This is a genomic window from Campylobacter portucalensis (assembly GCF_009690845.1).
GTDB lineage: Bacteria > Campylobacterota > Campylobacteria > Campylobacterales > Campylobacteraceae > Campylobacter_B > Campylobacter_B portucalensis.
In genome coordinates, this window is the sequence record NZ_VWSJ01000009.1 from 1 (window position 1) to 57,671 (window position 57,671).

The following is a 57,671-nucleotide window of genomic DNA, read 5'->3' on the forward strand; positions in this document are numbered from 1 at the left end:
TAGTTTCTTGAGTAGATTGAGGGGTGGTGCTGTGGTTGTTTGGTTGGGTTGAAGGTGATTGAGGGCTTGGAGTACTTGAGTTGCCGCCGCCATTGTTTGAGTTATCACTACTGCTACCGCTTGAAGTTTCACCGTTACTCGAACCGCCTGGACTGTTAGCACTACCACTGCTTGAGCTATTACCGTTGCCGTTTGGATGGGTTGAGCTATTACCTGGGGCTGGACTGCTTGAGCTACCACTGCTACTACCACTGCTTCCTGGACTTTCAGTATCACTACCACCGCTGTTGCCTGGACTACCGCCGCCGCTTGAGCCACCACCTGGGGCTGGACTGCTTGAGCTACCACTGCTGCTACCGTTTGAAGCTTCACCGTTACTCGAACCGCCTGGACTGTTAGCACTACCACTGCTTGAGCCACCACCTGGGGCTAAATTTTCACTCATGCTATCGCTTTCATTGCCTTGGTCTTGTGGATAGTCTTCATCTTCCATAAGCTGGAATTTAAGCTCTTTTAAATCATTTTCTTGCTTTTTTATTAGATCTTGGATTTCTTCTGTATTTTTAATCTTAAAAGATTCATACAATTTATCAAGCTTTTGTTGTTGTGTATATATGTTTTGTTCCAAATCATTTATATCTGATGAGAGTTTTTGAAATTCAATTACACTTTCATGAGTGTTTTTATCACTTAAATCTTTAGTCTTCTTTTCATACTCTTCTATTTTATCAATAAATTTTTTTATTTCTTGTTCAAGTTGTGTTTTATGCGAATTTGGCATATGTTGATCTTTATTGTTTTTATATAATTCAGTCAATAATTGCTCTAAATTTTCAGAAGTTCTATAATATACTTCTAAATCATTAGTTATTTTTTGAAGCTGTTTGACGCTATTTTTTTCAAATTCTTCCAAAACTTTTTTGCGTTGCTCTTCTTTGCTGGTATTCGTAAAACTATCTTCACTAGCAAACAAAGTTGCATTACAACTCAAAGCTGCGACTAAAGCCAAAGATAGAAATTTTAAACGTTGTTGATTTTGTTTCATATTAAGTCCTTTGTATAAAAAATTCTTTAATTATAGTTTTTTTTTTTTTTGAAATCAAGGGTTTGGAGGAAAATTTGAGAAATTTATGAAAATTAGTAAATTTTAGATTAAAATTTATATTTTTATAAAATATTTGGTTTTTAGATTAAATTTGATTTTAATATTGTAGCAAAATATATAATCAAAATAAAATTTAAGATTAGGTAATATAAGACAATTTATAAATTTAAAAACATTTATAAATATTACTAATAGTAGATACTTTTTATCTCTATTGGATTTAAGATTTGCTCGTATGTATTTTTGAAAAAGTTTTCATTGCCCAACTCAATAATATAACTTTAATTATTTTATTTTGTAACTGTTGATAAGTAATTTATATTACCTATTATTTATACTAATATGTTTGCGTGAAAACAGATATCATCTTGATTCTTTTAGTTTTTTGGTGATAATATTTTGAATTTTGCGTTTTATGACATTAAAATTTTTAATACATTTAACGTAAAAATCTTAAAAACTGGTCATGCTTAGAATGGTTTAAATTATAGGTTTTTACTAATTAAATCAGCTTTTTTTATTTATAGTTGCAAGATTGTTTGAGAGATATATAATGATAATTTATCATGCTTTGTTTTGTGTGAAATTAGTAACCATTAAGTCTGAAACATCATAATTTAAAAATTTAACCCTATCTTTGGCATTTATTTCAGTTTAATATTTTTATAATTTTTTCAATATATTTGAAATTGTTATGAAAATAAAAAATACAAGAGATAAACTAATTTTAAATAAATATTTTTTAGTGCGATTATCTCTTTGAAATAAAATAGTTAATTATATTTAAAAAAAAGAAATGTTGATTAAAATTAGAATATATTGTAGTGTTTTGTTGAATATTAGATATGTTACAAAATATAACATATCTATAAATATCTTTAGTCCATTTTATTTCTTTGATAAGCTGGAATGCTATCAAGTTCATCATATATATCATCATAGATTCCATTTATGACCTTTTTTGATCTAACAACTCTATTTTTTATATGATTTTCCGTGATTTCATCTCTTTTTTTTTCTACTTCTTTTTCTAATTTTTGGTTTATTTTCTCAGCTTCTTCAAATCCAGTTGCTATTAAGGTTACTTCAACTCTATTATTTTCTATATTGCTATCAGTTGTTGTGGCTACTTTAACTATAGCGTCTTTATGTGCTGCTTCTCTAACCCTCTCAACAGCTTCGCTAAATTCTATAATTGAAGCATCTGGATGAAGCTTAAAGTGTATTAAAATACCCATAGCTCCATTTATGTTTACATCATTTAAAAGAGGTGATTGGATGGCATCTTCAATAGCATCTTTTATGGCATCTTCACCTTCAGCACAACCTGTTCCCATCAGCGCTAACCCTCTGTGGGACATAATTGTTTTTACATCCGCAAAATCACCATTCATATCACTATCACCATATTCTAATATAATAGAACTCATTCCTTTTACTGCACTTGCTAAAACATCATCTACCTTTTTTAAACTCTCTTTTAAACCAGCTTTTTTATCTACTAAGCTAAGAAGTTTTTGGTTTGAAATAACCAAAATAGAATCACACTCTTTTTTTAATTCTTCTACGCCTTTTTGGGCTATAGAAAATTTTTTACTTCCTTCATAATTAAATGGAGTAGTGACAATACCAACAGCAAGAGCTTTGTTTTCTTTAGCTGCTTTTGCTACTACAGGTGCAGCACCAGTTCCAGTTCCGCCACCTTCACCAACGCCTATAAAAACTATATCCGCATATTCTAAAGCATCTTTTAAATCTTCATAACTCTCTTCAGCAGCTCTTTTACCAACTTCTGGATCCATTCCTGCACCAAGTCCTCTTGTGGTTGTGGGGCCAAGTTGAATTTTTGTTTTAGCTAATGATTTGTCTAATGCTTGCTGATCTGTGTTTGCAACAATCAAATCAATTTTATCATATCCTTCTCTTATTATATGATTAATCATATTTCCGCCACCGCCACCAACACCTATAGCTTTAATTTTTGCTCCATAAGTTGGTTTTTGCTCTTCAACTTTATATCCATTCATTTTTTCATCCTTATTTAAATTTTTAAAACATACCTTTTATGATATTTATAACTCTTTGCACAAAATTTGGTTTTTCGATTTGATTTGGTATATCTAATACACAAGAATCATTTTTTATTTCTGTTTCTTTATTTTCTTTTATCTCTTCTAAATTTGTATCAATTTTGACTGAATTTTTATATCTTAAATCGCCATTAGAATCCATCTCATATGATGTATATCCTCCAGCACCGTATAAACAAAGACCTATAGCACAAGAATTTTCACAATCCTCACATACTTCTGTCAATCCTCCAACTTTCTTAGGTTTTGCTATTCTTACAGGAAAATTATTACCAAAAACTTCAAAAGCTAAATTTTTCATATCATCTAACTTAGATAAACCACCTGTTAAAACTATACCTCCTCCTAAATTTTCACAATATTCACTTTTTTTAATTTTATTTAATAAAAACATTAAAATTTCTTCAATTCTAGCAAGTATGACTTCTGCCAACACCTCCATACTTATTAAATTAGTTGAGGAAGAATCGCCTATTGTAGGTACTTCTATACTTGTCTTGCTTTTAATTAATTTTCCATAATTGACTTTTATATCTTCAGCGTTTGCAAGTGGCGTATTTATGGTTTGAGATAAGTCCATTGTTATGTTTAAAGAGCCAAATGGAATGTAGTCGCTAAATTTAATCGAATTTCCAGCATGTACGGCAATATCACACACTGATGCACCCATATCTATAAGACAAACTCCTAATTCCTTTTCGTCATCATTTAGAGTAGCAATAGCAGATGCGTATCCGCTCAATACTAAATCATCTACTTTTAAGCCAGCCATAGACACGGCTTTTAGTAAATTTTTAACTAAATTTTGGTTTGCTGTTATAACATTTGCATCAACCACTAATTTTTCGCCACATATGCCTATTGGATCTTCTATTTTTTCTTGTTGATCTACTTTGAAATTGTAAGGGAGTATATGAATAAGCTTATCATCAGTAGTTACTACACTTTCTGCTACCATCTGCATAACTCTTTTTATTTCTTGTATTCCAATTTCACCATTTGGTACATTAATGGTGCGACTTATTTTTGTATTTTTTGTGTATATGGTTGGAATTGAAACTATGACTTTATCTGGTTTTGCTCCAGCCATTTTAGTAGCCTCATTTACTGCTTGTTTTATAGAAATTTTAGCTTGTTCTATATTTGTAACAGATCCTTTTTTTATGCCATTTGTTTTTGATTTACCTATACCACATATGCTAAGGCTGTTATCGCTAATTTTTGTCATAATGGCTGTTGTGTTGGCAGAGCCAACATCTAATCCTAAAATATAAAAATTATTCAAAATGATCACCTTTATAAAATTGCTCTATTTTGTATTGTTTTTCTAGGGTATTTAATAAATCATTTCCTAGAATGCTATTTTTTAAATTTGAAGCATTTTGTGATAAAAGCTCTTTGTATTCTTTTAGTTTATCTGCATTTTCTAATTTTTGGTCAATTATTTTATAAACTACTGCTTTGTTATTTAGTGTAATAAATCCTTGAATTTTGTTGTTTGTATTAAATAATTCATTTAAAAATATACTAAATTCACCTTCGCTTAAATTTTCAAAACTCATCTTGCTATCTCTTGATACAAATCCTATATCTCTACCCTTAAAATTTTCAAGTGCTGTTTGTGCTATTTTTTCTAGTTCATTTTTAGCTTTTACCTCTTGATACTCTAAATTTACTAAATTTTTAGCTTCTTCAAAAGACATTGTTTGCGGCTCGTTTATATTAGATATTTTTGCTATTAAGTATCCATCTTTATATTCAAAAGGCTTAATAAACTCCCCTTCTTTTTTATCTATTATATTTTGAATAGGAAAAGTTTGATTATTCTCACTAACTGTTAGTTTTGATTCTGTTTGTAAATTTCCTTTTTTTAACTCAAGATATTTTTTAACGGCTACGCTTTTAGTTTTTTCTAGTTTTAAATCATTTAGGGCTTCATTTTTTGCTTCATCATATGTTTTGATTGTGTCATCGCTATTTTTGTAGCTGTTTTCATTTTTTTGCCAATATGCTTTTAGCTCTTCATTACTAACATTTGCATCTTTTGAGGATATAAAAAGAGCATCTATATCATAAGATTTTGTTGTTTGATAGCTATCTTTTTTTGTTTGCCAAAACTCTTTTAATTCATCTTCTGAAATGTTTAACTCATCTAAATTTACAGAAACAATGTCAATTAAAAGTCTATCTTGCATAAAAAAAGCACTTTGCAATGCTTCTAAATCAAGATTTGTTGCTGGTAAATTTATAGCATATGCCAACTTATTAATAACTATATTTTTCTTTAAGTCATTTTCAAAATTTAATGGCTTAATGCCTGCATTTTTGAGTGTGTCTTTATATAGTTGTTCATTAAATTTTCCATCGATTTTAAATTCTGGCATTGTAATTAAGTATTTTATTACATCTTTATCGCTAGCACCAAGTCCTAAATTTTTAGCAAAATTTAATCTTATAGCATCTTTGATTGATTCTGATAAAGCAATTTGATCTAATTTTATTTGTCTAGCTTCTTCTTGACTCATACGACCATTTGAAATAGTGTTAAAATAATTGTATAGTGAGTTATATTTTTGTCTGAAATCTTGTATTGTAACTGCTGTATCACCAACCATGGCAACAGAAGTAGAGCGGTCCCTTCGCATATCATAAGCACCCCATCCTACAAAACCAGCACCAACAAATGCAATAGTGCTTATCCAGATTGCAGGTATGAGAGCTTTTTTGTGCTTTTGCATCCAATTTATCATTTATTTCCTTTATTAACTAACAAAAAATTGATGTTATTATATTAAAATTAACCTTAAGCTTGCTTAAAATCGCTATAATTTTTGTAGTTGCTAACAAAAAATTTTATTATTTTGTTATTAAAATTTAATTTCATTTATAAATTTGATTTAATTGTAAAATCTTACAACTATTATCTATTAATGCAATATCTTTTGCTAAATTTGAAAAAGTCCTTGCATATATTACTACGCCATAGCCTCTTATTATTAAAAAATTTGTTTTACTATTTAAAAGATTTTTGCAAATTTCAGAAGGAGCTCTTTCATACCAATCATCAAAATTTTTAGGATCGTAAATTTTAATTTTTTTGAATTTTTCATATCCAAAATAGTCTTTTGGTATGATAAAATCGTGACTTAAAGAGTAACTTACTGTATTTGGTGGCATAGCAAAGGCTATAAATTTAGCATCAAAAAAATTTTTGTATATGTTTAAATGTATATCGCTATCAATGCTTGCCTCATTCCATCTATAATCTTTTTTATCGTACAATAAAATCATATCATTTCGAGTTAGCTTATCAAATACTGCATTTTTTTTATTTATTAGAAATTTATTTATACCGATTTTTGTTGAAATAGATCCATGAAATACTCCAAAAAATCCTTTTCTAAACATTGTTAAAGATAATTTTTCTATATCTTCTAAAATATTTTGTAAATCCAAATTTCTTGCCTTTTTAAATAAAATTATGTTATTATACTAAAAAAAATAAAATTTAAGGGCTGATTTGATACATACACCTGTTTTATTAAATGAAATTTTAAGTATATTTTGCGATATTAAAAGTGGTATTATTTTAGATGCTACTATTGGTTATGGTGGGCATACCAAGGCTCTTTTAGATCAAAATCCAAATATTAAAATTATAGGAAATGATAGAGATGAAGAAGCTTTTTTGTATTCTAAAAATTTATTAAAAAATTATGGTGATAGGATAGAAATTTATAAAGGTCCTTTTTCTGAAATTTTAAGCAAAATTGATATTTCTAATATCCGAGGAATTTTGGCTGATATAGGCATCTCATCTCTTCAAATAAATAAAAATGATAGAGGTTTTTCAACAAAATCAAAAACTTTGGATATGAGGATGGATAAAACTCAAATTTTAGATGCCAAATTTGTAGTAAATAACTATTCTTTTGATGATTTGGTTAGAATTTTTAGAGATTTTGGAGAGATTAAAGATGCAAAAAATTTAGCAGATAAAATTGTAAAATATAGAGCTAAAAGATATATAGAAAGTGGCGTAGAATTAGCTGAAATTTTAGGACCGCAAAAAGTTAGAAAAAATTCTGTCTCAAAAGCTACGTTAGCATTTCAAGCTATCAGAATAGAAGTAAATAAAGAGTTAGAGGAGCTAACAAATTTACTAACAAGCATAGAAAAGGCTAAATTTAAAGATTGTATTTTGGCTATAATATCATTTCATTCTCTTGAGGATAGAATTATTAAAAATAGATTTAAAAAATGGGAAAAAAGTTGTATTTGTCCTGATTTTTTTATAAAATGCGAGTGTGGAAATAATCACGCACTTGGTAAAATTTTAACAAAAAAAGCCATAACTCCTTCACAAAAAGAAATTAAGTTAAACTCAAGAAGTAAAAGTTCAAAATTAAGGGCGTTTAAGATATATGGAAAATAAAAATTTTAATGAAAAAGGATTGAACTTTTATGATTTAATGATAGGTGGTATTATTTTGGTTTCGATGATAGCTATGTTTATTCCAGCAATTTACATTAGAAATATGATTTATTATATAAGCATTGATATAGATGAACTTCAAACAACACATTCTGTTTTAATAGAGGAAAATAGGGACTTGGAAAGAAAGATTAATGCTTTAAAATTTAAGTATGAAATAGCCGATCCGTTGAATATCGAATTGGAGGATTAAATGGAGGTTTTTTATACATTATTTATTTTTTTAATTATACTTATTTTTATTTTAATTTTTTTAAATTTTAGACAAAAAGAGTTTTTTGCTACTCAAATTTCAAATATGCAAAATTTACTAAACGAACAAAGCCTTAAACATCAAACTGCAAGTGATGATTTAAATGATTCTATTGTAGATAGATTTTTTAGTTTAAATCAGAGTTTAAATCAGAGTTTTACAAATTCAGAATTAAGAACTTCTAATAATTTAGACAATAGTGTTAAATCGATAGATACTAAATTTAAAGATATACTTCAAAAAATAAATGAATTAGAAAATTCAAACAATAGCACAATGCTCTTAAAAGACGAAATCGCAAAACTAAATAAAATTTTTAATAATGTTAAATTAAGAGGCAATATTGGCGAATTTGAATTAAAAAAAATTTTAGAACTAACTTATGGAAGAAACAATAATTTTTATGAAATTCAAAAAAAGCTAGATAATGGTTTAATTGTTGATGTAGCTTTAAAAATTAAAGAAAATTTATATTTAGGGATTGATTCTAAATTTCCACTAACAAGCTATCAAAATATATGTGATGCATTAGAAAATAACGATTCTAAGGCACTAACACAAGCTAACAAAGATTTAATTAAGAATATGAAAAAGCACATTGATGATATATCTAACAAATATATTTTGCCGCCTTCTACTACCGAATTTGCTGTTTTGTTTTTACCAAGTGAGGCTATTTTTACATATATTTGTTCAAATTTGGATGAGATTTTTCATTATATGATTCAAAAAGGTGTTTTTATATGTTCTCCATCAACAATAATGTCGCTTTTATATACTCTTAGAATTTTTATAAAAGATGAAAATACAAACAAAAATATAAATTCAATAAAATCTCAAATTTATAATCTATCTAAAGAATTTGAACTTTTTGAGAAATATAATAATGAAATTTTAAAGCACTCAAATAAGTTAGTAGATTTTTTAAAAGTTTTAAATGAAAATTCTAAAAAAATCTCTCAAAATTTTAAGGAAATAATGGGATAAATTAGCTATTTGTAACTAATTTATCTAATACATACTGCTCTAATTCTCGCTTGGAAATCTCTTTTTTTATCGCTTCATCATAAATTTCTTCTACTTTTGAAGAGTATTTTTCGTATGGAAAAAATGGAAAATGAATCGCCCAAGCTTCTTGAATAAGTTTTTTTGTCAAGTATTTTCTAGCTATGGCTTTAAAGATATCAAATCCTATAAAAATACAAGATGTTATAAAAATAGTGGCTATGATTGATATATGAAAGTTTATTTTTTCAAAAATACCGTGAGTTAAAATTAAAAATGGAATTAATATAATTAAGCACAAAAGCCCAAAAATTATATAAGATTTTCCATATCTAAATTTAAAATTTAACTTTGCAGGATCAACTAGCATACCCTCATTGAAACTTGCATTTGCTTCTAATAAATCTCTAAATAAAACTGGTTTTTTTGATATAAAAAACATACCTCTTATTATTTTGTCTGAAATTTTGCACTTTTTCATTATTATCACCTAAATTTTTTGTATAATTTTACCAAATTTTAACTCAAAATAAGTTTATAGTGAAAATTTAAAGCTTAAATTTGATAAAATATGAAATTAAAAAAGGAAGATTATGCAAAATTTAGATGATATCGTATATGTAAATGGTGAATTTTTAAGGGCAAGAGATGCTAAAATTTCTATTTTTGATAGAGGTTTTATATTTGGTGATGGAATTTATGAAGTTGTTCCTGTAATTAATTCAAAACTAATCGATAAGAGCGATTTTTGGGATAGATTTTGTAGTAGTTTAGAAAAAATAGAAATAAATTTAGAAATAAATAAGCAAGAGATAGAAAATATAGCTTATGAGCTTATTTATAAAAATAACATAAAAGAGGGTGCTGTATATATTCAAGTTACTCGTGGTGAGGCGTTTAGAAATTTTATATTTTTAGAAAATTTAAAGCCAACTATTGTTGCTTTTGTATATAAAACTGAAATTTTAAATCATCCAAAATTGCAAACAGGCATTAAAATGATAAGTACGCCCGATTTGAGGTGGAAGAGAAGAGATATTAAAAGTATATCGCTTTTGGCACAATGTATGGCTAAGACCTATGCTTACAAAGCAGGAGTTGATGAGTGCTTAATGATAGAAAATGGCTTTGTAACGGAGTGTGGTAGCTCAAGTGCGTTTATCATAAAAAATGGAGTTCTTCTAACAAAACCTTTATCAAATGAGATACTTCCTGGAATAAGACGAAAAATAATTTTAAATTTGGCGGAAAAATTAGGTTTAGAGGTTAGATTGAGAGAATTTGATTTAGATGAAGTTTATAGAGCTGATGAAGTTTTTATAAGTGCTGCGACTTTATTGATTTTACCCGTTATAAGTGTAGATGAAAAATTAATAAATGGAGGCAAAATAGGTAAATTTACAGTGAAACTAAGAGAACTTTATGTGGATAAAATAAAAACAGAAGTTGGGTTTTGATTGATTGTGATAGTTTTATTTAAAATTAGTCTTTATGATTTTTCTTGTGTGAGAAATTAAATTTATAATGTTTTAAATGGTTAAATTTAGACTGCAATGCAGTCTAAATTATTACCTAAGTTCTTTTGCAGCCTGTATTCCTAAGGCATAGGCTTGTAAATTTGCAGCTTTTACTTTTTGTGGAACTGAATCAATCATCTCTTCTTTTACCAACTCTTCATCCATAACTTTTGTAAATTCAACAGCGATTCCTAAAGCTACTACGCTTTGTGTTATTACGTTGCCTACTTGATCTTTTGCTATTGTTATGATTGGAATTTCATAAATTTTCCATCTCTTTTTATCTTCATCGCTAGCTTTAACTAAATTTGGCTCTATTACTATAATTCCGCCATTTTTAACCCCACTTTTAAAGCTATCATAACTTGTTTGTGCTGTAGCTATCATAAAATCAATTCCGCCTTCATCGGCATAAGGGTATAAAATTTCTTCATCACTTAGTAAGATATCAACCTTTGTTGGTCCACCTCTAACTTGCGATGTATAAGTCGAGGCTTTTATGCCGTATCCACCAGCTTTGATTTTGGCTGCTGCTAAAATTTCTCCAGCCAAAATAACACCTTGCCCTCCAACACCTACAAATCTAAGCTGCGTCATACTATCTCCTCAAAATTTATTTTAGAGCCATTTTGTGCAGCTTCTATAACTTTTGCGTAAGCTTTTGTATATTCTATATGGGAGTTGTCTTCATGTAAAATTCCTAGCGGGAATAGTCCGATTTTTTCTTCATCACTCATTTTATCAAATTTAACCTTACTGACTGTCATGCCATCAATCCACTTTAGCATATCTGTAGCTGCAGCCATTTTATTTTTTCTACCTAAATTTATATGACAGTTTGAAAATACATCAAAAAAACTATATCCATCGTGCTCAAAACCCTTCACTAAAAGTTTTACTAATTGATCAGGATAAATCATACTTTGTCTTCCAACAAAAGTAGCTCCAGCTGCTATGAGAAGTTGTGTTGCATCAAAATTTGGATCTATATTACCTTTTTGAGCTGTTACGGTCCAAAAACCTTTTGGTGTTGTAGGTGAAGTTTGTGAATTTGTTAAACCATAAATAAAATTATTTATTAAAATATGTTTTATGCCTATATTTCTTCTAGCGGCGTGAATGGTGTGATTTCCGCCAATTGCCAAACCATCACCATCTCCAGTTACAACGATAACGTGCTTATTTGGATTTGCTAATTTTATCCCTGTTGCATATGCAGTGGCTCTTCCGTGCGTTGTATGAACTGTATTGCAATCTATATAAGAGCTAAATCTCCCACTACACCCTATACCACTTACTATACATACATCGTCCATATTCCAACCCATTGTATCTATAGCTTTTATTACGGCTTTTAAAATTACTCCATCTCCACAACCCCAGCACCAAAGCGTAGGCATTTTGTCTATTCTTAAGTATTTATTATAATCAAAAGCCATTACATCTCCTTAACTTTTTGGATAATTTCATTAGGGCTTATTGGTCTTCCATTTGCCTTAAATAAGGTATGCAAATCATCTCTTAGCATACATCTTTGAATCTCTGTAAAATACTGTCCCATATTTAATTCTACAACTAAAATTTTTTCAAATTTTTTTGATAAATTTTTAAGCTCTTTTCCAGGGCTTGGCCATAATGTTATAGGTCTAAAAAGCCCAGCTTTTATACCATCTTGCCTTAATTTATCAATTGCATTTCTTGCTGCTAAATTTACACTTCCATAAGTAATAATACAAATTTCAGCATCATCTAATTTATATTCTTCAAAATCAACTATTTCGTCTTTGTGTAAATTTATCTTGTTTATAAGTCGCTTTATGTTATAATCTACCATTTCTCCATTTTCGGTTGGAAAGCCAGTAGGTCCGTGATGAAGTCCTGTTATATGATAGTGGTATCCTTTAAAAAATGGATTTAAAATCGCTGGCTTATCTTCATCTGCTTGATATGGAAGGTAATCTTTTGGATCTCCTTCAAATTTAGCTCTTGTATAAATTTCAATCTCATCTTTTTCTGGTAAATATGCTTTTGCTTGCATATGTCCTAGTGTTTCATCTAACAACAAAAATACAGGCGTCATAAATTTTTCAGCTAAATTAAAAGCTTTAATACACTGAGTATAAGCTTCTTCTAAATTCCCAGGTACTAAAGCTATACTCTGAAAATCACCATGGCTTGGATTTCTAGTTTGCAAAATATCGCCTTGCGCTACTCTTGTAGGAAGCCCTGTTGATGGTCCACCTCTCATAACATCAACTATCACTAATGGAATTTCAGCTATAAAACTAAGTCCTATTTGTTCGGCTTTTAGTGAAATTCCAGGTCCACTGCTCGCTGTCATCGCTTTAACTCCACTCATTGAAGCTCCAAGTGCTACTGAAATACCTGAAATTTCATCTTCCATTTGAATAAAAGTTCCACCAACTTTTGGCAAAAGAACACTCATTTCATGAGCTACTTCACTTGATGGCGTAATCGGATATCCGCCAAAAAATTTACAGCCACAATCAACTGCTGCTTGAGCTACTAAGATATTTCCTGTTGATATAACCTCTCTCATTAACAATCCTTTATTTTTATAAAATTATTATCTTTAATAGCTTGAGCTTTTTGCTTTGATTCAGGCGTTAATTTTGCAAATTTAAAGCCCTTATCTGCTACAAAAATAGCAAAATCGGGGCAGTGATTCTCGCAATCTCTACAACCTATACAGGTATTGCTATTTATAACTTCTATCATCATTCCTTGTATAGCATTTGGTTCATAACGCATAGCTATTGAACCGCTTGGACAATAGCTAACACAAATATTGCAGGCTTTGCAGCGAGATTCATCAACCCAAACTGCCACGCCTTGTGGTTGCTCCATTTTTTCTCCTTATTTCAAAATTTCTTTTAGTTTTAATCCTATATGAGCTGGGCTTTGTACGACATTAACACCAACTTCACTCAATGCTTTCATTTTCCCTTTTGCTGTTGAATCTTCATTGCTAATTATAGCACCAGCATGCCCCATTCTTTTACCTTTTGGAGCACTTTGACCAGCTATAAATGCTACTATTGGTTTAGTTATTTGCTCTTTTATCACTTTGCAAGCTTCTATTTCTAAGCTTCCGCCAATTTCACCTATCAAAACTATAGCCTTCGTATCTTCATCTTTTTCAAACATAGGCAAAAGCTCACTATAAGTTAAACCTATAACGCTATCACCGCCTATCCCAATAGCTGTTGAAATTCCATATCCCTCTTTTAAAATTTGATTAGCACCTTCATAAGTTAGTGTGCCAGATTTCGAGATAAGACCTATATTTGTAAATGATTTTTTAAAAACCATTCCAGGCATTATACCTAATTTACATTCATTTGAGCTTATAATTCCAGGACAATTTGGACCAATTATTTTCATACCGCATTTATTTGCAAAATTTTTAGCCTTTAGCATATCATTTACAGGGGTATGTTCTGTTATTACAACTGCTAATTTTATACCAGCATTTGCTGCTTCGATTATACTATTTGCTACAAATTTAGCAGGAACAAAAATTAAACTAACATCAGCACCAGTTTTAATAACAGCTTCTTTAACTGTATTAAAAACCTCTCTATCAAGATGTGTTGTGCCCCCTTTAAATGGAGTAACGCCACCTACTATATTTGTACCATACTCTATACACTCTTTTGCATGAAAAGTAGCTTCTTGTCCAGTAAAACCTTGTATTATAACCTTTGTGTTTTTATCTACTAAAATACTCATATCTCACCTTCTTTTGCTAATTCTACAGCTTTTTTAGCACCAATTTCTAAATCATCTACTGAAATTATATTCTTTATATTTGCTTGTTTTAAAATTTCGGCTGCAACTTTTGCATTTGTGCCATCTAATCTAACTACTACTGGAATATCTATTTGAGTTAATTTTGTGGCTTCTAAGATTCCGTTTGCAATTCTATCGCATCTAACAATACCGCCAAAAATATTTACAAATATAGATTTAACATTTTTATCTCTTAATATTATTTCAAATGCTTTGGCTACAGTTTGAGGATTGGCTCCACCACCTACATCTAAGAAATTTGCAGGCTTTCCACCAACTGAATTTATAGTATCCATTGTGCCCATTGCAAGTCCAGCTCCATTTACCATACATCCGATATTTCCATCTAATTTTACATAGCTTAAAGAGTGATTTTTTGCCTCAACTTCACTTGGCTCTTCTTCATCTAAATCTCTAAAATTAGCTATTTTCTCTTGTCTAAATAATGCACTATCATCAAAATTCATTTTAGCATCAAGTGGCATAAAATCATCATCTTGTGTTAAAATTAATGGATTTATTTCTACTAAATTTGCATCTGTTTTTATGTAAAGATTATATAGTTTATTTAAAAATGAGTGTAATTTAATACTCAACTCTTTATCAAAACCTAGAAATGAAGCAATCTCTAAAGAGTGAAATTCCATAAGCCCAATTTGTGGATCGATTAGCAAGCTTTTAATCAAATCGCTTGAGGTTTGTTCTATATTTACTCCACCGCTTGCACTTGCTATTAAGCCAATTTTTTCACTATTTCTATCAAAAGTAAAACTTAAATAAAACTCTTTTTTGATATCACACCCTTTTTCTATATAAATTTTTTTTACAACTTTGCCAAATTTATCGGTCTGAGGAGTGATTAGAGTCATACCTAAAATTTCAGTGGCATATTTTTTTACTTCATCTAAGCTTTTTGCTATCTTTACTCCGCCACCAAGTCCTCTACCACCAGCATGAATTTGAGCTTTTACAGCCCAAATTAAACCGCCTAGTTTTTTAGCATTTTCTACTGCTTCTTCTACGCTATTTGCCAATAATCCATCTGCTACATTGATACCAAAATCACGACACAAAGACTTAGCTTGATACTCGTGGATATTCATACAAACTCCTTTAAAAAATTTTGACCTAAATTTACCTAAATTTAACTAATAAAATAACTAAAAAATATTTTAATATTTTATTTTAAAATAAATTTAATATTTTTAAAACTCATCAATTATTTTATTTAAAATTTTACTAGGCCTCATAACTTCATTTGCTTTTTTATTATCGAATTTATAATATCCACCTAAATCAACGCTTTTACCTTGTGCATTTAAAATCTCATTGTTAATTTTCATTTCATTTTGTTCTAAATTTAGAGCAATATCTCTATAAATTTCACCAAAATTTGAATTTGCTAACTCTTTTGCAAAATATAAAATAAGATAAAAATGGCTATTTCTATTATCAAATTCTCCAACTTTTCTTTTTGGAGATTTATCGTTTTTTAGCCAAGTAGATATTGCTTTATCTAAACATTTTGCTAATATTTTTGCTTCTTGATTATTTTTTGATTCGCTTAAATGTTCTAAACTCGCACCAAGAGCTAAAAATTCTCCCAAACTATCCCATCTTAAATGATTTTCTTTTATTAGTTGTTCTGCATGTTTTGGAGCTGAACCGCCAGCACCAGTTTCAAAAAGTCCACCACCATTTAAAAGTGGCACAATTGATAGCATTTTTGCACTTGTTCCAAGCTCGATTATTGGATATAGATCTGTTAAATAATCCCTAAGCACATTGCCTGTTACTGTTATTACATCTTTTGACTCTCTGATTAGAGAATTTGTTTTTAGTGTAGCTTCATAAGGGCTTAAAATTTCTAAATTTAAATCATTTATATCTAATTTATTTAACTCATTTTTTACTATTTTCATTAAATTTCTATCGTGTGCTCTGTTTTCATCTAGCCAAAAAATTGTGTTTATTTTGGTTGATTTTGCTCTATTTATGGCTAAATTTATCCAGTTTTTAATAGCTTCATCCTTTGTTGATGTCATTCTAAAAATGTCGCCATTTTCTACATCAAATTCAAAATACACCTTATCTTGTTCATCACTTACTATAATTTTTCCATCATCTTTCATAATAAAAGTTTTATCGTGACTTCCATATTCTTGTGCTTTTTTTGCCATTAAGCCTATATTTGAGACTGAACCGATTTTTGCTGGATTTAACTCTTTGTTTTTCTTTAAATCTTTGATCATAGCCTCATAAACTAAAGCATAACTTCTATCTGGAATGACTGCAAGAGTTTGTTTTTCTTGACCATTTTTATCCCACATATTACCGCCATTTCTTATCATTGCAGGCATAGATGCATCTATAATAACATCGCTTGGAACGTGTAAATTTGTGATTTTATTATCGCTATCTACATAGGCTAAATCCGGACGCTTAGCATAAATTTCATCAAATTTAGCATAAATTTTATCTTTTATGTTTGAATTTTCTATTTTTAAAAATAGATCTTTTAAACCATTGTTTTCATTGACTTTTAATTTTTTAAATTCATCTTTAAATTCAATAAAAACATCGCTAAAAAATTCCTTTACAAAATGCCCAAAAATTACTGGATCGCTTACTTTCATCATAGTGGCTTTTAGATGAACTGAATACAAAAGATCTTTTTGTTTTGCCAAATCAATACTATTTTTGATAAATTCATCAAGTTTTTTTGCACTCATAAAAGTTGCATCTATAATCTCATTTTTTAAGACGTTTAAATTCTCCTTTAAAACAGTTTTTTGACCGATATTATCAACAAATATGACTTTTAAATTTGTTGAATTTTCAAAAATAATGCTTTTTTCATTTTCATAAAAATCGCTACTTTGCATATAAGAAACTTCAGTTTTTATAGACTCATCCCATTTTTTATTTTTATGTGGATTTTTTAAGGCATATTGTTTAACAGCTTTTGCACATCTTCTGTCTGAATTTCCTTCTCTTAACACTGGATTTACAGCACTTCCTAATACTTTTGCATATTTTTGTTTTATTTTTATTTCTTCTTGTGTTGTTGGATTTTCTATATAATTAGGAATTTTATACCCTTTTTCTTGCAACTCTTTTATGCAAGCGTTTAATTGAGGTACTGAAGCCGATATGTTTGGAAGCTTTATGATATTTGCATCTTTATGGGTAGTTAATTCCCCTAAAATTTGCAAGTAATCTTTTGTTTTTTGATCTTCATCTAAATAATCACTAAAATTTGCTAAAATTCTCCCAGCTAATGATATATCTACTGTTTGAATATCTATATTTGCTTTACTTAAAAATTTTTTTATCATTGGATATAGCGAAAAAGTTGCCAACGCTGGTGCTTCGTCTGTGTAAGTATAAATTATATCACTCATTGTATCTCCTTAAATTTGATTTTGTAATTTTACCATTTTAAAAATAAAATTTTATAAATAAAAAAATTAACAAAATTATTTTATATTTTTTTGTAAATTTATAGCTTTTAGATGTTCATGTAAGCTTTTTGTAAATATATGTGCACCTGTTTTTTTATCTCTTACAAAATATAAAAATTCGCTTTCTATTGGATTTATAGCAGCTTTGATAGCCTGTTTGGATACTAAGCAAATAGCACTTTTTGGAAGCCCATTGTTTAAATATGTGTTAAAGTGGCTTTTATCATTTTTAATACGCCAAGGTGTTATTTTTTGATGAGAAAATTCACCATAATTTAAAGTACCATCCATTTGAAGACGCATATTTTTTTTAAGTCTATTTTGTATAACAGAGCTAATTATGGGCATTTCTTTTGCATTGGCAGCTTCTTTTTGGATAATAGAAGCAATTATTAATATTTCTTGCCATTTTGTTTTATTAAAATCTCCTAGAATCTCTTTTGATAAATTTTTGTGATAAATTTTAGATTTTTCTACTAAAAATTTTATAATCTCACTCTCTTTTAATCCTTTTGGTAAATAATAAGTCTCTGGCACTAAAAAACCTTCATAAAAAGGTGCGGTTTGATTAAAATCAATCTCAAGCTTTATGAAATCTAAATTTTTTTCTTTAGCTATGTTTTTTAAAGTTACGATGGTTGTTTCGCCTGGAATTAAGGTAATTTCATCAATTACTGGTTTTGCTTTTGTTAATTGATAAAAAAAATCTATTTTAGTTAAATTTTGACCTTCTAAATTTAAGTATCCGCTCTGTATTTTTCCTATTTTTTCTAAAATTTTTGAATCAAAAATAGTTGCATTAAAATTTTGCTTTGATAAATGTGATATAATTTTAGTAGCACTTCCTTTTGGTATAAAAATTTCATTTTTAAAAGGCGTTGGTGCGGTTAAATCTATAATAAAAGCAAGGGTAAGAATGAAAATAATATCAAAAATAGCAAAGATAATTTTAACTATTGTGGTCATACTCATGATAATCCTCTCTTTAAATTTTGTTTGGCTAAAAAATGGAATTAGTATAAATAGCTATAAAAATGACATTTTTAGCATCGAACAATTATATATTAAATTTGACAATAAATTGATATTAAAAGCAAAAAATATTAACATCTATGGCAAAAATAGTCTAGAATCTACAAAATTTGATGCTAAAATTTTTGAAAATTTAGCTAAATATTTTAGAGCCATAAATAGTTTTTTTCAAGAAATAGATTTAAAAAATATTAAAATTTATGATACAAATTTAACAGTTCTTTATAAAGATAAAATTTTTTATATAGATACGCCTTTTTTGAAAATTGATACTGAAATTTTTACAAAAGATAAAAAATTTAAAATAGGCATAAAAGAGCTTTCTTTTAAGGATTTTAATTTAACTTTAATTGGAGATTTATATATTGATTTTATCGATAAATTTTACTATTTTGATGGTTTTTTTTCAACGCACGAAATAAATGGAAAATTAGATTTTAATATAGAAAATAAAATATTAAAATATAACATCAAGAGTGTTTATGCTAGTAGTTTAGAGCAATTTATGAATGAACTTGGCTTCAAAACAGCTATGGATGAAGATCTTAAAGAGTGGATTTATGGAAAAATTGTGGCAAAGAATTATTATATTGATTTTCTCGATGGAGAGATTGATTTATCAAAGCTTGATTATAAACTTTATGGAATGAAAGGCGAGGGGTATGCTTATGATTTAAATGTGAGTTTTGATAAAAATTTAAGCCCTGTTAAGGTAGAAAGTGCCAAAATTACTCTATTAAATGGAAACTTAAAATTTGAGCTACAAAATCCAAAATATATTGATAAAAATTTATATAATAGCTCTGTTTTTATAAAAGATTTATTTAAAAATACTAAAATTTTAATATACTTAAAAACAGATAGTTTGTTAGATGATGAAATTTTAAAAATATTAAAAAATTATGATATAGATTTGCCTTTTAAACAACTAAGTGGAGAGTTAAAAAGTGAGATTTTATTAGACATTGGCGTTGATCCTTTTGATGTAAAGTATAATGGTAATTTTGAATTAAAAAATAGTCAAATTAATTTAAATAATATAAAATTTGATATAAAAAATAGTCAAATAGATTTAAATAACTCCTTGATTGATATAAAAAATACGAGTTTGAAATTTGGCGATATTTTTGATATAAAAAATATTACTGGAAGTATAAATTTAAATAAAAAAATAGCAAATTTAAATGCTGATTTTAAAAATTTAAGCGTAGAAAATATATATAATAAAATAAATTTTCAAACTCCTATAGATATCGATTTTAGTGGCAAAATCACAAATGTTGTAATTTATAATTTAGGTGTAAATTTAAAATTATCTCCAGGTTCGTATTTATTGTATTTACAAGATTTAAATTCTCTTGCTTTGGATAGTGAATTTTTGCAAGATTTAAATGTAGAACGCGGAAAGGTTGAGATTGCTACAAAAAATTTTAAGAATTTTAAAATAAAAGTGCAAGATTTTGTTGCTCAAACACCATTTTTAACCAAAGATGGTAAAAGTTATAAACAAGATGATTTAAATATAGAGATTAAAAATTCCATCATAAGAGGCTTTACAAAAAGCGATTTGATTAATTTTAATATTTTAGGCGATGAGGTAAATTTGGATATTAAAAATCTTGATTTAATATTAGTAAGTGATAAAAATCAAACAAGCACCCCAAACATAAAAGTAAACGCAATAAATTCTAATATTATTTTTAAAGATATAAATAAAACTCTATATTTGGATTCTTATTCTGCAAATTTATATGAAAATTCTACTAAATTTAAGGGAAAAACTTTAAATAATGGTGAAATTTTACTTACTATAAAGCCAAATTTATTGTCATTTTTTGCTCAAAAAATTAGTGGTGAAAATATTAATGAATTTTTAAATAGAAAAATATTTGAAAAAGGTGAATTCATGGTAAAAGCTATTGGCAGCAGTTTTGATGATTTTAGGGGTGAAATTTTAATAAAAAAAGGATATTTGAGTGATTTGGTTTTATATCAAAAACTACTATCTTTTATAAATTCTATCCCATCTTTGCTTAATTTTAAAACTCCAGATTTTAATAATAAAGGATTTAGTGTAAAAGATGGAAAAATTTATTTTACAAAAAAACAAAATATTTTAAATATAAATGCTTTAAATTTAAATGGAAGTAGTGCAGATATTGCAGGAAAGGGTAATATTGACTTAAAAAGTGGTGCATTAAATTTAGATTTAGAACTAATTTATTTAAAAGATGCAAGTTCGATTATAGGATATATTCCTATCTTTAATCAAGTTATTTTAGGTAAAGATAGGGCAATTTCAACTATAATTGAAATAAGAGGGTATTTAAATAATCCAATTTTTAAAAATAGGGTTGTTAGTGATGTGCTTTTGAGTCCATTTAATTTAATTAAAAATACTATAGAACTTCCATTCGTAATTTTTGATTAGATTTTTTCATATAGGGGATGAAATTTGAAATATAAACTTGATTATAAAGATAATTTTGAAAAATCTATGCTTTTTTGGATTGCTAGATATGTAAAATTTAAATTAAGCTCTCTTTCAAATAAAGAATTAAAAGATTACAAAATATTAGCTAGTATAAATTTTAATCTAAGCAAAGGTGTTTTAAATATAGAAGAACTTGATTCTTTAGTAAAAAAAGCAAGAAATATTGGGCTTAGCGGAATAAATACATATTTTAATCCTCTTAAAAAAATATATGAAACACTTTGTTTTTATGAATTAAAATCATTAAAACAAATAGATGAAGAGTTAATTAGTGAAATTTTGGCTAGTATTACGGGGGGACTTAGCGATGCTAGTAAAAAAAATTATAGAATTTCTGCAATAAATTTTTTTTCATATTTGGATAAACAAAATGAAGATAATGGAAATTCTCATAATTTTAATATTGAACTAAAAAATTGGGGTGGAGTAAGTGGAACAAGGGGGCAAAAACTACCAGAATATATGAGCGAAGAAGAGGTTAGCGAATTTTTAAAGGCTATTGAAAATAGTGATTTTAAAACAAATACAACAAGAAATAAATTAATCATTAAAATTATAATTTTTACAGGCATAAGGGTTGGTGAAGCTATAAATTTAAAGAAAAAAGATATAAGTCAAGATGATGATTTGTATGTTATAAGAATCAGGGGTAAAGGAAATAAATATAGAATAGTAATGATAAAAAGGCATTTGATAGAAAATTTACTTGAAAATTTAGAGATAAATTATGAAAATAAAGATGGGCTTTTGTTTGTAAATAGAAAAGGTAAAGCATTAACTCAAGCATATGTTAGTAGAATTGTGGAACAAATTCTTTTTAAAGCAGGGATAAGAAAGGCAAAAAATGGAGCTCATATGCTTAGGCATACATTTGCTACTATGCTTTATAAAAAACAAAAAGATTTGGTTTTAGTGCAAGAAGCACTAGGTCATGCTAGCTTAAATACTTCAAGAATATACACGCATTTTAGCAGTGAAAAACTAAAACTAGCAGCTGATGTAGCAGAGAATTTAGCTAAGTAGATTATAATATTTTAGATTCAGCAAAACAAAATCAGTTTTAATAAAATTTAATAAAGTTTTTTGCATATCAAAACTAGTATTTTTAAGTATAAATTTTTTTCTTCACCCCTTTTAATTTAGTCATTTTAGTCTTACAATCCCTAAAATTTTTAATTTTATTAATATCATTTACAAACTCATTTTTGCTTTTTAAATTTACTACGACCTTTTTTGTGCTTAAAGTAGATGTTTTTATAAAATAATTTCGCTACTGAGTTTTGTGTTAATTTAGCATTTAAATTTTAATTTATTAAAAAAATTATCAACTTTTATGACCTCTAAATTGAAACAGAAAAATTTTTCTTATAAATTTATAACTTAAAGCTGATTTTTTGGAGTTTGGGTTAAATTTACAATAAATTGAAGAGTTGATTTTGAAAAACTGAGATTCAAATAAGATTTAAATTCTATTTAAAGTCATATAGAGACTAATAAAACATTTACTTTTTGATAATTTATTTTATTGTTTAACAATAAGGCTTGGTTATTTTAAATTTATTTAATTATATTAAAAAATAGAATTTGGTTGAGATAAAAATTGTAATGATAGATTTGCTTTAAAATCTTTTTTGATATAAAAAGGAATTTAGACTAAGCTAAATTCCTTTGAAATTTTATTTAATTATTTTGCTTTAGAAACTGCATCTTTTAGCTTTTTGCCAACTTTAAATTTAACAACCTTTGTTTCTGGTGATTTATAAGTTTTGTCTGTTCCTGGAACCTTGCCTTCTCTTGCTGCTCTTTTAGTAACATCAAAAGAACCAAAACCTATAAAACTAATATTGTCGCCTTTTATTAAAACTTCTTCTATACTTTCAAGTATAGCATCCAAAGCAACATTAGCGTCTTTTTTAGTTAATTGAGCCTTATCGGCAACCATTTGAATAAAATCAGCTTTTTTCATATAATATCCTTTAAATAAAAGTTTGTAGTCGCCATTTTACAATACTTTTAGTAAAAAAACAATACTTTAGCGATTAAATTTCAAAAATTTAATAAAAAAATGCTAAATTTTATAATTATTTCGTTTTTGAATGAAAAATATGAGTTAAATCTAGATTATTTCAAAATTTATCTCTGTTTTATTTTTAATCTCTTTTATATCAATTAATTTTAGATTATGAAAATTTAAATTTAAAAAATCATCCACTGATTTTATTTGATGCAAGGCTACTGTATTTAAAATAATTCCTCTATAATGTTTTGCAAAATGACTTACAATTTTACCATTTTTTATAAATTTTAGAGTTATAAGATTTTTACTTGGTCTATAAAATTTATCGTAGAAATTGGCTCTTAAATCCAAAATATCATCATCTAAATAACTATCTAAAATTTTTTTTAACTCAGCACTGTAAAATTTATCAATTTTAAAATCACCCAAATTTTCGCCTTGTTTGAGTTTATAATCAGGTAAAATATCATTAGCTCTAACAACTCCAAATAAATTTGAAAATATAAGAGTATTTTGATCTATATAATTTTGACTGTCTTTATTTAAATTTCTATAATCAAGACTTTTAAATGCTACGCCATCATATCTTAAAATAGCTTTTATGCCAACATTTTGTTGAAAGCTATTTTTATAATAATTTATTAAATTTTGATTTTTTGTGCCAAAAATTTTTGTTAAATCATACGAGGTTTTAATGAAATTTTCATATTTGTCTAAAACAAATTTTCTATTTAAATTTGGAAAAATCAAGCTGTCTATACTAAATCTATCGCTCCCTAAGATGCTACTTTTTGCTTCACTTGGAGAAAATAAAATTTTCATTTAAAACCTTTTAAATTTTTAAAATCATATAATATATTAAAAACATTTAGTGGTGCCCAGGGTCGGAATCGAACCGACACGGAGTTGCCTCCGCCAGATTTTGAGTCTGGTGCGTCTACCAATTTCACCACCTGGGCTTGATATTAGTTTGAGATTTGTATTCTATCTAAAAAATATTAAATTTAGTTTAAAATATAAAAATTATTTTGAAATTTTTATATTTAAATTTAATCAAAAATAGATAAAAACTGCCAAAAATAAGAAGTAGAAATTCCTATCATATCGCCTATTGCATGAGCTATAAAAAATGGAACGAGATTTTTTATGTATTTGTGGAAAATATATACAAATGCACCAAAGAAAAACCCAATCTCTAAAGCAGTTATCATCCCTTGATAAGTATGAAAGCTAAATCTTATTAAAAGTCCATAAAATAGTGCGTAAGGTAGGAATTTTTTATCTACAAGCAGGCAAATTCCAAGAAAAAATATCTCTTCATAAAATCCATTTACAATAGAAAATAAAATAATAGAACTATCAAAATTTATTAAAATATCTGTATCTACATCGTCTAAATTTTCATAAAAGCCTATCATTAAAATAGAGCACAAATCCATCAAAAAAGCTAGAATAATAAAAAGTAATATCCCTAAAAATACAGATTTGATATTAAATTTTATTTTTTCAAAAAGCACCAAAAAGTCAAAATTTCTAAATTTTAAATATAAAAATGTAATCATTAAAAAGAAAATTTCAGTTAAAATAGTCAAGTAATTTTGCGATGATGAAAAATCTAAATTATCATTTAAACTTACAGCACCTGTTTTTAACCCGAAATATCCAATAGCTGAGCTATAGATAAAAAATGAAAACATTATCATTGATATGATTACAACATCAAACCATTTTAAAACTTGTAGTTTTTGCATAAATTTCCTTTATTCGTTTCTTAAAGTTGATAAAACATCAACTTGAGTTGATTTTTTAGCTGGATAGTATGATGAAAGCGTTACTACTATAAAAGAGCCAATGATGATTGAAATTAAATCAAATTTTGAAAGCTCCATTGGCAGTTTCGAGCTACCATAAACATCAGCAGGTAAATTTACAATATCAAAACTACCAAGTATCCAAACCCCTAAAATTCCCATTATAAGCCCAAAAACCATTCCTCCACCACCAATCACCATCCCAATGTAAAAAAACACTTTTTTTACTTCACTTTTTGAAGCCCCTAAACTTAAGAGTAGGGCAATCTCTTGACGTCTATTCATAACCGTCATTAAAAGCGAGCTTATTATATTTAAGCTTGCAACTAAAATTATAAGCATTAAAACTATAAATAATGCTCTTTTTTCCAAAGCTAAAGCTGAAAAGAAATTACCATTTTGTTCCCACCAGCCAACAGCAACCAACCTGTCTGGAAGCACGGCATTAATTTTATCTTTATCTTTAAATGGATCTTTTGAATAAATGTGAATTCCATCAAATTTACCATTTTTATAACCTAAAATTTTAGCCAAATCATTAATATTTGCATATATATAGCTCTTATCATAGGCTATTAATCCCGATGAAAAACTGCTTTTTACTTCAAATCTCTTCATTTTGGGCATTAAAGAAAATCCAGCTGCGTCATTTTTTGCAAAAAGCAAAGTGATTTTATCGCCATCTTTTATAAGAAATTCATCCTTCAAACCTTTACCGATTAAAATTCCAAAATTGTCTAAATTTATATTTTTTGCACCATCTTTAACAACACTATTTATCTCTTTTTCATCATCTAAATTTACACCAAATATCATACCGCCTTCAAGTTTATTTGTGTTTTTAATAATAACTTGAGAACTAATAAATGGGCTAAATTTTATATCTTTAAAATTTGCTTTTAAATTTTGCAAATCTTCTTTTGAAACACCTTCTTTAAAAGGGCTAAGAATGGTTATTGGATAGTTCATAGTAAAAAGTTTTCTTTCAAATTCTTTATCAAAACCATTCATAATAGCCATAGCTATAATTAAAACAGCCACACCTATACTAACACCTAAAAAAGCTAAAATCGCACAAAGACTTATAAAGGGTTGAGTTTTATCAAATCTTAGATATTTAAAAACTAAATATTTTACCATTTAATTTGCAAAAGCTCCTTTTTTTGGACCACTTTTTCCACAACAATCTTTATATTTTTTACCGCTTTCGCAAGGGCAAGGTTCATTTCTTTTTGGTTTTTTATTTTGCGTTATTTTATTATTTTTTTGAGATAAATTTTGATGTGATTCATCTTTTTGATTGTTATTTTCTGGGTAATTTTGCATATTATTTATATCTTCATTAGTTTGAAATCTTATAGCTTGCAATGTTTTTATGCTATCTATTTTTAAGCGATTAACTAACTCTATAAAAAGATTATAGCTTTCTTTTTTGTATTCTGTTAATGGATCTTTTTGATTATATCCACGAAGACCAATACCTGTTTTTAATATATCCATTTGATAAAGATGTTCTCTCCAATCTCTATCTAAAATTTGCAGATAAATTTGTTTTTCTATAGTTTTTTTGTATTCTTTATCTAAAATACTCATTTTATCGTTGTAATTTTGTTTTAATGTATTAAAAATAAAATCTTTTAAATCTTCATAATCTTTTTTTAAATCATCTATTTGAAATTTGTATCCAGTTTCTTGATAGATTATATTAATAAGTCCTTCTAAATTAAAATCTTGAGATATTTTTCCGTTAAAAATTTCAACACTATCTAAAAGATAAACAACATAATCTTGCATATTTGATTCAATCTTTTGGCTTAAATCAAAATTTGGATCTAAAAGTTCGTTTCTATATTTGTATATCGTTTTTCTCTGTTCATTTGCAATATCATCATATTCAAGAATATATTTTCTACTCTCAAAATGAAGACTTTCTACCTTTTTTTGTGCATTCTCAACAGCTCTTGTAACCATCTTGCTTTCAATACTTTCACCTTCTTTTATTCCTAGTCTTTCCATTATTGATTTGATCTTATCGCTACCAAAAATTCTAAGCAAATTATCTTCCAAACTTAAAAAAAATCTACTCTCTCCTGGATCGCCTTGTCTGCCGGATCTACCACGCAATTGATTATCAATTCTTCTACTTTCGTGTCTTTCTGTTCCTATAATATAAAGTCCTCCAAGATTTTTTATATCATCATTTATCTTAATATCGACCCCGCGTCCAGCCATATTTGTAGCAACAGTTACAGCACCTTTTCTGCCAGCTTCTGCAATAATTTCTGCTTCTTTTTCGTGATTTTTAGCATTTAAAACTGAGTGAGGAATTTTTGCCTCTTTTAAAAGTCTATGTAAAACTTCGCTTTTTTCAATAGAAGCAGTTCCAACTAAAACAGGTTGTCCATTTTTATTTGCTTTTTGAATTTCTTCAATCACTGCATTAAATTTTTCTCTTTCTGTTTTATAGATTAAGTCGTTTTGATCTTTTCTTTGAATAGGTAAATTTGTAGGTATTGAGATCACATCAAGATTATAAATTTGACTAAATTCTGCTGCTTCTGTTTGAGCAGTTCCAGTCATTCCAGCTAATTTTTTATATAATCTAAAATAGTTTTGAAATGTTATATCAGCTAGAGTTTGGCTTTCTTCTTGAATTTTAACCCCTTCTTTTGCTTCAAGTGCTTGATGAAGACCTTCGCTAAAACGCCTTCCTTCGCTTAACCTTCCTGTAAATTCATCCACTATTACAACCTCATTATCTTTAACTACATAATGAACATCTTTTTCAAAAAGATAGTTTGCTTTTAAAGCCTGATCTAAATAGTGGCTTAAAACAGCATTTTCAAGACTATATAAATTATCTACACCAAAAAGCTTTTCTGCTTTTGTTATGCCAGCTTCTGTTGGAATTACAGTTCTATTCTTTTCATCTATTATAAAATCTCCTGTTGGTTTTGCATCTTTATCTAGTATATTTTCAGGGGCTTTTCCTTTTTTAAGTTGCAGAGCTACTTCATTTGCTTTTATATACCCATCCAATGTTTTATTTGTTGGTCCAGAGATGATTAAAGGAGTTCTTGCTTCGTCTATTAAAATGCTATCAACTTCATCTACTATTACAAAATTATGAGATCTTTGGACTTTATCTTCTAACCTAAATTTCATATTGTCTCTTAAATAATCAAATCCAAATTCATTATTTGTGCCATAAGTTATATCAGAGTTGTAGGCTGCTTTTCTTTTTGCATCATCATACTCTCCACCAACTATAACTCCTACGCTAAAGCCCAAAAATTCATACAAGGCACCCATTTCTTTAGCATCTCTTTTAGCTAAGTAATCATTAACAGTTACTACATGCACGCCTTTTTTAGTCATTGCATTTAAAATAACAGGAAGGGTTGCAACCAAAGTTTTACCTTCTCCTGTTTTCATCTCAGCTATATTACCATCATGAAGCACCATTCCGCCAATTAACTGAACGTCAAAATGACGCATATTTAAAACTCTTTTGCTTGATTCTCTAACGATCGCAAATACTTCAAATAACACATCATCTAAGCTTTTTTCACCATTTATAACGCTATTTTGCAAATTTAAGAAATATTGCTTTAAATCATCATCATTTAAAGACTCAAATTTTGATTCTAAGGCGTTTATTTGTGCAACTTTTTTTGCGTATTGCTTAACTAAACGATCATTTCTTGTCCCAAAAATTTTACCAACTACATTTTTTAACATTAAAATACCTTAAAAATAATTTTCTTATTATTTTATCATACATTAAATTAAACTTGCTATAATTTTTTGCAGTTTTAAGGATAAAAAATGAAAAAAATGAAATTCATATCTCTATTTTTGATATTTTTTTTAAATTTTGCTTTTTGTTATGAGTTAGAGTTTAAAACTTTAAGTGCAGATTTTATACAAACTATTAAAAATAAAGATAGCAAAATAATATATAGCGGAAATTTTTTTGCTACAAATAGTGCTGCGTTTTGGAGTTATAAAACGCCAAATTTAAAAGATATTTATTTTAATAAAACGCAAGTTGTAGTTATTGAGCCAGAATTAGAGCAAGTTATATTAACAAATTTAAAAGATATACCAAATTTAATTAAAGTGCTAAAAAATGCTAAAAAATTAAAGCCAAATTTATACTCTGCAAATTTCAATGATATCTTATATAAGATTGAATTAAAAGACTCTTTGCTATATAAGATTGATTATAAAGATAATTTAGACAATGAGGTTGAAATTGTTTTTAGCGAAGTTAAAAAAGATGAAAATTTAAACCAAGATCTTTTTTTGCCTAAAATTCCAGATGGTTTTGACATCATAATGCAATAATTTTTTAAATTTAATCAAGATATATAAAAGTTTGGTTATTATAAAATTCTCTAACTTCTTGATTTGCTTTTATAACCTTGTTTAAATATGAATAAAAATTCTCTTTTCTATTATAAATAATTTCAAATTTTTTTGGATCTATGGCTCTTGAAAGGGCTACATATAATTGTCCATCGGCAAAAATATTATTTAAATCACAGCTTAAATTTTCAATACTCATACTTTGCGATTTATGGATAGTTATTCCATAAGCTAAACGTAAAGGAAATTGATAAAAACTAGCTATAATTTTATATTTAAGCTCATTTTCGTGGGTTATAAATTCTCCAAAATCATAAGCCTGAGGCTCAACTTTTATTATATCTTCATTTAATTTTTTAATTTTTATATAAATTATCTCATCGTTTTCTTTTTCTATGTCTATAATTTCACCTTGTTCGCCATTGAAAAAAGAGTTAAGATTGTTTGCGTTTTTATATTTATTGATGGTAAAAATCACTTTAGCACCTATTTTAAACTCAAAAATATTTAAAACATTTAAATTTGATAGCCATTTTGATATTTTGTGATCATTTTCTTCGATTTCAGGATCAAAAAATTCATAATGTCCATAATATTTTTCTAGTTTTGAATTTATTTTTGAAAGCATTGTTTTATTTAAATCATCCGCTTCTTTATTTCTTCCAAAAAGAACTGTTTTTTCAAAATCAGGCATTAATTTTGTCTTTATAAATTTACTAAAATATTTATAAACTGATGAATTGATATCTTGAGTACGTATTTTGTTTAAAAAATAATAAAATTTTAAATCTTTTGTTCGTTTTGACTTTTTAAATTCAACATTTGTAAATTTAAAATTATCCCACGCAAATGATGAAAAAGCATATTTTTTATAAAATAAATTTGAATTTTGATTATCTTTTTTGGTGATCGGCGGCAGTTGATAAAAATCACCTACTACCATAATTCTTCCATTATAATTTAAACTTGATAATCTATAATATACAAGCTCAAAAACATCACACGAAATCATAGAAATTTCATCTATAATAATCAAATCCGTCATTCTTAAAATTTCATTTAGTTTTTTTAACTTTTCTTTTATTGTTCTACTTCTATCATACTCTTTTAACTCATCAAAATTCTTGCAAATTCCAAGACATAAAAATGAGTGTAGAGTAACACCTCCAATATTTACTGCACTAATTCCAGTACTTCCAAGGCAAATAACACCTTTATTAAAATTTCTATAATGCTCTATAATCTCTTTTGTCGCATAGCTTTTTCCAACACCGCCACCGCCTGTTAAAAACAAATTTGATGTTTCTAAAATCTCAATTAATTTTTTCATAGCCTAAATCCAAATTTATCAAACCACCACATAAAACAATACCCCAAACTAGCAGGTTTTATATAATCATCATCATTTAAAAATTCTCTTGCATTTTCTATCGGTAAATAAAAAAGCTCAATCTCTTCACCATCTATTCCACCGCCTTTGCCAATTTTCATACTATCATCTATTTGTGCATAAAAAAAAGTTTGTTTTGTAGCAGAAGTACCAAGTGCTGAGTGAAAGGTTGCTATTTTTTCTAAATTTTTTACACAAAATCCAGTCTCTTCTAAAATTTCTTCTATAGCAGTTTCTTTTTCACTTAAATTTTTATCCATCAATCCAGAACATAACTCATATGTGTAGCCTAAATTTTTTGATGAAATGTTATTTTTGATTTGTTTATATAAAAGAGGAATTCTAATTTGTTTTACAAGCAAGAATGATTTTTTATTTTCATCATATAAAAGAGTAGAAACGCTATCGTGAATTTCAGCGTATTCCCAAGAAATTTCTTTGCCATTTTTTATTAAATTTATATTATAAAGCTTTATGTATTTTGATTTTTTAATCTCATTTATCCTTAAATTTATCATAGAAGTATCCAAGTTGCAAGCCCTAAAAAGCTAAAAAATCCTATAATATCAGTAGCAGTTGTTAAAAGCACAGATGAGCCAACGGCTGGATCGATATTAAATTTTTTCAAAGTTAATGGTATAAAAGTGCCAAAAAGCCCCGAAAAGCCTAAATTTATAAGCATAGCCATCGCTATTACTATCCCTAAAAGTGGTGTTTTAAACCATATAAAAGACACAATTCCTACAATTAAAGCAAAAAATAGTCCATTGACCAATGAAATTCCTATTTCTCGCTTTATAACCTTTTTTGCATCGCCAAATTCTATCTCGCCTAAAGCCAATCTTCGAACAGTTACTGTTAGTGCTTGAGTCCCTGTATTTCCGCCCATAGAAGCAACTATTGGCATTAAAATTGCTAGAGCTACGTAAGTTTGAATTGTTTGATCAAAAATTCCAATTATTGCAGAACTTAAAAAAGCAGTAAATAAATTTATTAAAAGCCAAAAAGCTCTTGACTTGCTAGCTTTAATGATACTTTCATCTTCATATTCGGCGTCATCATCAACTCCCACTAGATTATAAATTTGCTCTGTAGCACTCTCTTGGATAAACTCATGTATATCATCTGTTGTAATTCTTCCAACTAAAACCCCTTTGCTATCAACTATCGGTAAAACAGATAAATCAAACTCATGAAATTTTGCAACAACATCTTCGATTGGATCATTATCGTGTGCAAAAATGGCTTTAAATTTATCCTCTTTATTTTTTTTTACTACATCTTTTATTTTTAAAGAAAAATCATTTATAACTAGATCCGATAATGGTATGGCGTATTTTAAAACACCTTTTTCATCAACGGCAAAAAGTTTAAAAATATGCTCAATCTCATCGCTTTCTTTTAGAAGTTTTAAATTTTGAATGCTTTGATGGATACTATCGTTTAAATTTGCTTTAAAAAGCTCGATTTGCATATATGCACCAGCTTCGTCATCATCGTAATTTGAAAGCTTTAAAATATCTTTTTTATCATTATCATCAAGTTCATCAAAAATGATTTTTGCTTTATCTTCATCTATTTCTTGGATATGCTCTAATAACTCAAGTTGCTCATCACTTTCTAGCTCTTTTGTGACATTTACTAGTTTGTCATTTGGTATTATCGTAAGTAAATCTTTTAGGATATGCTCAGGCATATCTGTGGCTGAATATACAAGACTTTGAACATCTAATCTACTTAGATAACTAAAATACTCTTCTTCATTATTTTTTTTAAGAACCCTTAAACAATCTGCTACATCAACCCCACTTAATTCATCATTATTTTTATCATTTATATGATTATTAAGTAGCTCTTTTGCTCTTTTTATTTCATCATTTAAAATTTCATTAATCATAAATTTACCCTATAAATCCATTACGTCGTTAAATTTTATATTTTTATCTGGATTGTTAAAACCGCCTAGTGCTTTTTGTAGAATTTGATTTTCTTTTTTTACATAGTCATCAAATTTTTTCTTTTCTTTTATGAATTTACCATCTTTTTCTTTATATACTACTTTTTCAAAATCAATTGCTTTATTGTTTTTATAAAGCCCTAAATGAAGATGTGGTCCAGAACTTAATCCAGTAGTTCCAACATACGCTATAACTTCACCCTGTTTTACCTTTTGTCCTTTTTTTAAACCTTTTACAAAACCCTTTGTGTGTGCATAAAGCGTTTTATATCCATTTATATGCTGTATCTCAACAGTATTTCCATATCCGCCCTTTTTGCCTAGAAATATAACCCTACCATCCCCAGCAGCTTTAATAGGTGTTCCTTTTGGTGCAGCATAATCAGTACCAAGATGAGCTCTATAAATTTTAAGTACAGGATGGAAGCGTTTTGGTTGAAATTTAGATGACACTCTAGCACCGTAAATTGGTAGCTTAAATAGAAAATTTTCAGACATTTTTCCATTTTGATCATAGTATTTTGAATCATAATAATAAAGATAATAGCTCTCTCCACGATCTTCAATCATCCCTGATAAGATTAATGGTCTAAGATATGGTCTTGATTGTCTATATTTTTGTTTATAGTGGATTGCTATTTGATCGCCTTTTTGGAGTTTTGAAAAATTTGCTCCTGATTGTTTTGTGAAGATATTTGAAAATTCATTTGCTAAAGCATCATCGCTTAAAGCTTTTGTGATATCAGAGTGAGGGTTTTTTTCGATAGAAACTCCTAAAATATGCTCCCTCTCTTCATATATTATAGGAGAAAAAGATAGTTCAAAATTATCATTTTTATCTCTAAGGATATGAATTTGTAACTCATCACTTATTGGTATTAAAATTTGTTCTATATTAGAATTATCTTCTTGTATTAAAACTTCACACATTGTTCCAGCAACTATTTCTGCTGTTAATTCTTTATCTTCGGGGCTTAGATTATAGTAAAGAGACAAAGGGATGTTTGAATTTTCAAGAAATTTTAGAAAACTAACTCCGCTTTCCCACTCAAATTTATTCATTTTAAATCCGCTAGAATACGCATTCATAAATATAAAAACAAATAAAATAATTTTTTTTATCATAAATTTCCTTGCTATGATTTAAATAAAATTATATATTTTACTATATTTTGCTTTATTTAAAAGTAAATTTAAAAGTTTTTATAAAAATTAACCAAATTTTAGTATAATTTTGATGATTATTTTTTAAGGAGTTGTTTTGAGACATATTTTAGTTTTTTTATCTATATTTTTAGTTACTTTAAGTGCTAGTTCTAGTTTTAATCCAAAAACGTATGAAACGCCTTTAATTAATGTTAATGATGGCGAGGGAGAAATTATAGATAGTGCAAATATAGTGTTAGGAAGTAGCGGGGTTGTTACTCATTCGTTTAAAAATGGCGAGAGTTCGATTATTGCAAGAGCTGTTGTTACTCAAAAAAACGGTACAACAGCAAAAGTTAGATTTGAAGTTTTTGGAATGCTTTCTCAACCAGCCCTTCCTGTACCAGGAATTTTACCAAAAGTGGGAGATAAAGTGATTTTGAATTTTTTATACGATAGAGCTTTGATTGTGGTGCCAAATAAAGAAATTTATGATCAAGTGGTTAAATTTTTTCCTCACATAACTTTTATAGAGCCAGATATTATGGGAGCATTTTTGAGTATGAATAATAAGCCAAATCCTAACAGGGATGATTTTAGAGAGCTTTGTGCGTTAAATTCCGCTGGTCTTATTTTCATCGCAATGGATAAAGAGGCTGTTTTTGCTGATTGTGGAAGCTTTGAAATTTTAAAGAAATTTCAAAGCGGCGAAGTATCGTATTATCAAACTCCATTTTATAGCAATATAAAAGAAATTTCTACTGTATTTTGGAAATTTGATAGTGCTTATATTAAAGACTATAATGAACATTATAGATATTTATTAGATTTGGAGTAGTAAATTGAAAGCTGTTGATATTTCGTTTTTTCAAAATCTTCTTGGAAAAGATAACGCTTATTTTGATGAAGCTCATAAATTAGCTTATTCTTATGATGCAACAAGAAAAAAATTTCGTCCCGATGGCGTACTTTTTCCTAGAAACGAAGAAGATGTTAGTAAAATTTTAAAATATTGTAATGATAATTTAATTACAATCATTCCAAGAGGTGCTGGAAGTGGCTTTACTGGGGGAGCTTTGGCGATTAATGGCGGAGTGATTTTAAGTTTTGAAAAACATATGAATAAAATTTTAGAAATCGACCTTGAAAATATGGTTGCAGTTGTTCAGCCAGGCGTTATTAATATAGATTTGCAAAAAGCAGTTGAAGAAAAAGGGTTATTTTATCCACCAGATCCTGCTAGTATGAATTACTCAACAATTGGTGGAAATGTAAGTGAAAATGCTGGTGGAATGAGAGCGGCAAAATATGGAATCACAAAAGATTATGTAATGGCTTTACGTGCTGTTTTACCTAATGGCGATATAATAAGAGCTGGAAAGCGAACTATAAAAGATGTTGCTGGATATAATATTGCAGGAATTTTGATTGCAAGTGAGGGAAGTCTTGGAATAATAACCGAAATCACGCTTAAATTATTATCAAAACCAAAACTAAAAAAAACAGCAATGGGTGTTTTTGATAGCGTAAATAGTGCAATGAATGCTGTTTATAAAACTTTAGCAAGCGGAGTAAATCCTGTAGCGATGGAATTTTTAGATAATCTTAGCATTAAGGCTGTTGAAAATCAATATAAAAAAGGCTTACCAACTAATGCAGGAGCCATTTTGATTAGCGATGTTGATGGTGATGTAATGGAAGCATTAAACAGTGATTTAGAGATAATTGAAAAAGTTTTTAAAGAAAACAAAGCGATTGAATTTGTTGTGGCAAAAGATGAAAAAGAGAGTGCAAATTTATGGTTTGCAAGAAGAAATTGCTCGCAAGCTATTACTGTTTATGGCTCTTTGAAAATTAACGAAGATATCACTGTTCCAAGAGCAAAGCTTCCTGAATTATTAGAAAAAATAGATGAAATTTCTAAAAAATATGATATAAAAATTCCTTGTTTTGGTCATACTGGTGATGGTAATGTCCATACAAATGTAATGGTTGATAAAAATGATGAAAATGCTGTAAAAAAGGGCTATGCTGCAATTGAAGAAATTTTTAAAATAACAGTTGATTTAGGCGGGACTTTAAGCGGCGAGCATGGAATTGGAATTTCAAAAGCTCCTTATATGAATTTAGCTTTTAGTGATGAAGAGATGAATTTATTTAGACAAATAAAAAAAGCTTTTGATCCAAATAATATTTTAAACCCTTATAAAATGGGACTTTGAGCATATTTTTAGAGATTTAAGTTTGAGATTAAAATTATTGTGTATTTTGGATGAAATTTGTAAATCAAAAGAGAGACGGTTATGTTAAATTTAAAGCAAATTTATAAAAAACTAAAGGTTTTAGCTAATTATTTTTATGATAAAGAGCTTTTGAATCACGCAGCAAGCCTTAGTTATCATACTATTTTATCTTTTATACCAGTTTTGTTACTATCTTTATCTATATTCACTCAACTTCCTAGCTTTAAAGAGCATTATGAAAAGATGAAAAATTTTATTTTTTCAAATTTGCTTCCATCTCATCAAGATACCATTACTGAATATATCGAGCAATTTTTATCAAATAGTGTAAATTTAGGTATTTTAGGCTTTATTGCTATCATAGTTACAACTATTATGTTTTTTGATAACTACAAATACGTCGTAAATAAAATTCTAAATTTAAAACCAAATGGATTTTGGAAAGATTTTAGCAAATATTGGACTTTAATAACTCTTGCTCCTTTAGGGCTTGGACTTTCATTTTTTCTATCAACAAAATTTCAAGATTTACTAAACCAAAGCGAACTTACTAGCTGGATAAATATTGTAGCACTTTTGCCGTATTTTATTATTTGGGCGATATTTTGCCTTACATATATCATTTCAGCAGATAATATTTTGCTTAAAAATATAATAATTAGCTCATTTATTACGAGTTTAATTTGGAATTTTTCTAAATTTATATTTATCAAATACGCTTTTTATAATAAAACATATTTGAGTATATATGGCTCTTTTAGCGTGCTTTTATTCTTTTTTGTTTGGATTTATATAGGTTGGATTGTGTTTTTGTATGGTTTTAAAATTTGCATTTATTTAGAAAATACTAAAAATTAAGAGCCTTTTTTGTCATTTGATAGGCTTGATTGGCTCTATTTTTTGGATCTTTTGCTAAAAAATTTATTGAAGTTTCTTTTTCTAAAATATCTTTTGCTAAAAAAACCTTAACGACTTTTTTGCCATCTTCAAAAACAGGATTTACCCAAAGTGGATGAAAGAATATATCTGATATAGTTGTTTTGTTTTGATTTTTTGAAATTATAATTTCAAATGCTACACTTTGTTCTGTTTTTATATTTTGCATTGTTTCAAGTCGTTGATTTGATATGAAATTTCCACACGAAAATGCGATAAAGCCTATATGATCTTTAGATTTATGCCATAATATTTCTTGAACTACATGAGGATGATTTCCTATAACGATATCTGCACCAAATTCAACCATTTTTTTAGCTAATTTTTTTTGAAATTCACTTGCTTTGCTTTTATATTCAGCTCCCCAATGTGGATAGATTATTATAAAATCGGCCCCATTTTCTTTTGCAAAATTTATATCATTTTGAATTTGCTTTTCATCTAAAAAATTTATTAGCTCTTTTTCGCCTGCATTTAGTGAATTTTCAAGTCCATTATATCCATACGAATAAGAAAAAAGAGCGATTTTGATACCTTTTACTTCTACAATTTTACTTTTTTCATATCCTGTTCCAAATGATATTAAACCAGCATTTTTGATAGCATTAGTTGTTGTGATTATGCCTTTTATCGATGTATCTAGGGCGTGATTATTTGCAGTACTTAATGCATCAAAGCCAGCATCTTTTAAATTTTTAAATACAATTGGCGGAGTGTTGAAAGTCGGATAACCAGAAAATGATCGATTTATATTTGAACTGCTTTCAAAATTTCCAATCACAAAATCACCACTTTTTAGAAATTTTTCAATTTCACTAAAACTATCTGAAAAATCATAGTAGTTTTTATCGTATTTTGCAGATTTTAGTTGCGGACTATGAAACATTATATCGCCAACAGCAATTATCTTTACAACTTGAGATTGCAAATTTATGACTAAAAATAGAGTTAAAATATATTTTTTCAAAATAGATCCTTTATAAATATTACAGGAAAAATTCCAACAATAGCTGGAATTATAGCTAAAATTTTATATCTTATACCTAAAAGAGCTATTAAATTTACTAAATAAAAAAGCCAAGCAGGTATTAAAATTTGATAAATCTCAATATCATAATTTAAAAATTTTAATAAAATATCATCAAATAAATACCCTAAATTTAATATATGCAAAATTACACTCAATGGATAAAAAATAACAAAAATGTATCCAATCAAAATAACCGATATTTGATATAAGCTAACACTACCAAAAAAATAATAAACAGGTATATTCATAGCAAAATAAACATAGAAATTAAATAAGATTAAATTTGTTGGTATGCTAAATTTATCTTTAAAATGGTGTAAATATAGATATATAAAATAAACTCCCATACAAGAAAAATAAAAACCTATTGAAAATAGCAGTTGAGGCATAAAAGCAACTCCTAACAATATCGTCAAAAACAGAGTCCAAAATGATAAAATTTTTAAATTTCTAACTAAAAATATAAATCCTAAAAACGCCATTATAAGGGATCTTAAAAAACTTGGTGTAAAATCTAGCAAAATTAGATAGTAAAACATTATTAAAAATCCAAACACGCTTATATCAAAATAACTGCTTCTATAAGGAAAATATCTAATTTGAAAAAATTTATAAATTGGTTTTAGTATTAAAAATAAAGTAGCAAAAATAATCCCTAAATGAAATCCACTTATAGAAACTATATGAGCTATTCCCCATTTTGTAACATCATCTCGAAGTTCTTTTGAAATCGGTGTTGCAAGATATAGTGTGGTGTATAGTTCTTGTATTTTGCTATTTTGGTGCTGAGATATGATTTTATCTATTAAAAAATCTTTAAAATTCAGTTTATTTTGTATAATTTTAGGATTATAGCTTGGCATATAAAATGATTTTTTTAAATACTCTTTAAATTTTATTTTATCAGTAATTACGCCTATTTTTATACTATCTCGAATTTTAAAATCAAACTCTTTTTTAAATGTCGTATAGAAGCTAAAATCTTTAGTTTTTAGTTTTAAAACACGATAAATTCTACCTTTTTTATTTGTTTTAAGATACGATCTTTCAACTTTTGCTTCAATGGTTTTAAATTTATCTTGCTTAAATTGTTTAAATTCATAATACTCAAAACCTAAATTTATAATAAAAACAGTAAAAATTATGGCTAGAAAGGTTAAAATTTCTTTATAACTATCAAAAACACTATATTTCATCTCGCTATTATAGTGAATAAAAACTTTATTTTAAATTTATCTATTAAGATTTAAATTTATAAAATAGAATTCTAAAATTTCATTACAATTTTTTGCTATAATAGGCGTTAATTTTTATAAAAGGTTGCGTGATGTCAGAAATTTCAAATATTTTTATAAATAGGGAGCTTTCTTGGCTTAGATTTAATACAAGAGTTTTGGCTCAGTGTAAAAAAAATATACCTTTGATTGAAAAACTCAAATTTTTAGCTATATATTCAACAAATTTGGATGAATTTTATATGATAAGAGTGGCTGGATTAAAACAACTTTTTATGGCTGGAATTACAGCTAGCGGAAGCGATGAGATGACTCCACTTGAACAATTAAGAGAGATTAGGGCTTATTTGCAAAATGAGTTAAATGATCTAACAAATGAGTATGAAAAGGTTGTAAATTCTTTAAAAGAGAGTGGATTTTTTATAGTAAATTATGATGAGTTGGATGAAGCTTTAAAATTAAAAGCTGATGATTATTTCTTTTCAAATCTTTTGCCCATTATTGTTCCAATCGCTGTTGATTCAACCCACCCTTTTCCGCATTTAAACAATCTCAGTTTTGCTCTTGCTGTAAAATTAGAAGATATAAATAAGCAAGATAGCATTAAATTTGGAATGATAAGAATTCCAAGGGTTATGCCTAGATTTGTGCAAGTAAGCGATAATTTTTATGTTCCTATAGAAAGCATTGTTCAACGTCATGCAGAAGAGATTTTTCCAGGGTATAAACTTATTAGCTCTGCTGCATTTAGGGTTACTAGAAATGCTGATATTGTGATAGAAGAAGAAGAAGCAGATGATTTTATGATGATATTGGAGCAGGGGTTAAAGCTTAGAAGAAAGGGTGCTTTTGTGCGTTTGCAAATAGCTAAAAATTCAGATCCAGATCTGCTTGAATTTCTAAATTCTCATATGAAAATTTTTTATAAAGACATTTATGAATACAGTATCCCTTTATCGCTAGATGGACTTTGGAGCGTTGTTAGTAATAAAGATTTTGTACATTTAATGAATCCTCTTTATACCCCCAAAACACTACCTCCATTTTGTGATAATAGCTCTATTTTTGATGAGATGGATAAGGGCGATATTTTAATAAATCACCCTTATGAGAGCTTTGAACCTGTAGCTAGCCTAATAAAGGAAGCAGCAAAAGATCCTAAAGTGATATCTATCAGAATGACGCTTTACAGGGTCGAAAAAAACTCATCAATAGTTCAAGCATTAATAGATGCAGCAAATGAAGGCATACAAGTAACTGTAATGGTAGAGTTAAAGGCTAGATTTGATGAGGAAAATAATCTTCACTGGGCTAAATCATTAGAAGATGCAGGAGCACATGTAATTTATGGAATAACTGGTTTTAAAGTCCATGCAAAAGTTACGCAAATCATAAGAAAAAGCGGTGATAGGCTTAAATTTTATATACATTTTGGCACTGGAAATTACAATGGAAGCAGTGCTAAAGTTTATACTGATATTAGTTTTTTTACCACAGATGAAAATTTCGCAAAAGACACCACGACATTTTTTCATATCCTTTCAGGATATAATAAAAATCGCCATTTAAATACTCTTTCAATGTCGCCAATGCAAATAAAAAAACGTTTAATAGATATGATAAAACTTGAAGAAAGCAGAGGTAAGGATGGTTGTATTATCGCTAAAATGAATGCACTCGTAGATACAGATATGATAAAAGCTCTCATAAAAGCAAATAAAGCAGGGGTTAAGATAAATTTAATAGTTAGAGGAATTTGTTGCTTAAGACCTGGAATCGAAGGGGTAAGTGATAATATCAAAATTATATCAATTGTGGGAAAATACCTAGAACATGCTAGAATTTTTTATTTTAAACATTCAAATCCGGAAGTTTATATATCTAGTGCTGATTGGATGCCTCGAAATTTGGAGCGAAGATTAGAGTTAATGACTCCTATTTATAATGAAAATTTAAAAAAGAAATTAAAAGACATATTAAAAGTTCAATTAAGTGACACTGCACTTGCATTTGAGCTGCAAAATAGCGGCGAATATAAAAAAATCGAAGAAAACGGTAAGATAGATAGCCATATGATTTTTGAGGAGTATTATAATAAAATATTTAAAAGCATAAAAAAACATAGTGATGTTAATGATATTTTGGTTACTAAACTACTAAAAGATAGTTGATTAAGCTAAATTTAGAGATTTGTTTCTACTTTTAATCGCTCTTTTGGCAATTTATTTTAAATTTGTGTCCATATTTAATTTTTGATTGAGATATATAATTTAAAAATAAAATCTATATTTATCACAATTTGTAAATTAAAATTTATCATATATTTTAATAACATAGTTGCTGGAAAAATCAATAAAATTAAAGAATTTATGATAATGAATTTCTAAAAAAGAAGCTTATTTGATTTTATTGGAAAATTTAATCAATAATCCATGTAAATTTAAAACTATACAAAATATGATTATAAAAATAACTTTGATATTAAATTTATTGTGTTTAAAATATTATTTTTGATAATTTAAATTTTTGACTCTAAAACGCTAAGAGTGATTATGAAAAAATTAAAGCAATTTTGGATTATCAAATAAGCTTTAAAAAAATCATATATTTTTATACAGTAGTGATAGATTATAGTGCTTTATATGGTATTGCAAAATTTTCACTATAAGAAAAATTAAAAATAAGTATTTGTTATTTGTGAAATAAAAATGTAGATGAAATGTTAATTTTAAAAATAATATCAAAATTTGATTATAAAAAAGATTTAAGTGAATGCTTTGATTTATCGATGATATAACTTGATTGCAAATAAAATAATAATAAATTTTAAAACAAAAATTCATATAAAAACATTGATAACAAGCTAAAAAAGTATAAGAAGTGTAAAATAAAATCATTACTTTGAAAAATAGTATAAAATTATTTCTTTTTGAATTAGCAATAAATCGGGCTTTATATCTAAAATTTTTATTTATAGTAGTTTTGAAAACTCTTTGAAATATTTTTGATATCTCTTTTAAAATCGTCTAATATTTTTTATTTTTACAATCCTATTTTCAAATTTAATATCTTTAGATTTTTGTACAAATTCTTACTGTTTTAAGTTTTCTCTTATTTTACTCAGCAACAATCCTAAAAAAGCCTATAATCTTACAAAATTTAGTTTTTAATTTTAAGATTATGAGTGATAAAATCGATCACTTTAGTAGTTTAAAAATTTGTGATAAATGGTTTATTGTGGCTAAAAATGGCAAATATCGTAAAGATAATTTTCTAACATCAGATTTTTTGAGCTTAAACTAAAAAATAAAGAGAATTATCAATTTTGTATAACATTAATAAGAAATCAAATTTATTCTACTTAATTTCTTTATATTTAAGCCCAAATAAGGATAAATTTTCACTAAATACAGCCCTATTTAACTTCTCTTTGCATAAAATGCTTTTTTAAATTTACTAAATTCCCTTTTTAAAATCGCTTCTCTAGCACCTTTCGTTAAATTTAGATAATAATGAAGATTATGAAGACTTGCAAGGCGGTAAAAGGTAAGTTCTTTGCTTCTATAAAGATGATTTAAATATCCCCTAGAATATCTTTTACAAGTATAACAATCGCACTCTTTATCAATAGGCATATCATCGTTTATAAATTTAGCACTTTTGATATTTATCTTACCAAAGCTCGTAAAAAGCGTACCATTTCTTGCATTTCTTGTTGGCATTACACAATCAAACATATCAACCCCACGCTCAATATTTTCTATCAAATCTTCAGGCGTTCCAACTCCCATTAAATATCTAGGGCGATTTTCATCGATAAATTCCATCACACCCTCTACAGTGTCATACATCTCTTCATTGCTCTCTCCAACACTCAATCCACCAATGGCAAGCCCATCAAATTCCATCTCGCTAAATTCTAAAGCACATTTTTTTCTAGCTTCATAATCAGTGCCTCCTTGAATTATCCCAAATAAATTTTGATTTATCCCAATTCCATTCATTTGCTTAAATTTATGATACTCAAGTGCCTCTTTTCCCCATAAAATAGTTCTTTTTATGCTTTCTTCAACTCTTTTTTTTGTAGCTGGTAGGGCTATTAAATCATCTAAAATCATCATAATATCGCTTTTTAAATTATGCTGGATATCGATAACTGATTTAGGCGTAAAATAGTGTCTTGAGCCATCTATATGAGAAGCAAATTTAATCCCCTCATCAGTAGTTTTTGAAATTTTGCTTAAACTAAAAGCTTGAAATCCACCGCTATCGGTTAAAAAACTTCTATTAAATTTAGTAAATCCATGAAGTCCGCCAAAATTCTTCACAACTTTTGAAGTAGGGCGTAGATACATATGGTAAGTATTTGCTAAGATTATTTTAGCATCTAAAATTTCACTCATATCAACAGCATCTAAACTTTTCACAGCTCCAACAGTTCCAACAGGCATAAAAACAGGAGTTTTTATAATTGAGTGAGCTGTTTTAATCGTGCAAGCTCTAGCATTTTCATCTGTTTTATCTATTTTAAATTCCATTTTGCTATAATATCCTTTTTAAAAAAATTTGGAGTAAATATGAAAAATATCTTAATTATTGCAGATGGAATTGTAGCAAAAAATTTCTTAGAAAATATAGTAAAACTAAAAAATGTTAATCATAATTATGTTATTGTGATTAATGATGATGAAACTTTACCAAAAAATTTCAATATAGAAAATGCAAAAGTTTATAAATTTGATCCAACTAGCAAAGCTAGATTAGAGATGATTGTGGATGATAATTTTGATAGATTTTTGGTTATTATGGATGATAAATTTGAAGCAAAAATTGTTTATGAAAATTTAAGATCTTTAAATAGCGATGAAGAAATTTATCTGCTTGATAAGTGGAATTTAATAGAAGAGATAGAAGATGAGCATATGAAATTTATAAATGTAAATTCCATTATCTCATCAAGACTTGTAGGATTTTTACCAGATAGTCCAGTTTTTGCTGATAATATCGGACTTGGTGAGGGTGAAATTATGGAGGTTAAAGTTCCAATTGGAAGCTCATTTGCATATAAGAGGTTAAATACAATTTTACGAAATAGTTTTTCAATTCCTATGATTTATAGACATAATGAGATAATTTTAACTAAAAATAATACTATGATTTTTCCAAATGATTCTCTTTTGTTGGTTGGCAAACCAGCTATTTTAAAGGATGTATTTTTATCTATAAAAAAAGCAAAAGGTCAATTTCCATCACCTTTTGGTATAAATTTTTATCTTATTTTTGATATGAAAAATTTAAGTTATGAAAGATTTAAAAAAATATATGAAAATGCTATTTTTCTTAATAAAACAATAACAAACCATAAGCTTTACATAAGAGTTATAAATCCAACTATTTCTAAAATTTTAGATGATATAAAAAAATTAAATGAAGATGATAGTTGCGAGGTTTTTATAGATTATAATCACACCAAACCTGATATGATGAAAGTAGATATAAAAAAACATGAAATTGGAATGGTTATAGCTGAAAAAAATTTTTTTGAAACTTATAAAAAACAATTTTATAGCCTTAAAACTCCTGTTTTGTCGATTGGAAAAGGTGATATTAAAAATTTAAAAAAAGGCGTTATTTTGGTAAATTCAAAAAGTAGCACAAGTGAAGCTAGTGTTGTTTTTGATCTTTGTGGTCAGCTTGGCATAGATATTGATTTATATTATTATGATAACGACATTAACTCAAATAAAAGCGTTTTGAGTTATTATGAGAGTTTATCGACATTATTTAAAAAAGATTTAATTATAAATGACGATAAAACGCAAAATCCGCTTCAAATTTTAAAGCATCAAAGTGATTTTTTGCATTTTGTTCCTTTCGATAAAAAAACATTAAAAAGTAAAAGGATAAAATCTATTTTTTCTAAAGATATGGATGAGCTTTATTTTATGCTAGAGGACAATTATCAACTTTTTATACCTAGTTATTGTGAAATTTAATAATTTAAGATAAAATAAAGCACTTATTAAAAGGTAAAATTATGCAAGTAGATGTAGATTTAAAAGATTTTAGTTATAAAGTTTTTATAGATGAGCTATCTCAGTTAAAATTTAATCAAAATGTGGCAATTATTACAAACCAAACTGTATCTGGGCTTTGGTTAAAAGATCTTTTGTCTTTAATTGAAGCTAAAAATTTAAATATAATATCAATTCCAGATGGAGAAAATTATAAGAATTTTGATACTTTAAATTTTATTTTAGAGCAACTTTTTGTTGCTAAATTTGATAGAAAAAGCACTCTTATAGCTTTTGGCGGTGGTGTTGTGAGTGATATTACAGGATTTGCGGCTAGTATTTTTCAAAGAGGAATTGATTTTATAAATATCCCAACAACGCTTTTATCTCAAATAGATGCAAGTGTTGGCGGAAAAACTGGCATTAATAATAAATTTGGTAAGAATTTAATAGGCTCTTTTCATCAACCAAAAGCCGTATATTGCGAGAGTAAATTTTTAAAAACTTTACCGTATCGGGAATTTGTAGCAGGTGTAGCTGAGGGGATAAAAATGGCTATTATGTTTGATAAAAATCTATTTAAATTTTTAGAAAAAAGTGATTTAAAAACTCAAAATGAAATTTCTAAACTTATAAAAAAATGCGTAGAAATAAAAGCAAAAGTTGTTAGCTTAGATGAAAGGGAGTCAAATATAAGAGTTGTTTTAAATTACGGTCATACTTTTGGTCATGTTATAGAAAATAATACAAATTATCTTAAATTTCTCCACGGCGAAGCGGTTTCAATTGGTATGAATATGGCAAATCATTTGGCTTTTAGATTAAATTTAATTTCAAAAGATGAACTGGTGTCGATAGAAAAATTACTGATTAAATTTAATCTTCCTACTAGGTATAAAATTAAAGATATAGAGAAATTTTATGATAAATTTTTTCTTGACAAAAAGAGCAGCAATAAAAAAATTAAATTTATTCTTCCAAATGGAATAGGAAAATATATTGTAAAAGATGATATATCAAAAGATATAGTTTTAGAAGTTTTAAGAGAGTTTCAATGAGAATATTTTTTTTAATTTTTATTTTTTTAAATTTTGCTATTGCGGATGTAAATAGCAGTTCCGAAAATTCATTAAAATTTCAACAATATGGAGATTTAAAACGAAATTTAATTAGTATTGATGATAAAATTTCACAAAATATATGGTTTATTCAGTTTCAAAATTATCAAAACTACCAAAATTTAAAAAAAGAGTATGAAAATTTAAAAAAGAAGATTAATGAAACTAAAAAAGCAGAATTAAAAGATGAGTTAAAAAAGCGTCAAAAAACTATTTATGATCAACTTGAGCTTTTAAAAGAGTATGAAAAAGAGCCTTTTACTAGAATGTTAGAGCCAAAAGAGATTGAGATGTATAATAAAATTTTAACGCCTTTTGGTGTGATTGGTGGAATTTCATACATAAAAACTATCTCATCTCACAAGACTCAATATTTAGAAAATATAAAAAATTTAGATGAGTTGTTGTTGGTTTTACAAGAAAAGGATAAAATTTTAAATCAAATTTTAATAAGCGCAAATAGCGATGAAGATAAAAACTTAATACTTACTAAAGTAAATGATAACAAAAAAATAATTGATGAGCTTTTATCGGCAAAAGATACTTCAAAAATCACATATAATGTATATGTAAAAAAAATAGATGAGATTATTTCAAATGTTAGAGCTGATATTAATATACAGGTAAAAATAGTTATTAACATATCTATTTTGATAATTTTTGTCATATTGATTACTATATTATTTAAATATATAGTAAAAAAATCCATAAGCGATAGCGAGCGAGTTTATATGGCAAATAAAATTATAAATTTTATAAATATAAATTTGATTTTGCTAATTATTTTATTTGCATATATAGAAAATGTTTCATATCTAGTAACCTTACTTGGTTTTGCTTCAGCAGGTCTTGCAATTGCGATGAAAGATATGTTTATGAGTATGCTTGGATGGATGGTTATAGTAGTTGGTGGTACCTTTAGGGTTGGAGATAGAATTAAAGTTAGGAAAATAAATGGAGAAATTTATATAGGCGATATTGTAGATATATCTTTGCTTAGAATGACTATTTATGAAGATATAACAATGACGACTTATAAAGATACTAGGCGAGCAGGAAGGATAATTTTTGTTCCAAATAATTATATTTTTACAGAACTCATTTCAAACTATACTCATAGCGGTATGAAGACAGTATGGGATGGTATAGATATACTTCTTACTTTTGATAGCAATCACAAAAAGGCTGTTTATATCATTAAAAATATAGTAAGAAAATACTCTAAAGGCTACACAGATATAGCAAAAAAACAAATGAGTAAATTAAGAAGTCAATACAGCATAAAAAATCCAAATGTTGAGCCCAGAATTTTTACACTTTTTGAGCCTTTTGGTATAAAAATAAGTGTTTGGTATATGACAAATTCATATGCAACCTTAGGGCTTAGAAGCACGATTTCGGCTGAAATTTTAGAATCCATTCAAAAAGAGAAAGATATAGAAATAGCCTATCCAATTCAAAATTTTCATCTATTTAAGACAAAAAAACAAGAGGAAAATTTTAGCACTTTTAAAAATACAGATGCTGAAACTTTATCTCAAACTTTAATAAAGGATCAGTTATTTTGAAAGTATATTTTAAAACTTTTGGTTGCAGAACAAATATTTATGATAGCGAGCTTATGAAAAATTCTTTAAAAATTCACGAAATTTGCGATAATGAAAGCGAAGCAGATGCTATTATTGTAAATTCTTGCACTGTTACAAATGGTGCTGATAGTGATGTTAGAAATTATATAAATAGGATTAAAAGAAGCGGCAAGAAGGTGCTTTTAACAGGATGTGGTGCTGTTAGTAGAGGAGATGAGCTTTTAAAAAGCGGTAAAGTTTTTGGGGTTTTTGGTATGAGTGAAAAATCTCAAATAGATGATTTCTTAGATAGAAAAACGAATTTCATCGAGCTTGGAAATTTAAATTCTAAAGAAAAAAATTTTGTAACAAATTTTACCAATCACACAAAGGCTTTTTTAAAAATTCAAGAAGGTTGCAATTTTAATTGTAGTTATTGCATAATTCCTCAGGTTAGAGGCAGAGCAAGAAGTGAAGATGAAGAAAAAATTTTACTAGAAGCTAAAAATTTAGTAGAAAAAGGATTTTGCGAGCTTGTTTTAACAGGAACAAATATAGGAAGTTATGGGCGTGATAATTCATCAAATTTAGGGAATTTATTAAAAAAACTCTCTAAAATTAATGGAGTTAAAAGAATTCGCCTTGGAAGTTTAGAGCCATCTCAAATAGATGATAGCTTTAAAGAGATTTTGAATGAGCCTTGGCTTGAGAAACATCTTCACATAGCACTTCAACACACTAGTCCAAAAATGTTAAAAATTATGCGTAGAAGAAATGAGGCTTTAAAAGATATTGAGCTTTTTTTTGAGTTAGCTTCAAAAGGTTTTGCATTAGGAACTGATTTTATTGTAGGTCATCCAGGCGAGAGTGATGAGATATGGGAGGAAGCGATTGTAAATTTTAGAGCTTTTCCTCTAACTCATCTGCACGCTTTTATATATTCTAAAAGAGATGGCACTCACTCAGCTAGTTTAAAGATGGATGTAAATGGCACTTTAGCAAAAAAGAGATTAAAGATGATTCAAAATATAGTTGATTTAAATAATTTTAATTTTAGAAAAATGCAAAAAAACCCTCTTGAAATTTTGGTTGAACAAAAAAATGGTGATTACTTTAGTGGATTTGATGAGTATTATAATAAAATTTATATAAAAAGTGATCAAGATCTTAAAAACAGATGGATAAAGGTGGTGGATTATGAGGCTAAATTTGATGCAAATTATGCAGAAATTTAAGAAAAATAAGCTAAATTTTGTTTTATTTTTTTTAGTTATTTTAATAGGACTTTTGAGTTTTGTGTATTTTAGAAATTCCGCAAGTTATATATCTTATGAAGATTACAAAAGGCTTTTAAATTTAAATGCTATAGAAAAAGCTTATATTAAAAATGATAAAATTTATCTAACCTATAATAAAAAAGATTATATCGTTTTAAAAGAAGCTATAAATTTAAATGAGCTTTTTAAAAAAGTAAAAATTTCAAAAGTTGATGAAAATACTTTTTTGATTGAATTTTTGCTTATTTTTGTATTATTTGTGGCATTTTTAAGTTTTCTTATCTTTAAAAGAAATGGCTTAAAAAACTCAACTACTCAAATTCATAAAAACTTAACTAAAAATACATATACCTTCACGCCAGCAATTTCTGATATTAAATTTAGCGATGTTGCTGGAATAGATGAAGTTAAAAGCGAACTTTGTGAGATAGTGGATTTTTTAAAAAATCCAAAATCATACAACAAACTTGGCATAAAGCTTCCAAAAGGTGTGATAATGGTAGGACCTCCTGGAGTTGGCAAGACATTGATAGCAAAGGCGGTTGCAGGCGAGGCTGGAGTGCCATTTTTTTATGAAAGTGGTGCAAATTTTAGCGAAATGTTTGTAGGGCTTGGAGCTAAAAAGGTAAAAGAACTTTTTGCAAATGCTGCATCTTGTGCCCCTTCAATCATATTCATAGACGAAATTGATGCTGTTGGTAAAAGTAGGGGCAATGGGAGGAATGACGAGAGAGAAGTTACTTTAAATCAACTTTTAACTCAAATGGATGGCTTTGAGGAAAATAGCGGAGTAATCGTTATGGCTGCGACAAATAAAATAGAGCTTTTAGATGATGCTTTGCTTAGACCTGGGCGTTTTGATAGAAGAGTTTATGTATCGTTGCCAAACTATAAAGACAGGATAGAAATTTTAAAAATTTATCTAAAAAACAAAAAAACAAATTTAAATTTAAGTAAGTTATCTCGCTTAACAGTTGGTTTTAGTGGTGCTGGACTTGCCACTTTTGTTAATGAGGCTATGATGAATGTATTAAAAAGGGGTGGCGATACTTTAGAATTAAGTGATTTTGAAATTGTTAAGGGAAAAATTTTAAACGGCAAGAAAAAAGAGCTAGTTTTAAGTGAAGAAGAAAAGCAAATTCAAGCCCTTTATCAAGCTTCTAAAGCTCTTAGTGCGTATTGGTTTGGATTGTGTTTTGAAAAAATTCATCTTTTGGAAGAGGAATTTATAAGTGATGATAGAGAAATTTTATCTAAATCAAATTTAGAAAGCAAATTAAAAGTGTATTTGAGTGGATTTTGTGCTCTTAAAATTTATAAAAATGATATCTTTAGCAACTCTAAATTTGACATTCAAAAAGCTCAGAATTTGGCTGAAAAGATGGTTTTTGAGTATGCTATGAATGGTAAATTTATGCCTAATTCTAATGATATTTTGGAAATTTTAGATAAAAATTATCAAGAAATTTCTGATTTTTTAGACACTATGGAAGATGTGCTTTTTGAAATTTCAAAAGTGATTTTTACTTTTGAGATTATAACTTATGATGAAATTCGAAAAATAATAACAAAATTTTATGAAAAGGATGAAGATGCAAAAGATTAAAATAGGTATATTGACTCTTAGTGATAGGGCAAGTAATGGGGTTTATGAAGATAAATCAGGTATGGCTATAAAAGAAATTTTAAATGAATGGATAGTTAATGAAATAGAGTATTTTTATGAGATAATACCTGATGAGTTTGATTTAATCAAACAAAATTTAACTAAATTTTGTGATGAGTTTGATTGTGATTTGATTGTAACAACAGGCGGAACAGGGCCAGCTTTAAGAGATGTAACACCTGAAGCAACTGAAGTGGTTTGCGATAAAATGATGCCAGGTTTTGGTGAGTTGATGAGATTGGAGAGTTTAAAATATGTCCCAACTGCGATTTTATCACGTCAAACAGCAGGCATTAGAAATAAAAGCTTTATCATAAATTTACCAGGCAATCCAAAAGCCATAAGAGAGTGTTTGGAGCCAGTTTTTCCAGCTATTCCGTATTGCATAGATTTGATTGGCGGTAGATACATAAAAACAGATGAGACAAAAATGAAAACTTTTCGCCCTAAACATGCAATAAAGCTAGATGAATAATTTATATTGTAAAAATAAATTTATATATATTTTAATGCGGTAAATTTATCATAGAGCCTAGATTTGGTGATGTTGGGAGTTTTAGCGAAGGTTTGGCAGAATCTAAAATCAATGGAAAATGGGGTTTTATAGATAAAAGTGGTAAATTTATCATAGAGCCTAGATTTGGTGATGTTGGGAGTTTTAGTAAATAGTAACAATTAATGAAAAATCTGCTTTATGGATAAGGATGGAGATATTTTATTCTGACATAGATTGATAGTTTAATTTTGCAAGGATAGAAGATTAAAAATATTTTAGATAATATTTTTAATCTAGCTAAATGCAAAATATGAAACAGATTTTTTAAAATTTCATGAGATTTTAGAAGCTGGTTTTGGATATAAAGCAGTTTTATGAATATAAAAAGATTCAAAATAACTTTGGTTATGAGATATTAGATGACAAGTAGTGTGTTTAAATAAATATAAATTTAATTAATTTTTATTTTTGGTATTAAATTTATAACACTATTTTATTTATGATTAATTATTTTTTATCTAAAAATTTTAAATTCTTTAAAATCAACTTCTAAATTTTAATAAATCTATTTTCTATATTTTAAATTTTTGAGAATTTGGTTTGAAATTAAGCTTTAAATTTATTAAACAGCCTTAAAACAAGGAGTAATTATAAAAATGAAAAATATATATATTATCCACTCATAAATTTAGAAAGCTAAATTTAGAAAAATTTTAAAATGTTTCTGCTTATAACTGCAAACGAAAAGAGGCAAAAGTGATGGGGGGGGTAAGTGGCAAAAATCTTACGTTTTTTACTCATAACTACAAACAAAAGATGGCTTCATATACGTTCTAATAAAGAGTTTCTATCTATTTTAAGATAGTTTAGTAACTTATGATGAATTTAAAAAATTAAAAAAGTGGGGGGGTAAAGAGAAGCAATCATATAAATGGTATAAAAAAAGTAAGTTAAGATTAAATAAATTTAAAAGTTCGCATTAATATAGATTAAAAAGAGCGTAAGTTTTGATATGATGCTAATAAAACGGTAAAAATTTATATTAAATTTTATTAACACTGTATTGAGTTTGTTAAACCTAAAATAATAAATTTAGTCTAAATTAAAAATATCGATGTGTAGATTTTTCATCAATTCAAAGGCTATTTTTTGCATATATAAATTACTGGAAGATACGGCTTTAGCATCGATAAAAATTTTACTATTTGGGCTGGCTGATTTTACTATAATAGCATTTGATATCACGCAAATATCACTAACTAGTCCGCAAAGTTCTATGGAGTTGTAATTTTTATATTTGATTATTTCACCTAGCTCAAAAGATCCAAATGTGCTTTTTTGTATCATTAAGTGATTTTTTGCAAATGCTTCTAAATCTTTATGTATTTTATGACCAAATGTATCTTTTATGCAGTGTTTGATCTGTAAAATTTTGCCTTCAATGCTATCTTGATAATTATTCGTATGAGTATCTAATGTAAAGATTATATCATTTTGATTTTTATTATAAAACTCTAATTTTTTTATTATATTTGGTATGATATCTTTAGCATTTTTAAACCCTAAAGATCCGTCTATAAAGTCGTTTTGCATATCTACAACTACGAGTAAATTTTTCATATTATTAAAATTTTATTTATTGCCACGATCTAAGTGGCAATAAATTTAATATCTATCCATTTTATCACAATTTTGAGGATCATCGCTTTCATCACAAGCTTTTTCTATATAAATTATAGAATTTTTAAAACTTTTTGCAACACCTTCACCATTGTGATACATCTCAGAAATCGCAAAACAAGACTTTGATGCCCTAGCTTCGCAACCTTTTTCAAAAAATTTAAAAGCATTTGTAAAATCTTTTTTTTCATAATACTCAACGCCTAAATTATGGCAAGATTTTGCATTACCGCTTTCACAATCTTTAAGAAGAGCTTCGTTTGCAAAACCAAAACTATCTAAAAGTAACCACAAACCAAAAATATTTTTTTTCATAAATAAACCTTAATTAATATCTATCCATTTTATCACAATTTTGTGGATCATCGCTTTCATCACAAGCTTTTTCTATATAAATTATAGCTTTTTGAGTGCTTTTTGTAACACCTTCACCATTGTGATACATCTCAGAAATCGCAAAGCAAGATTTTGATGCTCTAGCTTCGCAACCTTTTTCAAAAAATTTAAAAGCATTTGTAAAATCTTTTTTTTCATAATACTCAACGCCTAAATTATGGCAAGATTTTGCATTACCGCTTTCACAATCTTTAAGAAGAGCTTCGTTTGCAAAACCAAAACTACTAAGAAATCCTAAAATAAAAATGTATTTTTTCATAATAATCACCTTGATGATTAACCAAAAATTCTATAAATATCATCTAATAAGAAATACTTTTTATCAGCTGTTCCTTTATAGAATGGATTTAGAGTATCTTCAAATGCTTTTTTAAAAAATCCTTCTTTACTTAGTGTAATTAGTTCTTTATTTATAGCTTCAAGAAGTTCTTTATTATTTTTTTGAACACCTATTGCATAGTAACTAGATGTGCCTACGCTAGATATATTTACTTCTAGCTTTTTATCTACAATCGGATACGCTAATACAATCAAATTTGCTCCAGCAAATGCATCTCCTCTTCCGGCTTTTAACTCGCTATAACAATGAAACATATCATTGCAAGATGTGGTTTTAAAGCCCATTTTTTTAAGATCTTTTTCAGCTTCAGTATCACCTTCTACTAAAATATTTTTATCTCTTAATTGAGATATATTATCATAATGATCAGCAACTTTTGTTAAAACTGCTGTATTAACAGCAAAATATGGCATAGAAAAATCTACAACTTTCTCTCTTTCTGGATCAACTATAAACTCAGCAATAACCATATCAACTTGATTTTTTTGTAAAGCTTCTATACGATTATGCGCAGTAACTTCAATAAACTTTATCTTTCCATTTTCACCAACTATATCTTTCGTTATTCTTTTTGCAAAATCAATGTCAAAGCCAACTAATGCCCCATTTTCAAAACTACTAAAAGGAGGTTCATCACCTAAAACCCCAACTCTAATAACGCCACTTTTTTGAATTTCAGCTAAAGAATTTCCAAATAGAAAATTAGTTAGTAAAATTAAAAATAAAACTATTTTCTTCATAAAACAGCTCCTTAAAATATTAAATTTAGATCGTAAAGTATAAACTGAAATATTAAATATTTATAAAATATTAATTGTAAAAAATCAAAAAAAAAAAAAACGATTATTTATATCGATTTTATGGATACAAGTTTAAAAATTTAACAAAAAATTTATGTATATAAATTTACTCATAATTTAATAAAAATTTAAGTAATTTATTTTAATTTTTAAAATTTTCAATGATTATTTAAAAAACAATATTTTTATCTAATTAAAATCAAATGGTGCGCCCTAGAAGATTCGAACCTCTGACCTTTTGAACCGCAATCAAATGCTCTATCCAGCTGAGCTAAGGACGCACAAATTTAAAAACCGATATATTATCAAATTTAAACTTAAAATTAGCAAAAAATAAAATAAATTTTGTAAATTTTAGTTTTTTATATAGTTTTAACTAAAATTATATTAATATATACGTAAAATTTTTAAAGGTGTGATTATGATACATAAAATTCTTGTCGCAAATCGTGGCGAAATAGCAGTTAGAGTTATAAGAGCTTGCAGGGATTTACACATTACAAGTGTGGCGATTTATACAAGACCTGATAAATCTTGCTTACATGTTAGGATAGCTAGTGAAGCTTATGAAGTTGGAGAACATCCAATGAAAGGATACTTAGATCCTCATAAAATAGTAGAGGTTGCTAAGCAGTGTGGTGCTGATGCGATTCATCCAGGATATGGATTTTTGAGTGAAAATTATGAATTTGCAAAGATTGTAGAAGAAGCTGGACTTATTTTTATAGGACCAAAAGCAGATGTTATCCATAAAATGGGCAATAAAAACATAGCTAGATATTTAATGAAAAAAAATGGAATTCCAGTTGTGCCAGGCACTGAAAAATTAAATAATGAAAGTATTGAAAATATAAAAAAATACGCTAGACAAATCGGCTATCCAGTTATCTTAAAAGCAAGTGGTGGCGGTGGCGGTCGAGGTATTAGAGAGGTTCATAAAGAAGAGGATTTAGAGGGATTATTGCAAGATTGCAAAAGGGAGGCTTTAGCTTTTTTTAATAATGATGAAGTGTTTATGGAGAAGTTAATTATCAGTCCAAGGCATATTGAGTTTCAAATTTTAGGTGATAATTATGGAAACATCATACATTTATTAGAAAGAGATTGTTCTATCCAAAGACGTCATCAAAAAATAATAGAAATAGCACCAAGTCCAACGGTTAGTGAAAATTTAAGAAAAACGATGGGTGTGGTTGCTGTTGCGGCGGCTAAAGCTGTTGGATATACGAATGTTGGAACGGTTGAGTTTTTGCTAGATGATTATAATAATTTCTATTTTATGGAGATGAACACAAGAATTCAAGTCGAACATGGAATCACTGAAGAGATAACGGGCGTGGATTTGATAGTTAGACAAATCAGAATTGCAGCTGGTGAAATTTTAGACTTAGAACAAAGCGATATAAAAGCTCAAGGATTTGCTATCGAGGCTAGGATTGTAGCAGAAGATGCGGCTAAAAATTTCACGCCAGCTCTTGGAAAAGTTACTGGATACTATCCTGCTTTAGGACCATCAGTTAGAGTTGATAGCCACTTATATAAAGACTATAATATTCCACCATTTTATGACTCTCTTTTAGCTAAGCTTATGGTTAGGGCAACTAGTTTTGATTTGGCTGTAAATAAATTAGAAAGAGCTTTGGAAGAATTTAGCATAGAAGGCGTTACCACAACTATACCTCTACTTTTAGCTGTTAGTAAAAGTAGGGAATTTAGAAGAGGTTTTTTTGATACATCATATACAGATAAAAATATGGAAGTTTTAGTGAAAGAAATGCAAAAATACAAAGATAAAAAAAATAAATTTAAAAACGAAGATCAAATTTTAAATGTCATAACAGAGGCTATCGAGAGATTTGAAAAGGATAATAGATGAATGATTTTTTTGATAGCCTAAAAGAGATAAAAAAAGATTTAAAAAAACAAGAGAGCATTAAATCAAAAGCTAAGCAAAAAATTGCTCCAAAAAATGAAAATTATATTTTTAAAGATGAGTTTGATATTGAAAAAGAAAGCATCAAGTCAAGACAAAAAAGATTGCAAAATGAGTTTTTGTCCTATATGAAAGATCAAGGTGTAAAAGAGATATGACAGCGTTTTGCACTCTTGAAACTAAGTGTCCATATTTGAGTAACGAAAAAAGTAGAACTGAGTATTTATATATTAAAAATTGTAGTTTTAGTTTAAATTCTGAGTTGGTAAAGCGTGGATATAGACGTTTTGGTGAGTATTTTCAGCGTCCTATTTGTGGCTTTTGTGATGAGTGCGTAAGCGTTAGAATAGATGCTTTTAAATTTAAGCTAAGCAAAAGTCAAAGGAGAAATTTAAGAAAAAATCTAAAAACAAATTGGATGATAACAAGACCTTTAGTAGATAGAGAGCATGTTGAGCTTTTTAAAAAATATCATAAATATATGGAGCATAAAAAAGATTGGAAATATTATGATATGGATATTAGAAAATATTATGATATATATGTTTTGGGATATGGTAAATTTGGTAAAGAAATTTCATTTTATGATGAGAATAAAAAGCTTATTTGTGTGGATTTAATAGATATTGTTGATGATGGGATAAGCTCTATTTATTGCTATTATGATCCTGATTTTTTGCATCTTGGGCTTGGTAAATTTTCTCTTTTGAAAGAGATTGAATTTGCAAAAATTTCAAATCTTAGATGGATATATCTTGGATATTATGTAAAAGGGTGCGATAGTTTGGAATATAAAAAGGATTTTTTGCCTCAAGAAGCGTTAAGAGAGTATGTTGATTTTTATCAAGAGCCTGTATGGGTTGATTTTAAATAGATATGATTTTATTTGGAGATTATTTTTATGAAGAATTTTGATAATATTTTTAGAGAATATGATATAAGAGGAATTTTTGAAAAAGAACTAAATGAAAAAAGTGTT

The 57,671-nt window shown here is 27.5% G+C and carries 52 protein-coding genes and 2 tRNA genes (1 of these 54 running past the window's edge); 22 read left to right on the plus strand and 32 right to left on the minus strand.

All coding sequences use genetic code 11. From position 1 onward, the window contains the following. The 5 genes from F1B92_RS03555 to F1B92_RS03575 form a co-directional block, all read right to left on the minus strand. A partial coding sequence (locus F1B92_RS03555; protein ID WP_195836282.1) for a hypothetical protein occupies window positions 1-1,045 on the minus strand: 1,045 nt, incomplete at its 3' end. A gap of 938 nt (window positions 1,046-1,983) precedes the next feature. Beyond that, window positions 1,984-3,132, minus strand: a complete 1,149-nt coding sequence (gene ftsZ, locus F1B92_RS03560) for a cell division protein FtsZ (RefSeq protein ID WP_154570538.1) — start codon at window positions 3,130-3,132, stop codon at window positions 1,984-1,986. Window positions 3,133-3,154: 22 nt separating this feature from the next. After that, window positions 3,155-4,480, minus strand: a complete 1,326-nt coding sequence (gene ftsA / locus F1B92_RS03565; RefSeq protein WP_154570539.1) for a cell division protein FtsA — start codon at window positions 4,478-4,480, stop codon at window positions 3,155-3,157. Further along, window positions 4,473-5,945, minus strand: coding sequence for a peptidylprolyl isomerase (locus F1B92_RS03570; RefSeq protein WP_154570540.1), 1,473 nt, complete (start codon window positions 5,943-5,945; stop codon window positions 4,473-4,475). The genes ftsA and F1B92_RS03570 overlap by 8 nt, the downstream gene beginning before the upstream one ends. 130 nt (window positions 5,946-6,075) lie before the next feature. After that, window positions 6,076-6,651: a class II aldolase and adducin N-terminal domain-containing protein gene (locus F1B92_RS03575; RefSeq protein WP_154570541.1), complete on the minus strand. Its 576-nt coding sequence runs from the start codon at window positions 6,649-6,651 to the stop codon at window positions 6,076-6,078. A 64-nt stretch (window positions 6,652-6,715) separates the two neighbouring features. Between F1B92_RS03575 and rsmH the strand changes: the two genes are divergently transcribed. The 3 genes from rsmH to F1B92_RS03590 are packed head-to-tail and all read left to right on the plus strand — an operon-like array spanning window position 6,716 to window position 8,930. Further along, a complete protein-coding gene (rsmH, locus tag F1B92_RS03580; RefSeq protein ID WP_154570542.1) occupies window positions 6,716-7,630 on the plus strand; it encodes a 16S rRNA (cytosine(1402)-N(4))-methyltransferase RsmH in 915 nt (304 codons plus the stop codon). Further along, complete coding sequence (locus F1B92_RS03585; protein WP_195836283.1) at window positions 7,620-7,883, plus strand: hypothetical protein; 264 nt, start codon at window positions 7,620-7,622, stop codon at window positions 7,881-7,883. The genes rsmH and F1B92_RS03585 overlap by 11 nt, the downstream gene beginning before the upstream one ends. Next, on the plus strand, window positions 7,884-8,930 hold the full coding sequence (locus F1B92_RS03590) for a DNA recombination protein RmuC (RefSeq protein ID WP_154570543.1): 1,047 nt from the start codon (window positions 7,884-7,886) through the stop codon (window positions 8,928-8,930). It abuts the gene before it with no gap. A 1-nt stretch (window position 8,931) separates the two neighbouring features. Here F1B92_RS03590 and F1B92_RS03595 read toward each other — a convergent pair whose 3' ends face one another. Further along, window positions 8,932-9,429 carry a hypothetical protein gene (locus F1B92_RS03595; RefSeq protein ID WP_154570544.1) on the minus strand — a complete coding sequence of 166 codons (498 nt, stop codon included), beginning with the start codon at window positions 9,427-9,429 and terminating at the stop codon, window positions 8,932-8,934. 112 nt (window positions 9,430-9,541) lie between these two features. On the opposite strand from F1B92_RS03595, the gene F1B92_RS03600 reads away from it, so the two are divergent. After that, a complete protein-coding gene (locus F1B92_RS03600) occupies window positions 9,542-10,405 on the plus strand; it encodes a D-amino acid aminotransferase (protein WP_154570545.1) in 864 nt (287 codons plus the stop codon). Window positions 10,406-10,516: 111 nt separating this feature from the next. Here the strand turns inward: F1B92_RS03600 and F1B92_RS03605 are convergent, their stop codons facing one another. From F1B92_RS03605 to mltG, 8 genes are all read right to left on the minus strand, one after another. Then, window positions 10,517-11,062 (minus strand): 2-oxoacid:acceptor oxidoreductase family protein, encoded by a 546-nt coding sequence (locus tag F1B92_RS03605; protein ID WP_154570546.1) that lies wholly within the window; start codon window positions 11,060-11,062, stop codon window positions 10,517-10,519. After that, complete coding sequence (locus tag F1B92_RS03610; RefSeq protein ID WP_154570547.1) at window positions 11,059-11,904, minus strand: 2-oxoglutarate ferredoxin oxidoreductase subunit beta; 846 nt, start codon at window positions 11,902-11,904, stop codon at window positions 11,059-11,061. Before F1B92_RS03610 ends, F1B92_RS03605 begins: the two co-directional genes overlap by 4 nt. After that, complete coding sequence (locus F1B92_RS03615; RefSeq protein WP_154570548.1) at window positions 11,904-13,025, minus strand: 2-oxoglutarate synthase subunit alpha; 1,122 nt, start codon at window positions 13,023-13,025, stop codon at window positions 11,904-11,906. The genes F1B92_RS03610 and F1B92_RS03615 overlap by 1 nt, the downstream gene beginning before the upstream one ends. Then, window positions 13,025-13,333 (minus strand): 4Fe-4S dicluster domain-containing protein, encoded by a 309-nt coding sequence (locus F1B92_RS03620; RefSeq protein WP_154570549.1) that lies wholly within the window; start codon window positions 13,331-13,333, stop codon window positions 13,025-13,027. The genes F1B92_RS03615 and F1B92_RS03620 overlap by 1 nt, the downstream gene beginning before the upstream one ends. A 9-nt stretch (window positions 13,334-13,342) precedes the next feature. Further along, window positions 13,343-14,218: a succinate--CoA ligase subunit alpha gene (sucD, locus tag F1B92_RS03625; RefSeq protein ID WP_154570550.1), complete on the minus strand. Its 876-nt coding sequence runs from the start codon at window positions 14,216-14,218 to the stop codon at window positions 13,343-13,345. Beyond that, the gene (gene sucC / locus F1B92_RS03630) at window positions 14,215-15,381 is read right to left on the minus strand and encodes an ADP-forming succinate--CoA ligase subunit beta (RefSeq protein ID WP_154570551.1); all 1,167 of its coding nucleotides are present in this window, start codon (window positions 15,379-15,381) and stop codon (window positions 14,215-14,217) included. The genes sucD and sucC overlap by 4 nt, the downstream gene beginning before the upstream one ends. Window positions 15,382-15,483: 102 nt before the next feature. Beyond that, window positions 15,484-17,682 (minus strand): NADP-dependent isocitrate dehydrogenase, encoded by a 2,199-nt coding sequence (locus F1B92_RS03635; protein ID WP_154570552.1) that lies wholly within the window; start codon window positions 17,680-17,682, stop codon window positions 15,484-15,486. Between the two features lie 75 nt (window positions 17,683-17,757). Continuing rightward, entirely contained in the window at window positions 17,758-18,708 is a 951-nt protein-coding gene (gene mltG / locus F1B92_RS03640; RefSeq protein WP_154570553.1) for an endolytic transglycosylase MltG, read from the minus strand. On the opposite strand from mltG, the gene F1B92_RS03645 reads away from it, so the two are divergent. Both F1B92_RS03645 and F1B92_RS03650 read left to right on the plus strand, forming a co-directional pair. Further along, on the plus strand, window positions 18,659-21,205 hold the full coding sequence (locus tag F1B92_RS03645; RefSeq protein ID WP_154570554.1) for a YhdP family protein: 2,547 nt from the start codon (window positions 18,659-18,661) through the stop codon (window positions 21,203-21,205). The genes mltG and F1B92_RS03645 overlap by 50 nt on opposite strands. A 24-nt stretch (window positions 21,206-21,229) precedes the next feature. Then, a complete protein-coding gene (locus F1B92_RS03650) occupies window positions 21,230-22,291 on the plus strand; it encodes a tyrosine-type recombinase/integrase (protein WP_154570555.1) in 1,062 nt (353 codons plus the stop codon). Window positions 22,292-22,952: 661 nt separating this feature from the next. Here the strand turns inward: F1B92_RS03650 and F1B92_RS03655 are convergent. From F1B92_RS03655 to secA, 6 genes are all read right to left on the minus strand, one after another. Further along, complete coding sequence (locus F1B92_RS03655; protein WP_154570556.1) at window positions 22,953-23,234, minus strand: HU family DNA-binding protein; 282 nt, start codon at window positions 23,232-23,234, stop codon at window positions 22,953-22,955. 150 nt (window positions 23,235-23,384) lie between these two features. After that, entirely contained in the window at window positions 23,385-24,107 is a 723-nt protein-coding gene (locus tag F1B92_RS03660; protein ID WP_154570557.1) for a YaaA family protein, read from the minus strand. A gap of 50 nt (window positions 24,108-24,157) precedes the next feature. Further along, window positions 24,158-24,244: transfer RNA gene (locus F1B92_RS03665), tRNA-Leu, on the minus strand. A gap of 90 nt (window positions 24,245-24,334) precedes the next feature. Next, window positions 24,335-25,036, minus strand: a complete 702-nt coding sequence (locus tag F1B92_RS03670; protein WP_154570558.1) for a CPBP family glutamic-type intramembrane protease — start codon at window positions 25,034-25,036, stop codon at window positions 24,335-24,337. 9 nt (window positions 25,037-25,045) lie between these two features. Then, window positions 25,046-26,236 (minus strand): ABC transporter permease, encoded by a 1,191-nt coding sequence (locus F1B92_RS03675; RefSeq protein WP_154570559.1) that lies wholly within the window; start codon window positions 26,234-26,236, stop codon window positions 25,046-25,048. Then, on the minus strand, window positions 26,237-28,837 hold the full coding sequence (secA, locus tag F1B92_RS03680) for a preprotein translocase subunit SecA (RefSeq protein ID WP_154570560.1): 2,601 nt from the start codon (window positions 28,835-28,837) through the stop codon (window positions 26,237-26,239). It abuts the gene before it with no gap. A gap of 87 nt (window positions 28,838-28,924) precedes the next feature. Here secA and lolA point away from each other — a divergent pair, with 87 nt between their 5' ends. Continuing rightward, entirely contained in the window at window positions 28,925-29,446 is a 522-nt protein-coding gene (gene lolA, locus F1B92_RS03685) for a LolA-like outer membrane lipoprotein chaperone (RefSeq protein WP_154570561.1), read from the plus strand. Between the two features lie 10 nt (window positions 29,447-29,456). Here the strand turns inward: lolA and F1B92_RS03690 are convergent, their stop codons facing one another. The 4 genes from F1B92_RS03690 to F1B92_RS03705 are packed head-to-tail and all read right to left on the minus strand — an operon-like array spanning window position 29,457 to window position 33,939. Continuing rightward, entirely contained in the window at window positions 29,457-30,797 is a 1,341-nt protein-coding gene (locus F1B92_RS03690; protein WP_154570562.1) for an ATP-dependent DNA helicase, read from the minus strand. Next, a complete protein-coding gene (locus tag F1B92_RS03695) occupies window positions 30,794-31,375 on the minus strand; it encodes an NUDIX domain-containing protein (RefSeq protein ID WP_229770904.1) in 582 nt (193 codons plus the stop codon). Before F1B92_RS03695 ends, F1B92_RS03690 begins: the two co-directional genes overlap by 4 nt. Beyond that, complete coding sequence (mgtE, locus tag F1B92_RS03700; protein ID WP_154570564.1) at window positions 31,372-32,754, minus strand: magnesium transporter; 1,383 nt, start codon at window positions 32,752-32,754, stop codon at window positions 31,372-31,374. The genes F1B92_RS03695 and mgtE overlap by 4 nt, the downstream gene beginning before the upstream one ends. A gap of 9 nt (window positions 32,755-32,763) precedes the next feature. Next, window positions 32,764-33,939 (minus strand): peptidoglycan DD-metalloendopeptidase family protein, encoded by a 1,176-nt coding sequence (locus F1B92_RS03705; RefSeq protein ID WP_154570565.1) that lies wholly within the window; start codon window positions 33,937-33,939, stop codon window positions 32,764-32,766. A 136-nt stretch (window positions 33,940-34,075) separates the two neighbouring features. Here F1B92_RS03705 and F1B92_RS03710 point away from each other — a divergent pair, with 136 nt between their 5' ends. From F1B92_RS03710 to F1B92_RS03720, 3 genes are all read left to right on the plus strand, one after another. Next, window positions 34,076-34,798, plus strand: a complete 723-nt coding sequence (locus F1B92_RS03710) for a plasminogen-binding N-terminal domain-containing protein (protein ID WP_154570566.1) — start codon at window positions 34,076-34,078, stop codon at window positions 34,796-34,798. Window positions 34,799-34,802: 4 nt separating this feature from the next. Then, window positions 34,803-36,182, plus strand: a complete 1,380-nt coding sequence (locus F1B92_RS03715; protein WP_154570567.1) for an FAD-linked oxidase C-terminal domain-containing protein — start codon at window positions 34,803-34,805, stop codon at window positions 36,180-36,182. An 81-nt stretch (window positions 36,183-36,263) separates the two neighbouring features. Continuing rightward, window positions 36,264-37,061 (plus strand): YihY family inner membrane protein, encoded by a 798-nt coding sequence (locus tag F1B92_RS03720; RefSeq protein WP_154570568.1) that lies wholly within the window; start codon window positions 36,264-36,266, stop codon window positions 37,059-37,061. On the opposite strand, the gene F1B92_RS03725 is transcribed toward F1B92_RS03720, so the two are convergent. After that, complete coding sequence (locus tag F1B92_RS03725) at window positions 37,051-38,106, minus strand: CapA family protein (RefSeq protein ID WP_229770905.1); 1,056 nt, start codon at window positions 38,104-38,106, stop codon at window positions 37,051-37,053. The two genes, F1B92_RS03720 and F1B92_RS03725, sit on opposite strands and share 11 nt — an antisense overlap. Continuing rightward, the gene (locus F1B92_RS03730) at window positions 38,103-39,365 is read right to left on the minus strand and encodes a ComEC/Rec2 family competence protein (protein ID WP_154570569.1); all 1,263 of its coding nucleotides are present in this window, start codon (window positions 39,363-39,365) and stop codon (window positions 38,103-38,105) included. Before F1B92_RS03730 ends, F1B92_RS03725 begins: the two co-directional genes overlap by 4 nt. Before the next feature lie 131 nt (window positions 39,366-39,496). On the opposite strand from F1B92_RS03730, the gene F1B92_RS03735 reads away from it, so the two are divergent. After that, window positions 39,497-41,575: an RNA degradosome polyphosphate kinase gene (locus tag F1B92_RS03735; protein WP_154570570.1), complete on the plus strand. Its 2,079-nt coding sequence runs from the start codon at window positions 39,497-39,499 to the stop codon at window positions 41,573-41,575. A 1,248-nt stretch (window positions 41,576-42,823) separates the two neighbouring features. Here F1B92_RS03735 and tgt read toward each other — a convergent pair. Continuing rightward, on the minus strand, window positions 42,824-43,942 hold the full coding sequence (gene tgt / locus F1B92_RS03740) for a tRNA guanosine(34) transglycosylase Tgt (RefSeq protein ID WP_154570571.1): 1,119 nt from the start codon (window positions 43,940-43,942) through the stop codon (window positions 42,824-42,826). A 39-nt stretch (window positions 43,943-43,981) separates the two neighbouring features. Here tgt and F1B92_RS03745 point away from each other — a divergent pair, with 39 nt between their 5' ends. From F1B92_RS03745 to F1B92_RS03775, 7 genes are read left to right on the plus strand one after another with little or no spacing between them, the layout of a single operon-like run. Beyond that, window positions 43,982-45,400 (plus strand): hypothetical protein, encoded by a 1,419-nt coding sequence (locus F1B92_RS03745; RefSeq protein ID WP_154570572.1) that lies wholly within the window; start codon window positions 43,982-43,984, stop codon window positions 45,398-45,400. 41 nt (window positions 45,401-45,441) lie between these two features. Next, window positions 45,442-46,476, plus strand: coding sequence for a 3-dehydroquinate synthase (gene aroB / locus F1B92_RS03750; RefSeq protein WP_154570573.1), 1,035 nt, complete (start codon window positions 45,442-45,444; stop codon window positions 46,474-46,476). After that, on the plus strand, window positions 46,473-48,104 hold the full coding sequence (locus F1B92_RS03755) for a mechanosensitive ion channel family protein (RefSeq protein WP_154570574.1): 1,632 nt from the start codon (window positions 46,473-46,475) through the stop codon (window positions 48,102-48,104). The genes aroB and F1B92_RS03755 overlap by 4 nt, the downstream gene beginning before the upstream one ends. Beyond that, window positions 48,101-49,339, plus strand: a complete 1,239-nt coding sequence (gene mtaB / locus F1B92_RS03760) for a tRNA (N(6)-L-threonylcarbamoyladenosine(37)-C(2))-methylthiotransferase MtaB (protein WP_154570575.1) — start codon at window positions 48,101-48,103, stop codon at window positions 49,337-49,339. Before F1B92_RS03755 ends, mtaB begins: the two co-directional genes overlap by 4 nt. Beyond that, window positions 49,302-50,987, plus strand: coding sequence for an AAA family ATPase (locus F1B92_RS03765; protein ID WP_154570576.1), 1,686 nt, complete (start codon window positions 49,302-49,304; stop codon window positions 50,985-50,987). Before mtaB ends, F1B92_RS03765 begins: the two co-directional genes overlap by 38 nt. Further along, window positions 50,974-51,522, plus strand: coding sequence for a molybdopterin adenylyltransferase (gene mog / locus F1B92_RS03770; protein ID WP_154570577.1), 549 nt, complete (start codon window positions 50,974-50,976; stop codon window positions 51,520-51,522). The genes F1B92_RS03765 and mog overlap by 14 nt, the downstream gene beginning before the upstream one ends. A gap of 50 nt (window positions 51,523-51,572) precedes the next feature. Further along, window positions 51,573-51,716, plus strand: coding sequence for a WG repeat-containing protein (locus F1B92_RS03775; RefSeq protein WP_326833085.1), 144 nt, complete (start codon window positions 51,573-51,575; stop codon window positions 51,714-51,716). Between the two features lie 919 nt (window positions 51,717-52,635). Here F1B92_RS03775 and F1B92_RS03780 read toward each other — a convergent pair. The 5 genes from F1B92_RS03780 to F1B92_RS03800 form a co-directional block, all read right to left on the minus strand. Next, entirely contained in the window at window positions 52,636-53,163 is a 528-nt protein-coding gene (locus F1B92_RS03780; RefSeq protein ID WP_154570578.1) for a cysteine hydrolase family protein, read from the minus strand. 45 nt (window positions 53,164-53,208) lie between these two features. Further along, complete coding sequence (locus F1B92_RS03785; protein ID WP_154570579.1) at window positions 53,209-53,538, minus strand: tetratricopeptide repeat protein; 330 nt, start codon at window positions 53,536-53,538, stop codon at window positions 53,209-53,211. A gap of 13 nt (window positions 53,539-53,551) precedes the next feature. Then, the gene (locus tag F1B92_RS03790) at window positions 53,552-53,878 is read right to left on the minus strand and encodes a tetratricopeptide repeat protein (RefSeq protein WP_154570580.1); all 327 of its coding nucleotides are present in this window, start codon (window positions 53,876-53,878) and stop codon (window positions 53,552-53,554) included. A 17-nt stretch (window positions 53,879-53,895) separates the two neighbouring features. After that, window positions 53,896-54,699, minus strand: a complete 804-nt coding sequence (locus F1B92_RS03795) for a transporter substrate-binding domain-containing protein (protein ID WP_154570581.1) — start codon at window positions 54,697-54,699, stop codon at window positions 53,896-53,898. A gap of 264 nt (window positions 54,700-54,963) precedes the next feature. Continuing rightward, window positions 54,964-55,040 (minus strand) — tRNA-Arg (locus tag F1B92_RS03800). Window positions 55,041-55,174: 134 nt separating this feature from the next. Between F1B92_RS03800 and F1B92_RS03805 the strand changes: the two genes are divergently transcribed. The 4 genes in view from F1B92_RS03805 to F1B92_RS03820 are tightly spaced (at most 27 nt apart) and all read left to right on the plus strand, a layout consistent with a single transcriptional unit that may run on beyond the window. Next, complete coding sequence (locus tag F1B92_RS03805; RefSeq protein ID WP_407643627.1) at window positions 55,175-56,635, plus strand: acetyl-CoA carboxylase subunit A; 1,461 nt, start codon at window positions 55,175-55,177, stop codon at window positions 56,633-56,635. Beyond that, window positions 56,632-56,850 (plus strand): hypothetical protein, encoded by a 219-nt coding sequence (locus F1B92_RS03810; protein WP_154570583.1) that lies wholly within the window; start codon window positions 56,632-56,634, stop codon window positions 56,848-56,850. The genes F1B92_RS03805 and F1B92_RS03810 overlap by 4 nt, the downstream gene beginning before the upstream one ends. After that, the gene (locus F1B92_RS03815) at window positions 56,847-57,566 is read left to right on the plus strand and encodes an arginyltransferase (RefSeq protein ID WP_154570584.1); all 720 of its coding nucleotides are present in this window, start codon (window positions 56,847-56,849) and stop codon (window positions 57,564-57,566) included. The genes F1B92_RS03810 and F1B92_RS03815 overlap by 4 nt, the downstream gene beginning before the upstream one ends. Before the next feature lie 27 nt (window positions 57,567-57,593). Beyond that, window positions 57,594-57,671, plus strand: the start of a protein-coding gene (locus F1B92_RS03820) for a phosphomannomutase/phosphoglucomutase (RefSeq protein ID WP_154570585.1). Its footprint extends 1,293 nt past the window's final position; the window shows 78 of its 1,371 coding nt (coding positions 1-78); it begins with the start codon at window positions 57,594-57,596; its stop codon lies beyond the right edge, outside the window.

Coding starts and splice junctions, on each gene's coding strand:
- F1B92_RS03590 (WP_154570543.1), top strand. CDS start 7,884: ATGGAGGTTTTTTATACATTATTTATTTTTTTAATTATACTTATTTTT.
- F1B92_RS03765 (WP_154570576.1), top strand. CDS start 49,302: ATGAGGCTAAATTTGATGCAAATTATGCAGAAATTTAAGAAAAATAAG.
- F1B92_RS03635 (WP_154570552.1), bottom strand. CDS start 17,682: ATGAGTGATATAATTTATACTTACACAGACGAAGCACCAGCGTTGGCA.
- F1B92_RS03735 (WP_154570570.1), top strand. CDS start 39,497: ATGTCAGAAATTTCAAATATTTTTATAAATAGGGAGCTTTCTTGGCTT.
- F1B92_RS03705 (WP_154570565.1), bottom strand. CDS start 33,939: ATGATAAAAAAAATTATTTTATTTGTTTTTATATTTATGAATGCGTAT.
- F1B92_RS03730 (WP_154570569.1), bottom strand. CDS start 39,365: ATGAAATATAGTGTTTTTGATAGTTATAAAGAAATTTTAACCTTTCTA.
- F1B92_RS03605 (WP_154570546.1), bottom strand. CDS start 11,062: ATGACGCAGCTTAGATTTGTAGGTGTTGGAGGGCAAGGTGTTATTTTG.
- mltG (WP_154570553.1), bottom strand. CDS start 18,708: ATGACCACAATAGTTAAAATTATCTTTGCTATTTTTGATATTATTTTC.
- F1B92_RS03780 (WP_154570578.1), bottom strand. CDS start 53,163: ATGAAAAATTTACTCGTAGTTGTAGATATGCAAAACGACTTTATAGAC.
- secA (WP_154570560.1), bottom strand. CDS start 28,837: ATGTTAAAAAATGTAGTTGGTAAAATTTTTGGGACAAGAAATGATCGT.
- ftsZ (WP_154570538.1), bottom strand. CDS start 3,132: ATGAATGGATATAAAGTTGAAGAGCAAAAACCAACTTATGGAGCAAAA.
- F1B92_RS03720 (WP_154570568.1), top strand. CDS start 36,264: ATGTTAAATTTAAAGCAAATTTATAAAAAACTAAAGGTTTTAGCTAAT.
- aroB (WP_154570573.1), top strand. CDS start 45,442: ATGCAAGTAGATGTAGATTTAAAAGATTTTAGTTATAAAGTTTTTATA.
- mgtE (WP_154570564.1), bottom strand. CDS start 32,754: ATGATTAATGAAATTTTAAATGATGAAATAAAAAGAGCAAAAGAGCTA.
- F1B92_RS03810 (WP_154570583.1), top strand. CDS start 56,632: ATGAATGATTTTTTTGATAGCCTAAAAGAGATAAAAAAAGATTTAAAA.
- F1B92_RS03645 (WP_154570554.1), top strand. CDS start 18,659: ATGAAAATAATATCAAAAATAGCAAAGATAATTTTAACTATTGTGGTC.
- lolA (WP_154570561.1), top strand. CDS start 28,925: ATGAAAAAAATGAAATTCATATCTCTATTTTTGATATTTTTTTTAAAT.
- F1B92_RS03695 (WP_229770904.1), bottom strand. CDS start 31,375: ATGATAAATTTAAGGATAAATGAGATTAAAAAATCAAAATACATAAAG.
- F1B92_RS03790 (WP_154570580.1), bottom strand. CDS start 53,878: ATGAAAAAATACATTTTTATTTTAGGATTTCTTAGTAGTTTTGGTTTT.
- F1B92_RS03785 (WP_154570579.1), bottom strand. CDS start 53,538: ATGAAAAAAAATATTTTTGGTTTGTGGTTACTTTTAGATAGTTTTGGT.
- F1B92_RS03570 (WP_154570540.1), bottom strand. CDS start 5,945: ATGATAAATTGGATGCAAAAGCACAAAAAAGCTCTCATACCTGCAATC.
- F1B92_RS03610 (WP_154570547.1), bottom strand. CDS start 11,904: ATGGCTTTTGATTATAATAAATACTTAAGAATAGACAAAATGCCTACG.
- sucC (WP_154570551.1), bottom strand. CDS start 15,381: ATGAATATCCACGAGTATCAAGCTAAGTCTTTGTGTCGTGATTTTGGT.
- F1B92_RS03615 (WP_154570548.1), bottom strand. CDS start 13,025: ATGAGAGAGGTTATATCAACAGGAAATATCTTAGTAGCTCAAGCAGCA.
- F1B92_RS03660 (WP_154570557.1), bottom strand. CDS start 24,107: ATGAAAATTTTATTTTCTCCAAGTGAAGCAAAAAGTAGCATCTTAGGG.
- F1B92_RS03670 (WP_154570558.1), bottom strand. CDS start 25,036: ATGCAAAAACTACAAGTTTTAAAATGGTTTGATGTTGTAATCATATCA.
- F1B92_RS03655 (WP_154570556.1), bottom strand. CDS start 23,234: ATGAAAAAAGCTGATTTTATTCAAATGGTTGCCGATAAGGCTCAATTA.
- F1B92_RS03585 (WP_195836283.1), top strand. CDS start 7,620: ATGGAAAATAAAAATTTTAATGAAAAAGGATTGAACTTTTATGATTTA.
- F1B92_RS03600 (WP_154570545.1), top strand. CDS start 9,542: ATGCAAAATTTAGATGATATCGTATATGTAAATGGTGAATTTTTAAGG.
- F1B92_RS03595 (WP_154570544.1), bottom strand. CDS start 9,429: ATGAAAAAGTGCAAAATTTCAGACAAAATAATAAGAGGTATGTTTTTT.
- F1B92_RS03755 (WP_154570574.1), top strand. CDS start 46,473: ATGAGAATATTTTTTTTAATTTTTATTTTTTTAAATTTTGCTATTGCG.
- F1B92_RS03690 (WP_154570562.1), bottom strand. CDS start 30,797: ATGAAAAAATTAATTGAGATTTTAGAAACATCAAATTTGTTTTTAACA.
- F1B92_RS03815 (WP_154570584.1), top strand. CDS start 56,847: ATGACAGCGTTTTGCACTCTTGAAACTAAGTGTCCATATTTGAGTAAC.
- mog (WP_154570577.1), top strand. CDS start 50,974: ATGCAAAAGATTAAAATAGGTATATTGACTCTTAGTGATAGGGCAAGT.
- F1B92_RS03795 (WP_154570581.1), bottom strand. CDS start 54,699: ATGAAGAAAATAGTTTTATTTTTAATTTTACTAACTAATTTTCTATTT.
- tgt (WP_154570571.1), bottom strand. CDS start 43,942: ATGGAATTTAAAATAGATAAAACAGATGAAAATGCTAGAGCTTGCACG.
- F1B92_RS03745 (WP_154570572.1), top strand. CDS start 43,982: ATGAAAAATATCTTAATTATTGCAGATGGAATTGTAGCAAAAAATTTC.
- sucD (WP_154570550.1), bottom strand. CDS start 14,218: ATGAGTATTTTAGTAGATAAAAACACAAAGGTTATAATACAAGGTTTT.
- F1B92_RS03675 (WP_154570559.1), bottom strand. CDS start 26,236: ATGGTAAAATATTTAGTTTTTAAATATCTAAGATTTGATAAAACTCAA.
- F1B92_RS03620 (WP_154570549.1), bottom strand. CDS start 13,333: ATGGAGCAACCACAAGGCGTGGCAGTTTGGGTTGATGAATCTCGCTGC.